Here is a 56145-nt window from a genome sequence, read left to right as displayed (position 1 = left end):
CCAACCCCCTGCTGATGGACGGCTACGCCTCCGTCGGCTGCGCCCCCTGCACCCGCCGGGTGCTGGAGGGCGAGGACGCGCGGGCCGGCCGCTGGGCGGGCCGCGCGAAGACCGAGTGCGGACTGCACGGATGACGACGAACACCGCGCCCCCCGCGGACCCCACGATCTCCCAGGAGCGGCAAGTGACGAGCGGAGCCACCGTCTGGCTCACCGGTCTGCCGAGTGCCGGCAAGACGACCATCGCCTACGAGCTGGCCGGCCGGCTCCGCGCGGAGGGCCACCGCGTCGAGGTGCTCGACGGCGACGAGATCCGCGAGTTCATCTCGGCCGGCCTCGGCTTCAGCCGCGAGGACCGGCACACCAACGTGCAGCGCATCGGCTTTCTCGCCGAACTGCTCGCCCGCAACGGCGTCAAGACGCTCGTCCCGGTCATCGCGCCCTACGCCGACAGCCGTGAGGCGGTGCGCGGTCGCCACAAGGAGAACGGCACCACGTACCTGGAGGTCCACGTGGCGACCCCGGTCGAGGTGTGCTCCGTACGCGATGTGAAGGGTCTGTACGCCAAGCAGGCCGCGGGCGAGCTGACAGGGCTCACCGGGGTCGACGACCCGTACGAGTCGCCCGAGTCGCCCGACCTGCGCATCGAGTCGCACACCCAGACCGTGCAGGAGTCCGCCGCCGCGCTGCACGCGCTGCTCACCGAGAAGGGTCTCGCATGACGACCGTCGCCAGTGTCTCCGAGGAGACCGAGAGCAGCCCGTACGCGCTGTCGCACCTGGACGCCCTGGAGTCCGAGGCCGTCCACATCTTCCGTGAGGTGGCGGGTGAGTTCGAGCGGCCGGTGATCCTCTTCTCCGGCGGCAAGGACTCCATCGTCATGCTGCACCTCGCGCTGAAGGCGTTCGCCCCGGCCGCGATCCCCTTCACGCTGCTGCACGTGGACACGGGGCACAACTTCCCCGAGGTCCTCGACTACCGCGACCGGACCGTGGAGCGCCACGGTCTGCGGCTGCACGTGGCCTCGGTGCAGGACTACATCGACCGCGGTGTGCTGCGCGAGCGTCCCGACGGCATCCGCAATCCGCTCCAGACCCTGCCGCTGACCGAGAAGATCCAGTCCGAGCGTTTCGACGCCGTGTTCGGCGGCGGACGGCGTGACGAGGAGAAGGCGCGCGCCAAGGAGCGGGTGTTCTCGCTGCGTGACGAGTTCTCGCAGTGGGACCCGCGCCGTCAGCGGCCCGAGCTGTGGAACCTGTACAACGGCCGTCACGCGCCCGGCGAGCACGTCCGCGTGTTCCCGCTGTCCAACTGGACCGAGCTCGACGTGTGGCAGTACATCGCCCGCGAGGGCATCGAGCTGCCCGAGATCTACTTCGCGCACGAGCGTGAGGTCTTCCAGCGGTCGAACATGTGGCTGACCGCCGGGGAATGGGGCGGCCCGAAGGACGGCGAGACCGCCGAGAAGCGGCTCGTCCGCTACCGCACGGTGGGTGACATGTCCTGCACCGGCGCCGTCGACTCCGACGCGACGACCCTGGACGCCGTCATCACCGAGATCGCCGCCTCCCGCCTCACCGAGCGCGGCGCGACCCGCGCCGACGACAAGATGTCCGAGGCCGCGATGGAAGACCGCAAGCGCGAGGGGTACTTCTAGACATGACCAGCACCACCGAACCCACCGAGCCCCTGTCGGTCGAACAGCTGTCGGCGACCACCCTGCTGCGTTTCGCGACTGCGGGCTCCGTCGACGACGGCAAGTCCACGCTCGTCGGACGACTGCTGCACGACTCGAAGTCGATTTTGACCGACCAGTTGGAGGCCGTCGAGCACGCCTCCCGCAGCCGCGGCCAGGAGACCCCCGACCTCGCGCTGCTGACCGACGGCCTGCGGGCCGAGCGCGAGCAGGGCATCACCATCGACGTCGCCTACCGCTACTTCGCCACCGCGCGCCGCCGTTTCATCCTCGCCGACACCCCCGGCCATGTGCAGTACACCCGCAACATGGTCACCGGCGCCTCGACCGCCGACCTCGCCGTCGTGCTGGTCGACGCCCGCAACGGCGTCATCGAGCAGACCCGCCGGCACGCCGCCGTCGCCGCCCTGCTGCGGGTCCCGCACGTGGTGCTCGCCGTCAACAAGATGGACCTCGTCGAGTACAAGGAGTCCGTCTTCGCGGCCATCGCCGAGGAGTTCACGGCGTACGCCTCCGAGCTGGGCGTCCCCGAGATCACCGCGATCCCGATCTCGGCGCTCGCCGGCGACAACGTGGTGGAGCCGTCCGCGAACATGGACTGGTACGGCGGCCCCACCGTGCTGGAGCACCTGGAGACCGTGCCGGTCAGCCACGACCTGGCCCACTGCCACGCCCGGCTGCCCGTGCAGTACGTGATCCGACCGCAGACCGCCGAGCACCCCGACTACCGCGGCTACGCCGGCCAGATCGCCGCCGGTTCGCTCCGCGTCGGCCAGCAGATCACCGTGCTGCCGTCCGGGCGCACCTCGACGATCTCCGGCATCGACCTGCTCGGCGAGCCGGTCGACATCGCCTGGACCCCGCAGTCGGTGACCGTCCTGCTGAAGGACGACATCGACATCTCCCGCGGTGACCTGCTCGTGCCGAGCAAGGACGCGCCCCCGACCACGCAGGACGTCGAGGCGACCGTCTGCCACGTCGCCGACGAACCGCTCACCGTCGGCCACCGGGTGCTGCTCAAGCACGGCACCCGCACGGTCAAGGCGATCGTCAAGGACATCCCGTCCCGGCTGACGCTGGACGACCTCTCGCTGCACCCGCACCCGGGCCGGCTGGTCGCCAACGACATCGGCCGCGTCAAGATCCGTACCGCGGAGCCGCTCCCGCTCGACTCGTACGCCGACTCGCGGCGCACCGGCGCGTTCATCCTGATCGACCCGGCCGACGGCACGACGCTGACCGCGGGCATGGTCGGCGAGTCCTTCGCCGCGCCGCAGCCGGTCGTGGACGAGTCCGACGAAGACGGCTGGGACTTCTGACATGAATCCTGTCGACATCTACTCCACGTTCGCGAAGGAGGGCGGCCGCGTCGGCAGCGGCGCCCTCGGCAGCGGGCAGGGCGGAGTGGCGCGATGTGCGCGATGACGTACGCGCACTGCCTGCGCGCCCCGTCCCCCCACCGCCTGCACAAACGAAGACATGCCGACCTCCCGGCCACGACCTGAGAAAGGCGTGACCGCCGGGCCACCGAGAGGAAACCCTCCCGTGCCTGCCATCCGCTCCACGCGCACCAAGCTGCTGGGCCGCGGCATAGCCCTCGTCACCGCTCTCCCCCTGCTCGCGCTCGCCGCGTGCAGCTACGGCTCCGACGCCAAGGACGACAACGCCGCGGCCAAGGTCGCCGCCGGGTCGAAGAAGATCGACGGACTCGACTCCGTCAAGATCGGCTACTTCGGCAACCTGACGCACGCCACCGCGCTGGTCGGCAACCAGAAGGGCTTCTTCCAGAAGGAGCTCGGCGCCACCAAGGCGCAGTACCAGATCTTCAACGCGGGCCCGTCCGAGATCGAGGCGCTCAACTCGGGCTCGATCGACATCGGCTGGATCGGCCCCTCGCCCTCGATCAACGGCTTCACGAAGTCCGGGGGCAAGAACCTGCGGATCATCGGCGGTTCGGCCTCGGGCGGCGTCAAGCTCGTGGTGAACCCCAAGAAGATCAAGTCCCTGAAGGACGTCAAGGGCAAGAAGATCGCGACGCCGCAGCTCGGCAACACGCAGGACGTCGCGTTCCTCAACTGGGCCGCGGAGCAGGGCTGGAAGGTCGACGCCCAGAGCGGCAAGGGTGACGTCTCGGTCGTCCGCACCGACAACAAGATCACCCCGGACGCCTACAAGTCCGGTTCCGTCGACGGCGCCTGGGTGCCGGAGCCGACCGCGTCCAAGCTGGTCGCCGAGGGCGGCAAGGTGCTGCTCGACGAGTCGGACCTGTGGCCCGACAAGAAGTTCGTGATCACGAACATCATCGTGTCGCAGAAGTTCCTCAAGGAGCACCCGAAGGTCGTCGAGGCGGTCCTGAAGGGCTCCGTGACGACCAACAAGTGGATCAACGCCAACCCGGACGACGCCGAGGCAGCCGCGAACAAGCAGCTGGAGGCCGACTCGGGCAAGGCGCTTCCGACGAACGTGCTCGACCCGGCCTGGAAGTCCATCCAGATCACCAACGACCCGCTGGCCTCGACGCTGAACACCGAGGCGGACCACGCGGTCAAGGCCGGTCTCCTGGACAAGCCGAACCTGACCGGCATCTATGACCTCGCGCTCCTGAACAAGATCCTCGCCGCCGCGGGCGAGAGCAAGGTCGACGACGCCGGTCTCGGCGTCAAGTAAGCCCGGATCCCGATGAGTTCCCAGGAGGTGACGACCATGGCAACGACGCTCGCCAAGGCCGCCGACGGCGCCGACACGACGGAGTACGCCGCCCGCATCGAGCACGTCTCGAAGTCCTTCGCCGGACCGGCGGGACCCCAGCTCGTCCTCGACGACATCACCCTCGATGTCGCGCCGGGCGAGTTCGTCACCCTCCTGGGGGCCTCGGGGTGCGGCAAGTCCACACTGCTGAACCTGGCCGCGGGCCTGGACAAGCCCTCGGCCGGCACCATCACGACCAACGGGCGCCCGGCTCTGATGTTCCAGGAGCACGCCCTGTTCCCGTGGCTGACCGCGGGCAAGAACATCGAACTCGCCCTGAGGCTCAGGGGAGTTCCGAAGGCCGAGCGACGCGAGCGGGCCGAGGGACTGCTCGAACTGGTCCGGCTGAAGGGCGCGTACGGCAAGCGGGTGCACGAGCTGTCAGGCGGTATGCGCCAGCGCGTGGCGATGGCCCGGGCGCTCGCGCAGGACAGCCAGATCCTGCTGATGGACGAGCCGTTCGCGGCGCTGGACGCCATCACCCGGGACGTGCTGCACGACGAACTGACCCGCATCTGGCGCGAGACGGGCCTGTCCGTCCTGTTCGTGACGCACAACGTCCGGGAGGCGGTACGGCTCGCGCAGCGCGTGGTCCTGCTGTCCTCCCGCCCCGGGCGCATCGCCCGCGAGTGGACGGTGGACATTCCGCAGCCGCGCCGCATCGAGGACGCCCCCGTGGCGGAACTGTCCATCGAGATCACCGAAGAACTGCGTGGGGAGATCCGCCGTCATGGCCAGCACTGAGACGAAGTCCGACGCGGCCGTCAGGGGCAACGACGGTCTGGGCGGGCTGGAGGCGGGCCTCGACGCGCTGGAGTCCTCCGTCGCGGGCCGCAGTTCCTTCGGCACGACGTTCCGGCAGAAGATACTGCCGCCGCTGGTCGCGTTCGTGATCGTCCTGGCGGCCTGGCAGGCGCTGATCACTTTCAAGATCGTCGACGATCCGACCAAGCTGCCCTCGCCGTCCGACGTGTGGGCCGAGGTCAAGAACGCCTGGCTCCAGGGCACCCTGCTCGACTACGTCTGGACCAGTGTCTCGCGCGGTCTGCTCGGCTTCCTGTTCGCCTTGGTGATCGGGACCCCGCTGGGCCTGCTGGTGGCCCGGGTCAAGTTCGTGCGCGCCGCGATCGGCCCGATGCTTTCGGGTCTTCAGTCCCTGCCGTCGGTGGCGTGGGTGCCGCCGGCCGTGATCTGGCTCGGCCTGAACAACTCGATGATGTACGCGGTGATCCTGCTCGGCGCGGTCCCCTCGATCGCCAACGGCCTGGTGTCGGGCGTGGACCAGGTGCCGCCGCTGTTCCTGCGGGCGGGCCGCACGATGGGCGCGACGGGTCTGCGCGGGACCTGGCACATCGTGATGCCGGCCGCGCTGCCCGGCTATCTGGCCGGTCTGAAGCAGGGCTGGGCGTTCTCCTGGCGCTCGCTGATGGCCGCGGAGATCATCGCCTCCTCCCCCGACCTCGGCGTGGGCCTCGGCCAGCTGCTGGAGAACGGCCGCAACGCCAGCTCCATGCCGATGGTCTTCCTCGCCATCTTCCTCATCCTGTTCGTCGGCATCGCCATCGACCTGATCGTCTTCAGCCCGGTGGAGCGGTGGGTGCTGCGCAGCCGCGGACTCCTGGTGAAGGGCTGACCCCGTCATGAGCAGGCCCGAGCGCCCCGTCCTCGTCGTCATCGCCCACGGCAGCCGCGATCCGCGGCACGCCGCGACGGTGCACGCCCTGGTGCGAAGGGTGCGCGCCCAGCGCCCGGGCCTGCGCGTGGAGACCGGCTTCCTCGACTTCAACATCCCTTCCGTACCAGGGGTGCTGGCGTCGCTGGACGCGGAGGGCGTCCGCGACGTGGTGGCCCTGCCGCTGCTGCTGACCCGAGCCTTCCACGCCAAGTCGGACATCCCGGCGGTGCTGCGGGATGCGCCGTCACGGCTGCGCGTGCGGCAGGCGGAGGTGCTCGGCCCGTCCCCGCTGCTGACGGCCGCGCTCGAACGCCGGCTGTACGAGGCCGGGCTCGCGCCCGCCGACAGGTCCCGGACCGGGGTCGTACTGGCCTCGGCGGGATCCAGCGACCCGGAGGCGATCGCGGTGATCGCAGAAATCGCGCGGGAGTGGCGGCACACCGGTTGGTGCGCCGTGCGGCCCGCGTTCGCCTCCGCATCCCTTCCCCGCACCGAGGACGCCGTCCGCGAACTGCGCGCCCTCGGCTGCGAGCGCGTCGCGGTCGCCCCGTACGTCCTGGCCCCCGGTTTCCTGCCGGACCGCATCGCCCGGGGAGCCGCCGGGGCGGACGTGCTCGCCGACGTCCTCGGTCCCGCGCCGGAGGTGGCACGGGTCCTGCTGGAGCGCTACGACGAGGCCCGGATGCCGTCCCTGGCGGCGCTCGGCGCCTGACTCCCCTGTTCCCGGAGCGGGATCAGTCGAAGGAGAGCCCACCGGTGCGCGTCCTCTTGAGCTCGAAGAAATCGGGGTGCGCGGCGAGGACCCGGAAGCTGTCGAAGAGTTCGGCGGCCTTCTCCCCGCGCGGGATGGCCCGCAGCACCGGGCCGAACCACACCGTTCCATCGACATGAATGGTCGGAGTCCCCACATAGGCACCGGAGTCCGGTTCGGTACCGGCGTCATGGCTGCGGCGGACCGCCTCGTCGTACGAGGAGTCGTGAGCGGCTTCGGCGAGATCGGCGGGGAGCCCGAGCTCGGCCAGCGACTCGGCGACCACCGTGCCGAAGTCCTGCTCCCGGCGCTGGTGGATGCGGGTGCCGAAGGCGGTGTAGAGCTCGCGCAGCACCTTCTCGCCGTGCTGCTCGGCCGCGGCCACCGCGACCCGTACCGGACCGATGGACTTGTCCACCAGTTCGCGGTACCAGTCGGGCAGCTCGTTTCCCGTGTTGTGCAGGTAGAGGCTCATCGCGTGGAACCGGAGGTCGAGCGGCCGTCTCCGTTCGACCTCCAGGATCCAGCGGGAGGTGATCCAGGCGAAGGGGCAGGCGGGGTCGAACCAGAAGTCGACCCGGGTGGGCGAGTTGGTTGTCATACCGTCGAGGCTAACCACTGGGTGGCGCAGAATCCTGGCCCAATTGCTCTCCGCGATCGTGGGCCAATTCTCCGTCCGCCGGTCCGCTCCCGTCGGTGGCGACCCCGCCCGCTCGCGGGCTGCTACACCGTCGCGCGGCGCGGATCACGACCGCTGTGGGCGAGGGCGCGTTCGAAGGCGGGCGCGTCCTCGGGAACGTCCACCGGGTCGGCGAAGCCCTCGTAGCGGCGGTAGAGCTCGGCGTGGGTGTCGACCACGTCGAGGACGAACCGGGCGGCGCCGTCCGAGACGCGGAACGTCCCTCCCGTGGCCGCGGCGACGTCCCAGCCGTGCACCGCCATCTCCTTGACGATCATCGCGGCGATGTCCGCCGCCGGCATCTTCGCCTCCCCGAGCTCGACCTCGCCGTCCCACACGGCGGGGTCCTCCCAGGCCGCGACCGCGCGGTCGAGCTGCCCGGCGTAGGCCTCGGCCCAGCCGGGTTCGGCCGTGAAGTCGCGCGCGGTCAGCTCCTCGGGGAGCGGCTCGCGCAGGGCCCGGTGCTCCAGGCCGTGCGAGGTGTAGAGGACCCAGTGGTTGACCAGGGTGCGGACGTCCCAGTCCGTGCAGTGCGAGGGCCGGGGCAGCTGGTCCCGCGTGACACCGCGGGCCACCCGGGCGGCCTCGGCGGCGCATTCGACCATGTGCGGATACACGTTCTCGTACGCATCGTTCATGGCTTCCACGCTACGGGCCCGGCGCACCCGGCTCTTGAACAAACGCGACAGCTTCGGCGGGGTCGTACGGCGTGCCCTGGTGGAAGTAGAGGAGCCAGTCTTCCCCGATGAGCCGCCACAGCGAACTCCGGTGCGCCCGGCGGCCGTTGTTGTCGGTGTCGAAGGTCAGATGGACCAGGTCGGGGGCGAGCTGCACCCCCTTGACCCGTGACGTCGTGGTGCGGCTGCCGTCCTCGGTCCCGCCGGCCAGCAGGGCGACCATCGAGGCACGGTCCCAGATGCGGCCGGACGCACCGAACTCGTAGAAGTCGGGGTGCATGAGCGCGGCGACGACGTCGGCCGAGCGGCGTACCGCCGGGTCGAGCAGGCGCAGTTCGCCCTCGATGGCGGCCTCGACGGCGGCATTGCGCTCAAGCACCGGTCAGCTCCTCCAGTTTGACGACGGTGTTCCAGTTCCGTGTGGTGGCGAGGACACCCTTGAGCAGTCTGGGTCTGCCCAGGGCCTCCGCCAGCTTGGACCGGCCGAGGCCGTCGGGCGCGTAGAGGTACAGGACGCGGTCCCCGAGGCGGAACTCCTCGGGCAGGAAGGCCCCGGGCTCGACGGAGGCGAAGCGCCCGGCGTCGACGGGGTGCGAGAAGTACGTGATGTGCAGCTGCTTGGCCTCCAGCTCGGCGGCCGGGAACGGGCAGGCCTCCCGGGCGGCCCGCAGATAGGCGTGATCGCGGACGAGGACGCCGACACCGAAGCCGAAGTGCTTCTCGATGGCCGCCGAGAGCTCCTCGGCGAGCGACTCCTCGTCCCCGGCGCCGCTGCTGAACACCGCGTTCCCGCTCTGGAGATAAGTGCGGACGCCGCCGTATCCGAGCCCTTCCATCAGGGTGCGCAGCTCGGCCATCGGCACCTTCTTCGCGCCGCCCACGTTGATGCCGCGCAGGAGCGCCGCGTACGTCGTCGTCATCCGCACACCATAGGCCGGGTGCCGTGCCCCAGGGGGTGGGCGCGACCGTTGCGGCGCGCGGAGCCGCCGGCCGGTCCCGCGAGCCGGGCCGACCCCTGAGCGCCGTCCCCGAGAAGTGCCGTTACGTGTAAGGGCCTTCTGTCCTCCCCAGTGCGGAGAGCCTGGGGTCCGAGGGGAGGAGCCCGAGGTCCTCCGGTTCACCGGACAGTACGAGGAGACGCGCTTACCCGGCCCATACCTTCGATAGGGAAGGTGGCGGCAGGGGGCTGTCACCGTGCTCAAGGGGGCAGGCCCGTCATGGGGAACGCAGACACACGGGTGCGCGGCATCGCCGCGCGAGCAGGCGGCTGGAGCGCCCGCCACCGATGGGCGGCCGTCGGAATCTGGGTGCTGTTCGTCGTCCTGGCGATGGGCCTCGGCTCCGCGGCGGGCCGCGTCGACGTCAAGGAGAGCGACCAGCTCAAGGGCGAGACGCACACCGCCGCCAAGATCATCGAGGATGCCGGGATCAAGGAGCCGGCCAGCGAGACGGTGCTGATCCAGGCGAAGGACGCGGGCACCAAGGCCACGGACGCCGAGTTCAGGAGCGCGGTCTCGGCGGTCGTCGAGGCGGTCGGCGCGACCGGCAGGGTCACCGGCGTGACCTCCCCGTACGACACGAAGACGATCTCGAAGGACGGGCGCAGCGCGCTGGTCCAGTTCGACATGCGCGGCGACGCGGACACGGCGGGCGACCGCGTCGAACCCGTGCTGAACGCCGTCAAGGGCGTGCAGAAGGACCACGCCGGGCTGCGGATCGAGGAGATCGGCGGCGCGAGCATGAAGAAGCAGTACGACGACGCGTTCGGCGACGACTTCCAGAAGGCCGAGCTCTCCGCCGTGCCCGTGGCGCTGGGCATCCTGCTGATCGCGTTCGGCGCGCTGGTGGCGGCACTGCTTCCGGTGGCGCTCGCGGTCACCGCGATCATGGCGACGATGGGCCTGATGGGCATCGTCAGCCATCTGATGCCGATGAGCGACACGGCCAACTCCGTGATGCTGCTGGTGGGTCTGGCCGTCGGCGTCGACTACTGCCTGTTCTACCTGCGGCGTGAGCGCGAGGAGCGCGAGGCGGGCCGTGACGCCGGTACGGCGCTGCGGATCGCCGCCGCGACCAGTGGCCGCGCCATCATCGTCTCCGGGGTCACGGTGTGCGTGGCGATGGCGGGCATGCTGTTCACCGGGCTCGCCGAGTTCGAGGCGATGGGCCTGGCCTCCCTGATGGTCGTCGCCGTCGCCATGGTCGGCTCGGTCACCGTGCTGCCCGCGCTGCTCTCGCTGCTCGGCGAGCGTGTCGAGAAGGGCCGCGTCCCGTTCCTGCACCGGGCCGGGCGGGCTTCCGCGAGCGCCGGCCGGAGCAAGCGCCGGCCGGCCGCGGAGGGCAGCCGGTTCTGGGGCGCCGTGCTGCGCGTGGTGCTCGCCAGGCCCGCGTTCTCCCTGGTCGTCGCGACGGGAGTGCTGCTCGCCATCGCGGCTCCGGCCCTCGGCATGAAGACCCAGCAGCTCACCCTGGACAAGGAGTTCGGGCACTCGCTGTCGATCGTCGGCACGTACAACCGGGTCAACGAGGCCTTCCCCGGCGGCTCCGAGCCGGCCGAGGTGGTCGTGAAGGCGCGGGACATCAACGCCCCCGATGTGAAGGCCGCGCTCGCCGACTTCCGTGCTGAGGCGGTCAGTTCGGGTGCCTCGCGCGGTCCGGTCGACATCAAGGTGCACGCCGAGGACAACGTCGCCTTCGTCTTCGTCCCGCTGGTCGGCGGCTCCGACCAGGGCAAGGCGGAGAAGAGCCTGGGACTGCTGCGTGACACGGTGCGGCCCCGGACGCTCGGCAAGGTCGACGGTCTCCAGGCGCCGATCACCGGGCAGGTCGCGGGTTCGCACGACTTCAACGATCAGCTGATCGGCTCGGTGGCCCCGGTGTTCGCCTTCGTGGTCGTGTTCGCCTTCGTCCTGATGCTGCTCTCCTTCCGCTCCCTGACGATCGCGGTCACCTCGATCGCGCTCAACCTCCTCTCGGTGGCGGCCGCCTACGGCATCCTGGTCGCGGTCTTCCAGCACGGCTGGGGCGCGTCCCTGGTGGGCGCGGCGGGCGTCGGCGCCATCGTCGCCTGGCTGCCGCTGTTCCTGTTCGTGATCCTCTTCGGGCTCTCGATGGACTACCACGTGTTCGTGGTGTCCCGGATCCGTGAGGCACGGCTGCGGGGCCGCAGCACCAAGGACGCGATCCGGCACGGGGTGGTCACCACGGCCGGTGTCGTCACCAGCGCCGCCGTCATCATGGTCGCCGTCTTCGCGATCTTCGGAACGCTGTCCATGCAGTCCATGAAGCAGATGGGTGTGGGCCTGGCGGCCGCGGTGCTCATCGACGCGACGATCATCCGGGGCGTCCTGCTCCCCGCGGTGATGGCACTGCTCGGCGAGCGCAACTGGTACCTGCCGAAGTGGCTGAACCGCATGCCCGACCTCACCCACGACGAGGCCCCCGAGGCCGCGGCCCCGCCGGTACCGCGGGGCGAGCGCGCCGGGGTGTAGCCGGCCTCGTCCGTCCAGGGCCTGCCTGCCTCCTCCTCCCGGAGGGGCCGGCAGGCCCTTCGCCCGTGCGACCTGTGGGAATGGGACACTGGCCGACGGACGGTCGGCACCCGGAGCCGTCGCCGGCGAGGCCGCGCGGGCGGCACACGAGGACACGGAGTCGAGCGATGGACGAGGCACGGGCGCGGGACGTACTGGCCGCGGCGAAGGTGCTGCCGGGGCCGGCGCGGGACGCGTCGCTCCTCGCCCTCGGCGAGAACGCGGTGTTCGGTGCCGGTGACCTGGTCGTCAAGGTGGGGCGCGACGCCGAACTCCACGACCGGGCGCGCCGGGAGCTGGCCGTCGCCGCCTGGCTCGCCGAGTCGGACGTCCCCGCCGTGCGGGCCGCCGAACCGGAGGCGCTGCTGGTCGACGGACACCCCGTGACGGTGTGGCACCGGCTGCCCGATGCCGTCCGTCCCGCCGAGCCCCGCGATCTGGCCGGACTGCTGCGGGTCGTGCACGCACTGGCCACCCCGTCCTTCGCGCTGCCGCCCCGCGAACTCCTCGGCGGTGTGGAACGCTGGCTGCGTCTGGCCGGCGACGCGATCGCCCCCGGGGACGCGGCTTATCTGCGTGAGCGGCGCGACGGCTTCGCCGCGGCTGCCGCGGCGCTCACCCCGCGGCTGGCGCCGGGCCCGATCCACGGCGACGCGCTTCCCCGCAACGTCCATGTCGGCCCGGACGGCCCGGTCCTGGTCGACCTGGAGACCTTCTCGGCGGACCTGCGTGAGCACGATCTGGTGGTCATGGCCCTGTCCCGCGACCGCTACGGGCTTCCAGCCGAGGCCTACGACTCGTTCACCGGGACGTACGGCTGGGACGTCCGGGAGTGGGAGGGCTGTTCGGTGCTCCGGGGGGCCCGCGAGACCGCGAGCTGCGCCTGGGTCGCCCAGCACGCGCCGACGAACCCCAAGGCCCTGGCCGAGTTCGAACGCCGGGTCGCCTCACTGCGGGACGGCGACGAGACGGTGCGCTGGTACCCGTTCTGACCTGGCCGGTCCGACGCCGGGGGTCCGTCCGGGGTCACGCGAGAAGCGCGCCCGCCCGGGGTCGCCCGACCGGCGCGCCCCCGGTCCCGCGGCCGGGTCAGACTCGTTCGTCCGCCAGGTCCCGCAGCGGCCAGGTCCCGTCCACCACCGCGTCCGTCTCGCCCTTGCGGCGCAGGAAGGACTGGAAATCCGCCGCCCACTGCGCGTACCACTCGATCTGTCGGTGGTGCAGCTCGACGGGTCCGAGGGCGGCGACCTTGGGGTGGCGGCCGGCTATCGCGCAGGCGAGCCGGGCAGCGGCGAGGGCGTCGGCCGAGGCGTCGTGGGCGGAGTCGAGGACCACTCCGTACTCGGTGCAGACCGCCTCCAGGTTGCGCTTCCCCCGGCGGTACCGGTCGACGGAACGGTCGATCGTGTACGGGTCGATGACGGGAGCGGGGTCGATGCCGCCCAGCCGCTCGCCCAGCGACGGCAGTCCGTGGCGCCGCAGCTCCGCGGAGAGCAGTGTGAGGTCGAAGGCCGCGTTGTACGCCACGACCGGGACGCCGGTGCGCCAGTAGGTGATGAGGACTCCCGCGATGGCGTCGGCGACCTCGTCCGCGGGGCGGCCCTCGGCGGCCGCGCGCTCATTGGTGATCCCGTGGACCTCGACCGCGTCGGCCGGGATCTCCACGCCCGGATCGGCCAGCCACTCGCGGCGGCCCAGCGGCTCTCCGTCCTTGACCTCTATCACGGCGCCCGTGACGATGCGCGACTCGCGCGGATCGGTCCCGGTCGTCTCCAGGTCGAAGCCGATCAGCAGCTCCCGGTGCCAGCCCATGGGTGGCCCCCCTTCTTCGTGGTGCTTTCCCCCAGTGGTCTCCACGATCGCATGAGCCACTGACAATCCGGGGGGCGTGTTCCACCGGACCGCGAGGAACGGCTGCTCAGGACACGGGCCGCGAATCGGCCCAAGCCATCTCGAACTCCTCGCGATACGTAGGGAAGAGTCCCTCTTCGCCGATTTCGTCCGGTTTGAGCACTCGGCTGCCGCCGCGCAGCACCAGGACGGGGGCCTCCATGCCGCGCGTGCGGCGCAGGTAGGACTGCACGACCGCGACGCCGTCCGAGCCGTCCCCGTCGACGAGGTACGCGGTGAAGCGGGGCGTCTCGTCGTAGACCTGGATCTCGAAGGCGTCCGGGTCACGCAGCCTGGACCGCACCCGCCGCATGTGCAGGATGTTCATCTCGACCGACCGGCTCAACTCGCCTCGCTTGAGGCCCAGTTCACGCTCGCGCCGCTTGACCGCGCTGGAGGCGGGGTTCAGGAACAGCAGCCGGGTCCGGCAGCCGGACTCGGCGAGGCGGACCAGCCGGCGCCCGGAGAAGTTCTGCACCAGCAGGTTGAGGCCGATGCCGATCGCGTCCAGCCGGCGGGCTCCGCCGAAGAGGTCCTCCGCGGGGAACTGGCGCAGCAGCCGCACCCGGTCGGAGTGCACCGCGACGACGTCCGCGTAGCGGTCGCCCACGAGGTCCTCGACGGCGTCCACGGGCAGCCGGCGCGCGGAGGGCACGTCGCTCCCGGCGCCGAGAATCTCCAGGAGCTTCGCCGCGGCCCGCTCGGCCTGGTTCAGGACGGCCTCGGACAGCGCCCGGTTGCGTGACACGACGTTGCGGGTCACTTCCAGCTCGTCCAGGGCGAGTTCGACGTCCCTGCGTTCGTCGAAGTAGGGCTCGAAGCACGGCCAGTGCTGCACGATCAGCTCGCGCAGCTGGGGCAGCGTGAGGAAACTCAGCACGTTGTCGTCGGCCGGGTCGAGCAAGTACCCCTTGCGGCGGCTGACTTCGCGTACGGCGACGGCGCGCTGCACCCATTCCTGGCCGGCCGGACCCGCGGCGGCGACCACCCAGTCGTCGCCGTGGACGGGTTCGTAGATGGGCCGGAGAACAGCGGCCACGACCGCGCGCAGCCGCTGTTCGACCAGGTTCAGCCAGATGTAGGCGCGCCCGGCCCGCTGGGCGCGCGTCCTTACCTCGCGCCAGGCATCGGCGCCCCAGTCCAGTTCCGGTCCGATGGATCCCATTTCCATCGGCCGCGCCAGGGACACCGCGCCGGGTGGGACATCTGTGGAGTTCCCCTCGTGACCCTCGTCACCCGGAGGCAGCTCCAGCCCTCCCGAGCCCACCCACGCACCGCCTTCCGCTCCCCCGAGCACTCCCCAGGGGCCTGGCCCCAATCAACGATCAAGGAAGGGTACTCCGGGAGCGGCGAGCGGTGCAGCCCGATGCTCAGGTCGTTTCCCAACTACCTAGGTTGGACATGCCCGTTCTGGTCCGCGAGCTCCGGCGGAGTGAGCGGATTCATAGCGGTGACGTCACGCGGGGCGATGGAGAATCCCTGCCAGTGGACCGGCATCGGCTGCTGGTCCTCGTCCCGGGCGATGTGGTGGAAGCCCACGTTGACCCAGACCACGGGGTGGGTGAGCGTCTGCCCGTCGACGTACTTGTCGACGGTTTTACCGTGCCCGGCACCGCAGTTGCGCAGGTTGTCGCTCGCGAACTGCTCGCACTTGTTGTACTCGGTGAAGTAGACGTCGTGCTTGGTGAAAGCGCGACCGAGGTACTTGGTGGTCGCGCCAGGGACGATCTCGTACGAACGTGCGTGGTTGTCCTTGTTCTTGCCGGTGTTGCTGACGATCCGCCACCAGCGCATGTTCTTGGCGTCACCGGCGAGTTCCTTGGTGACCTTGGTGACGGTGGTCTTGTTGCTCGGGGCCTCGGCGCCTTGCGCGGGCGGGCTGACGACGGAGTCGTACTGCTCGATCTTCCCCTTGGAGGAGCCGTCCAGGCCGAAGTTGAGCCGCCAGAAGACGTTGTGGCTGTGGCTCGTGGCGTAGTCCTTGGCGCCCTTGCCGAGCGGCCAGCCGCGCCCGTCGCCCGCGTCGTAGTCACCGGGCGAGAGGCTGCCGGTGGCGCCGATGTTCATGTTGATCGTGCCGTCGTCCTGGAACCGCCACTCGGTGATGTACTCGTACCAGCCGACCTTGTTGACGGTGTAGACGAGCAGGTCCTTGCCCTGCTTCTGGAAGACCTTGTTCCCCGTGTCGGCCTCCATCCGGTAGGCGTGGCCGCGTGAACGGGTCGTGGTGCACAGGCCCTTGACGTTCGCGTGCGCCGGGTCCCAGGCCTCCGGGACCTTGACCGTCTTGATGGAGCCGCCGGGACACTCGGCGGGGACCATGTCCACCAGGCCCTGGCCGAAGCCGGCGCCGGTCAGGTCGCTGTACTCGACCGAGCCGTCGTCGTAGGGGACGTCGATCTGGGCGAGCTTGGCGGTGCTCAGGACCTTGATCGGGGCGGCCTCGCCGGGGGGCTGGTACGAGATGTTCTCCAGGACGAGCCCGGCCTCGCTCTCGTAGTGCCAGCACATCCGCCAGGTGGTGCCGGTGGAGAGCTTCTGTTCGATCTGGTAGGCCGCGCTGCATTCGGCGGCCGGGGCGGGCGCGGACCGGGGCTGGGCGACGGCCGGTCCCGCGGCCGTCGTCGCTCCGGCGGCCAGGGCGAGCGCCGAGAGGCCCACGGCCGTCCGGCTGCGGGCACGGCTGTTTCTGTTGACGCGCATGAAGAGAGGACTCCTTGCGGAAAGCTGTGAAGGTGGGAAGGACAGAGGAAGGGCGGCGCTCAGCCGAGCTTGCCGACCTTGCGGGCGCTCAGGTCGATCACCAGGTCACGGCTGTCGATCCAGGGCCCGTTCTTGACCTTCGGGAAGAGCCGGACGCACCGGTGCTCGCCGCAGGCGCCGAGGGCGGCGGGCTGGGCACCGGGGGTCGCGCGGTAGACCATGCTGTTGAGCATCAGCTGGTCGGGCGAGGTGAGGTCCTTGCCGGTGGCGTCCTTGAAGTCGGCCTTGAGGCCCGCGCCGAGCGGATCGGCGATCAGCAGCTTGGCCGCCTCGGTCATCTCGTCCCGGCTGATCGGCGGCTGTACGCCGTGCTGGACGCCCGTCTGCTCGACCTTCCCGGTGTCGAGGTCGACGGTCTTGGTGACGAGCGTGTCGTCCTTGTAGTCGTAGAACGTGATGTCGGCCCGGCGCGGCGCGTTCGGGTTGTCCAGATCGGCCGTGTCGGGTTCGGAGAGGTCGACGCCGATGCGCTGCGGTCCGCGGGCGCCCTCGACGTTCTCGCTGGAATTGAAGAGCTGCCGGTTCACCGCGATCTGTTCGGCACGCCGCATCTCGTCGTCGGTCAGCGGGTCACGGCCCTTGCCCTTCTGCCCCTCCGCCGGCGCCCGCTCGACGACTCCGGGCCGCACCGCGCCGCCCGGACCGTCCTGCGCCGGCTGCTGCGCGGTCCCGCCTCCGCCGCCCCCGCTCGCTCCGCCCGACTCGTCGGCCCCCGCCGACCCCGGAAGGGTGACACCGATCATCACGGCCGTCCCTGCCACCGCGATGGCCGCACCCGCCACCACCTTGCCCAGATGGCGGTGCACTATCTTGCGCACATTTCCCCCTACTCCCCCTGCATCCCCAGGAGTCGTTCGAGTCCCACTGGTTCGGCATACGAGATATGCCTGGTCGCGGGGTAAGAGGGATGTAAGTCATAGGAGGTTCCATCAATTTCGAGGAGACTCGGCTCGGACTCGCCCCCAGGGGCACGGCACTACTGGAAGAGTCATATCCATGCAGGTCTGGCCTGGCGAGGCGTATCCACTCGGTGCCACGTACGACGGTGCCGGTACCAATTTCGCGGTCTTCTCGGAGGCCGCCGACCGTATTGAGCTGTGCCTTCTGCACGACGACGGCTCGGAGACGGCCGTGGAACTGCGGGAGACCGACGCGTTCGTGCGGCACGCGTACCTGCCCGGGATCATGCCCGGACAGCGGTACGGCTTCCGGGTGCACGGGCGGTACGCGCCCGAGCGGGGGCAGCGCGCCAACTCCGCGAAGCTGCTGCTCGACCCGTACGCGCGTGCGATCGCCGGCTCCGTCGACTGGGGCGAGGAGGTGTACGGCTATCCGTTCGGGTCGCCCGACCGGCGCAACGACCTCGACTCGGCACCGCACACCATGTCGTCGGTCGTGGTCAACCCGTACTTCGACTGGGGCGACGACCGGCGCCCCCGGACGGAGTACCACCACACGGTGATCTACGAGGCCCACGTGAAGGGCCTCACGATGCTGCATCCCGCACTCCCGGACGAGTTGCGCGGCACCTACGCGGCGCTCGCGCATCCGGCGATCATCGAACACCTGACCGAACTGGGCGTCACCGCGCTGGAACTGATGCCCGTGCACCAGTTCGTGAACGACCACCGGCTGGCCGACATGGGCCTCAGCAACTACTGGGGCTACAACACGATCGGCTTCTTCGCCCCGCACAACGCGTACGCCTCCTGGGGCGACCGGGGCCAGCAGGTCCTGGAGTTCAAGTCGGCCGTCAGGGCGCTGCACGAGGCCGGCATCGAGGTCATCCTCGACGTGGTCTACAACCACACGGCCGAGGGCAACCACCTGGGCCCGACGCTCTCCTTCAGGGGCCTCGACAACGCCTCGTACTACCGTCTGGCGGACGACCCCCGCTACTACATGGACACGACGGGCACCGGCAACTCGCTCCTGATGCGCTCGCCGCACGTGCTCCAGCTGATCATGGACTCGCTGCGCTACTGGGTCACCGACATGCACGTGGACGGCTTCCGCTTCGACCTCGCGGCCACGCTGGCGCGCCAGTTCCACGAGGTGGACCGGCTGTCGTCGTTCTTCGACCTGGTCCAGCAGGACCCGGTGGTCTCCCAGGTGAAGCTGATCGCCGAGCCCTGGGACGTCGGCGAGGGCGGCTATCAGGTGGGCAACTTCCCGCCCCTGTGGACCGAGTGGAACGGCAAGTACCGCGACACCGTGCGGGACCTGTGGCGCGGTGAGCCGCGCACGCTGGCCGAGTTCGCGTCCCGGCTGACCGGCTCGTCCGACCTCTACCAGGACGACGGACGCCGTCCGCTCGCCTCCATCAACTTCGTCACCTGCCACGACGGCTTCACCCTGAACGACCTCGTGTCGTACAACAACAAGCGCAACCAGGCCAACGGCGAGGACAACCGGGACGGCGAGAGTCACAACCGCTCCTGGAACTGCGGCGCCGAGGGCGAGACGGAGGACCCGGACGTGCTGGCGCTGCGGGGCAGGCAGCGGCGCAACTTCATCGCCACCCTGATGCTCTCCCAGGGCGTGCCGATGCTCAGCCACGGCGACGAGTTCGCGCGCTCCCAGGGCGGCAACAACAACGCCTACTGCCAGGACAGCGAGCTCGCCTGGGTGCCGTGGCCCGAGGAGGACTGCGAGCTCCTCGCCTTCACGCGCGCGATGGTGTGGCTGCGCCGGGACCACCCCGTCTTCCGGCGGCGGCGCTTCTTCCACGGCCGCCCCGTCCAGGGCACCCACGACGAGCTCTCCGACATCGCCTGGTTCACCCCTGAGGGCCAGGAGATGACCCAGCGCGACTGGGGGTCCGCGCAGGCCCGGGCGCTGTCCGTCTTCCTCAACGGCAACGCGATCTCCGAGCCGGACACGCGCGGGGAGCGCATCTCCGACGACTCCTTCCTGCTGATGTTCAACGCCTCCCCCAAGCCGCTGGAATTCGCCGTACCGGCGGACCACGGCCGTCAGTGGCAGGTCGTCGTCGACACGTCGCTGCCGGAGGGAATCGCGCCGGGTACGGGCGCGAAGGTCACGGCCGGTGACCGGCTGACCCTGGTCGACCGGAGCCTGACCGTGCTTCAGCGGCCCGTATAGGAGGCCTCGCCCCCCGCACGCGCGCGTGGGCTCCCGTCACGGGTCCGCGCGCGCGGAGCGGGGCCGTGAGCGGAGCCGGGCCGCGCGTGCGGGATGGGGCGGGGCCGTGCGTGCCCTTGTGCCGGCCGCGATGACAGAAAGGCGGCCGGGCGGGTACGTAGATTCGCATGACACCTGAGCGCCCCGAACCGGCGATCGCGGACTCGGTCGTCCCCGGCCCGGTCGCCCCCGTCGTGCCGACCGCCACCTACCGGCTCCAGCTACAGCCCGAGTTCCCCTTCCGCCGCGCCGAGGCCGCCGTCCCCTATCTGGCCTCGCTCGGCGTCTCCCACCTGCATCTGTCCCCCGTCCTCGAGGCCGTCCCCGGCTCGACCCACGGCTACGACGTGGTCGACCACACGCGCGTACGGGCCGAACTGGGCGGTGAGGAGGGGCTGCGGTCCCTGGCACGCACCGCGCGGGAGCACGGTCTCGGGCTCGTCGTGGACATCGTGCCGAACCACATGGCGATGTCCCCGCGCCACAACCACGCCCTGTGGGAGGTGCTGCGCGAGGGCCCCCGGTCGCCGTACGCCCGCTGGTTCGACATCGACTGGGACGCCCAGGACGGCCGGCTGCTGCTGCCGGTGCTCGGGGACCGCCTCGGCGCCGAGACCGGCCAGCTCAAGGTCGACGGCGACATACTGCGCTACTACGACCACGTGTTCCCGCTCCGCGAGGGCACCGCGAGACTGCCGATGCCCCAGCTCCTGGACGCCCAGTGGTACCGCCCCGCGTGGTGGCGGCTGGCCCGCACCGAGCTCAACTACCGGCGCTTCTTCAGCATCTCGGAGCTCATCGGGGTGCGCGTCGAGGACCCCGAGGTGTTCGCCGCGACCCACGCGAAGATCCTGGAACTCGTCGCCGACGGGGTGATCGACGGACTGCGCGTCGACCATCCGGACGGGCTGGCGGACCCCGACGCCTATCTGCGCCGGCTGCACGAGGCGACCGGCGGCCGCTGGATCGTGGTCGAGAAGATCCTCGCCGACGGCGAGCCGCTCCCGCCCGCGTGGCCCGTGGCGGGCACCACCGGCTACGACGCTCTGCGGCACGTCGACGGCCTCTTCACGGACGAGGCGGGCGCGAGCCGGCTGCTCGGCCGCTACCGGCGCTTCGCGGGCCCGCAGGCCGACCGGGGCGGCCACTGGGCCAGCACGGTGCGCCGGGCCGCGTACAAGGTGATCACCCACGAACTGGCCGCGGAGGTCGAGCGCCTCACCCGTGAGGTGAGCGCGCTGTGCGCCGCCTCCCCCGACCCCGCCGCCCGCGACCACGCTCCCTGGGCCCTGGGCGCCGCGCTGCGCGAGCTCCTGGTCAGGATGGAGGTGTACCGGCCCTATCCGTCCACGGACGCGGCCCAGGTCATCACCGAGCGGGCCGCCGCCGAGGCCAGGTCTGCGTTCCGGGTGCCCGAGGAGGCACACGCCGTGGATGTCGTACGGGATCTGCTGCTCGCCCGGGACGGCGACGAGCCCGGGGAGGCCGCGTTCCGGGCCCGGTTCGCGCAGACCTCGTCGGCGCTGCGGGCCAAGTCGGTGGAGGACACGGCGTTCTACCGCTATGTGCCGCTGCTTTCGGCGAACGAGGTGGGCGGCGCCCCGGGCAGCCCCGCGGTGTCCCCTGACGACTTCCACGCGTACTGCGCGCGCGTGCAGCGCGACTGGCCCTGCGGCGGAACCGTCCTGTCGACCCACGACACGAAACGCAGCGCGGACGTGCGCGCCGCCGTCTCCGTCCTCACCCAGTGCCCGGAGGCCTGGTCCGAGGTCCTGGCGGCGGTGACCGACGAGGAGCCGGGCACCCCCGACCCGCAGGTGGCGTGGGCCGCGTGGCAGACGGTGTTCGGCCTCGGCCCGGCCACCGGCGAGGACGGCGTCGCCGTCCGCACCGAGCGCGTACGCGAGGCCCTGCTGAAGCACATCAGGGAGGCCGGAACGCGCACCGCCTGGACCGAGCGGGACCCCGCGTACGAGGACGCGGTGTCCGCGTTCGTCGCCGACGGGCCGTGCGGGCCCCCTGGGCGGCACGTGACCGCCCTGCGGGCCTCGCTCGGCCCGCACGTGCGGGCCAACGTCCTGGGGGCCGCCCTGGTCCATCTGACGATGCCCGGGGTGCCGGACGTGTACCAGGGCACCGAGGACGAGTACCGGGCGCTGGTGGACCCGGACAACCGGGAGGCGTTCGCACCGCGCGATCCGTCCGCGGAGAAGCCCGCGATGACGGCCGCCGCGCTGCGGCTGCGGGCCCGGCGGCCCGACGTCTTCGGCGGCTCGGCGACGTACGCGCCGCTGCGGGCCGAGGGGCCGGCCGCCGAGCACTGTGTGGCGTTCGTGCGGTCGGGAGAGGTGATCACGGCCGTCACCCGGTTGTCGCTCGGTCTCGCCGAGGCCGACGGCTGGCGCGACACCGTCCTCGCGCTCCCCGAGGGGCGGTGGGCCGACGTGCTCCCCTCGGGCTCCGCCGGACGGGAGTTCACGGGCCACGCGCGCGTGGCGGACCTCTTCGGGACGTCACCCGTCGTGCTCCTGGAGCGCGTCAGCTCGGACACACCGGAAGAGTCCGGGGAGAGCGGCTGACCAGTCCCTCCGGGCGCGGCCGGGACCCGGGGGCCCGGCGCAGGTCCGGCAGCGCGGTCAGCAGGGCGCGCAGCCCGGCCTCCGCCGTCAGCCGGGCCAGCGGCGCGCCCGGGCAGTAGTACTGGCCCGAGCCGTACGCGAGGTCGCCCCGGTCCGCGCGGAAGATGTCGTAGCGGTCCGGGTCCGCGAACCGTGCCGGGTCGCGGCCCGCCGCGCCGAGCAGACACGCCACGGTGGCGCCCTCGGGTATCGGGCCGATCGGTTCGAGCGCCCGGCGGGCCACGATCTGCAACGGCGGGTCGCGGCGCAGCGACTCCTCCCAGGCGGCGCCGGCCAGCTCGGGGCGGTCACGGATCAGGCCGAGCGCGCGCGGGTGGTCGAGAAGGCCGGACAGGAACGACGCGAGGGCGCGTGCCGTCGTCTCACCGGCCGCGCCCAGAACGGTCCCGGCGAACCCGGTCACGGCCTCGTCCGGCAGCGGATGCCCGTCGGGGCGGGCCGCGCACAGCACGGACAGCAGGTCGTCACCGGGGTGGGCCCGGCGGCGGACGACGTGGGGCAGCAGGTAGGCGTCGAGGCCGGGGCGCCTGCCGCCGAGGTGGTCGAGTCCCGTCCGGCACCAGGCGTGCACGCGTGCGGTGTCCTCGTACGGCAGCCCGAGCGCGGCGACGGCCGCGGCGGCGGGCAGCCACTGGCAGAAGTCGGCCACGAGATCGGCCTCCGGGCGGGACGCCAGACGGCTCGCGAGCACATGGGCGGTGCGCTCGACGCCCGCGCGCAGGGCGGCCGTCACCTGGTCCCGCAGCGCCGAGGACGCGAGGGCCCGGTACGCGCCCCCGTGGGCCGGTACGGGTCCGGGCGAGGGCGCCACGAGCCGCGGGTCCGCGAGTGCGGCGCGCACATCGGCGTACCGGCTGATCAGCCACGCGCCGAACGGCTCGTCGTAGACCAGGGGGAAGCGTCCGCGCAGGGTGCGGTAGAGCGGGTGGGGATCGCGCTCGGTTCCCGGGTCGAGAAGGCTGGCTGGGGCACCCGCCTCCGGGGAGGGCCAGGGCGGCGGCGTGTACGGCGAGGGGGCCGACGGGGTGAACGGGGGCGCCTGCGAGGGACGCCCGGGCACGGGAGCCGGCACCGGGCTCGCGCCGAGCGGAGACGCCGGGCTCGCGGAGAGCGGGGGCGGTGGGCCCACGGAGGGTGTGGGCGCTGGGTCCACGGCGGGCGGGCTTGACGAGCCCATGGCGGGCGGGGGCGACTGGCCCACGGCGGGCGGGGTTGACGGGAGCCGGGGGCTCATGGGGGTTGCCGTCGGGGCGCCTTCGCCGGGAAGGCCGTGTGGACACAGCACCGCGGGCCACCACCTCGGGTCTGCGCGCCGGACCCGCGCGCGGTTGTTCCGAGTCGAACACCGCCCGCGCCGCACCGCAGTTCCCGTACACCCGGACGAGTGAATCGTGTACGTCGCCCCGGCACGCCCGCCCGTGCCGCGCGGGTACGCCGTTCACCCCCTGCCGATCACCTCCCGCCGAGTGCCCGCCAGGGTTCTCCGCAGGCCTGCGGGACGCGGTCCGCCCCGGCCGGTAAGGCGCGCGCACCCGCCGCTGCCCCTTGCCGCCGGAAAATGCCACCCGGGGTTCCCCGGGGCCGCGCCGACGCGTCCTTGACAGTTCTCCGAGACCGTGGAGTACTGCCAAAAGCGACGCAGGGCGGACAAGTCGGGGGTGAGTCATCTGCCGGAGTTGCGCTACCCCAGTGTGACCGAAATCGTGTCGTCCGCCTCTGCGCTGGCGGCCCACCGGCCCGACCTGTGCGTCCTCAGACAAGTGGGCGCCTCCCGCGCGGGCAGACCCCTCCACCTGCTGTCCGTCGGCCACGCCCGGCGCGCGGTCCTCGTCGTGGCGGGGGCCCACGCCAACGAACCGACGGGCGGTTCGACGCTGTTGTCACTGGCTGAACGCGTGCTGTACCGAAGGGAGTTGCGCCGGGACACCTCTTGGCACTTTCTGCTCTGCGCGGACCCCGACGGGGCGAGCCTCCATGTGACCCCCGCACCGCGGACCCTCCTCGACTACCACCTGGGCTTCTTCCGTCCGGCCGGCCCCGAGCAGCCGGAGTGGTCGCCCTCCGTCCTGCCGCCCGACCGGCTCCCGCCGGAGACTCGCGCGCTGACCCGGGTCATCGACGAGGTGCGGCCCTACCTCCAGGTGACGCTGCACGGAACCGATCTGGGCGGCAGCTGGGTGCAGTTGACCAAGGACATCCCGGGTCTCGCGGAGCCGTTCGCCAAGTCTGCGGCGGAGCTGCGCATCCCGGTCGAGACGGCCGCCTCCGACGCCGCGGGCTGGCCCGCCTCGGGGCCCGGGGTCCATGTGATGCCTGCGCCGGGCTCGGACACGGCGTACCCGAGCATGCCTGACGACGCCCGGCACAGCACCTGGTACCACGCCCACCGGTACGGCGGTCTGACGGCCGTCGTGGAGGTACCGATGTGGGCCAGCGACCTGGTGGACGATCCGGCGCCGCACCCCGCTCCCGAGGCGGCGATGCGACGCCTGGCCCACCGGCTGGTGATGGACGCCGATCAGGTGGAGGCGGTGCTCGGGCGGGCCCTGCCCCGGCTGCGGGGACCGGACGGACCGCTTCTGCGGGCCGCGAAGTGGGCACTGGACCTGGTGCCGGGGCTCGCCGCCGACTGGTCGCAGCCGCCCCCCGCGGACACGACGATGGCGTACGTGGGCAGTGTGGACGCGTTCGGCAGGCGGATCCCGCTGCGGGCCGCGTCGATGCTGCTGCGCGTCCTGCGGGAGGCCGGCGACCAGGAGGCACCCCGCCTGGAACAGTTGGTCGGCGGCTGGAGCGACGCCTTCGCGGAACGCTTCGGCGCACGCTGGGTGCCGCTGGAGAACCAGGTCGAGCACCAGGCCCGTACGGTGATGGCGGCCGCCCGCCACGCGCGCGACGGCGCCGTCTGACTCAGCTCGACAGGTCGAACACCGCGCCCGTCTCGGCCTTCATCGCACAGGAGTTGGAGAACGCGCGCGTGTAGTCGACCCGGCGGCCGTTCCACGCGCCGTGCGCCGACGCCGTCACGGGCGCGTAGATCATGGGGCACATGGTGCCGGACCGACGGGGGATGCGGCCGATGTCGCCTCCGGCGGCGGCGAGTTGCCGGCAGGCCCTGGCCGCGTGGGCGTGGCCCCGGGGCGGGTCGCAGAGCAGCAGGACACCGCGGGTGTCGCTGGAGCGGGCGTCGCCGCGGGTGACGGCGAGGCGGAGCCAGTTGCCGGGCAGGCCGTGCCGGGGGGACGCGGGGGCCGCGCCTGCCAGGAGAAGGGCGAGCGGGACGAGCAGGGCGGCGCGGATCACTCGAAGGGGTGTCGTCATTCCCGGTGCATCGGCACCTTGGCCTGTGCGGTCCAGCCGGAGTCACCCGAACGAGGACGTGTGCCGTTGTGGCGCCCGGCGAGTTCGAACGCGGCGAGCACGACACGCGCCTGGTACTCGACCTGGCGTGCGACCGGTATCCAGCGCGCTCCGCAGCCGTCGCGGTAGTCGGCGCACCACGCGTCGATCAGCCGGTCGAGCTCGGGCAGCGCGTCGCAGGGGTCCTCGCCGGAGGCGACGACGAGCTGGTGCAGCAGCCCGGCGGTGCGCAGCGCGACCCGGCGCCCGGCGAGGCGCAGGGCGGTGAGCCGGGCGGTGTCGAGCGGGGGCAGGGCTCGTGTCCCGGCGTCGCGCGCGTCGGGGTCCCAGGAGTCGGCGAGTCCGGGGCCGACCAGTAAATAGTCGTCGACGGGCGCGAGCAGACAGGTCACGTCCGGCGAGCTGCCGAGGCCGGGGCGCACCCGGGCCAGGACGTCCTCAAGAACTCTCGTGTCGTGCCGCAGGGTTCGGCTGACGGAGCGCAGCACCGCGTCGGGATCGGCGGGGCGCGCCGGGTCCTCGACGGCGCCGACTCCCCACATGGGTGCCTCGACGATCGCGGTGACCGTGCCGTGCGTCTGGGGGTGGAACCAGGTGGAGTCGACCGCGGCCTCCGTGATGGCGGCGGCCAGGTCGCCCGTGCGCGGTGGCGGGACGCGGTAGACGGCGGGACCGAGCGCGGGCCAGTACAGGGTGTCGTAGGGGCCGAGTTCGCGCGGGATGCCGAGGCGGGCCGCGCTGTGCGCGACGCGCTGGGAGAGGCCGGGCAGGTCGCGGGTCAGCTCGACGAAGGCGCCGCCGACGTCGACGCCGTGCAGGGAGCACTGGAGGAACGGCCGCAGTTCGTCCTGGAGTCCGAGCAGGACGCGGGTCTCCGGCAGCGCGGCACCGTCCGGGCCGTCGGGCAGCCATTCCGGCTGTTCGTGGAAGCCGGGCCGGAAGAAGTGCCGGAAGTAGTGGCCGAGCGTGTAAGGGCCTTGGAGCCAGGCCTCGTTGCGGCGGGAGCCGTCGGGGTCGAGGCAGAGCAGCAGGTTCCAGGTGGCGTCCGCGCCCTCGGTGAGGCGGGGGTCGGTGAGTGCCCGCTCGGCCAGCCTGAGGGCGGTCGCGCCGCCGACGGGTTCGTTGGCGTGCGGTCCGGCGACGACGAGGGCCTGGCGGCTGCCGTGTCCGACGGACAGGAGCAGCATCGGTGTGCCGGCCCGGGAGGTGCCCACGCGGCGCAGCCGGGCGGCTTCGGGGTGGCGGGCGACGAGCGCGGCGGCGCGGACGCCGAGTTCGTCCACGGTGGGGTAACGGCGGAGTGGCGGCAGAGCACACCTCCACTCGTACGTGCCGTCGTTTCACCAGATGTACATCAAGTACCCACAGTCAGTCACGAACTCCGGGTGTACGTCAACACCGCGGCAGCGCACGGATGTTGCGAGCGCCGACCGGTGAGTGCCGCTCCGCGTCCGGTCGCCGGGCGGGCGGGCGCTCCTCGCGTACAGCGGTTCATGTCCATCGCCTGGCGCTCGGGCGCTGCTCGCGTACACCGGTCCGTGTCCGGTCTGCGGGCGCTGCTCGCGTACACCGGTCCTTGTCCGGTCGCCCGGCGCCCGGGCACTCCTCGCCTACGCCGTGCGGAGGCCGTGGTTCAGGCCGAGGCGAGGCGGAACATCATGCGGCCGAAGCCGACCTGGTCGCCGTCCTTCACGACGGAAGCGCCGATGACGCGCCGTCCGTTGACGGTCGTGCCGTTGGTCGAGCCGAGGTCGCGCAGCACCCACGCACCGCCCTGGCGCCGCAGTTCGGCGTGCACCCGGGAGACCGTCTCGTGGTTGAGGCGCAGCCCGCTCGCCGGGTCGCGGCCGATGCGCAGCGGGTAGGCGTCACTCGGTTCGGGCAGCTGCAGTTTGGGCAGCCGCTCGGCCTGCCAGGCCCGGCGCAGCCGGACCGTGAAGCCGGACACGGCCTCCACGCTGCCGAACACCCACTTCGACCAGCGCCGCCCGGCGGGTTCGTCGCCGCCGGGCAGGTCGGCGGTGAGCACGGCGAGTTCGTCGGAGCGACGGGCGGACAGCGCCAGCTCCATGCGGTGGACGAAGGTGTCGTGGGAGAGACGGCCGAGGGCGACGCCGTCGCGGAGGGACTTGAGCGCCCGGTCGCGCTCCGCGTCGGACAGCCGCGCGGGGTACGGGTGGAACTCGAAGGACGACGTCACATTCGTGATTGTCGGCCAGTAACGACAAGGTGTCCAGAAGACCCGGAAACGGCTGGTGGGACCGTATGCCGCCGTTCGCGCGACCAAAGGGCGACGAACACGCGGCAAAAGGGTGGATCCGAAAGCGAATTGATCTCCTGTGGAGCACCATGGACGGGCTGGGTCACTGCGAGCCGACAAGGGGGAAGCGTCCATGCGATTCGAGGTGTGGGCACCACGGGCCGACCGGATGACGCTCCATTGCGCGGGTGTCACGAGCGCGTTGGAGCGTGATCCCGGACGTGCCGGATGGTGGGCGGGCGAGGCGGAGGCGGCGGACGGGACCCGGTACGGGTTCGCGGTGGACGACGGTCCGGTCCTGCCCGATCCCCGCTCGCGCCGCCAGCCGGACGGCCCCGACGGAGAGAGCGCGGTGGTCGACCAGGGGCGGTACGCGTGGCGTGCGGACTGGCCCGGACGCCCGCTGCCGGGCGCGGTCCTGTACGAGCTGCACGTGGGTACGTACACACCCGAGGGAACTCTGGACGCGGCGGCGGAGCGCCTCGGACATCTGGCCGAACTGGGCGTCACACACGTCGAGTTGATGCCGCTCTGCCCGTTCCCCGGCCGGCACGGCTGGGGGTACGAGGGTGTCTCCCTGTGGGCGGTGCACGAGCCGTACGGCGGTCCCGGGGCGCTGAAGCGCTTCGTGGACCGGGCGCACGAGCTGGGCCTCGGTGTCGTCCTCGACGTGGTGCACAACCATCTCGGTCCTTCGGGCAACCATCTGCCGTCCTTCGGGCCCTACTTCACGGACACCCACCAGACGCCCTGGGGCTCGGCGGTGAACCTCGACGCGCCCGGCTCGGACGAGGTGCGCGCGTATCTCGTGGGCAGTGCGCTGGCCTGGCTGCGCGACTACCGGCTGGACGGGCTGCGGCTCGACGCGGTGCACGCGCTGCGGGACACCCGGGCGCTGCACTTCCTGGAGGAACTGTCGGCGGCCGTGGACGCGCTCGCCGGGGACCTGGGCCGGCCGTTGTTCCTGATCGCCGAGTCGGATCTCAACGACCCGCGGCTCATCACCTCACGCGAGGAGGGCGGTCTCGGGCTGCACGCGCAGTGGAACGACGACTTCCATCACGCGCTGCACACCACGCTGACCGGAGAGGCGCAGGGCTACTACGCGGACTTCGCGCACGCCCCGCTCACCGCGCTGTGCAAGACGCTGACGTCGGGCTTCTTCCACAACGGCACCTACTCCAGCTTCCGCGAACGGCATCACGGCCGTCCGCTCGACCGCGCGCGGATCTCGGCGCAGCGGCTGCTCGGCTACACCCAGACCCACGACCAGATCGGCAACCGCGCGCAGGGGGACCGGCTGTCGGCCGCCCTCTCCCCCGGGCTGCTGGCCTGTGCCGCCGCGCTGGCGCTCACCGCGCCCTTCACGCCGATGCTGTTCATGGGCGAGGAGTGGGGTGCCTCGACTCCCTGGCAGTTCTTCACCGACCACACCGACCCCGAGCTCGCGGAGGCCGTACGGCGGGGCAGGCGGCGGGAGTTCGCGGCGCACGGCTGGGCCGAGGAGGACGTGCCCGACCCACAGGACCCGGCGACCCGGGACCGCTCCTGTCTCGACTGGTCGGAGCCGGGGAGCGCCCCGCACGCCCGGCTGCTGGCCTGGTACCGCGAACTGATCGCCCTGCGCCGGAGCCAGGCCGACCTGTCGGACCCCGATCTCGCGGCGGTCAGGGTCGCCCACGATCCGACGGCCCGCTGGGTCGCCGTCCGGCGCGGCGACGTACGGATCGCCGTGAACCTCGGCAAGGATCCGGCGGCGATTCCGCTCGGCATCCGCCGCGTACACGTCCTCGCGGCCTGGGAGCCGGTCGAGGCACCGGCGGCGGACGGCGTGCTGAACGTGCCGGGAGAGTCGTGCGTGGTGCTGACCCAGGCCTGAGCGATCCCTCCCCCGGCGTCCTGCCGGGCTCGGCCGGGCCCTGACGTACCGCGGTACAGCGTCCTGTCCTGTCCCCGCTCCGTCCCGCCCTGTCCTGGCTTGCCTCGGTCCTAGGGTGCGTCGCCCGGCGCGTCCCGCAGGTCCGTGACCCGCTCCAGCAGGATCGACTCCCAGGCACGCGCCAACCGGGCTTCGAGGAGCGGGAGTCGACCGGGTTCCCGGCCGCCCCGGTGGTGGTCGGCGAGCCGGATGACGGTGTCGCAGCGGGCGAGCCACAGACCGCGCAGGCAGGGGCGGGCACCGTAGCCGGCGAGGGTCGCGGCGCGCACGGCGGCCGGGGCACCGACGGCGAGGGCCAGCCCGGCGATGTCCTCGGCCGGATCTCCGATCACCGTGCCGGTCCAGTCGAGGACGCCCCGCACCCGTCCGTCGGGGCTGACCACGAGGTGCTCGCCGAGGAGTCCGTGGTGCACGAGGACGGCGGGGCCGGTCTGCGCGCCCAGCTGGACGGCGGCGGGCGCGGCGAGCTGGTCGAACCGGGCGGGGTCGAACTCCTCCGCGGGGATCCGACCGGCGGCCCGTACGGCGCCGGCCCGCAGGTCCTCCAGGGAGCGCGGCGCGGTCCGTGGCACCCCCAGGGTCTCCGCCTGCCGTACGGGGACCTCGCGCAGCCCGGTCAGCAGGTCCGCCAGGTCGGCCTCGCCGAGCGCCGAGACGGCCTGTTCCTCACCGGAGACGCCGGGCACCTTGGTGTCGAGGGTGTAGCTCAGTCCGCTCGCCCACTCGCCCCGCGCCACGCTCACGGGAACGGCGCCCCCGACGAAGGGGCGGATCAGACCACGCAGCCGCAGCTCACGGCGTTGGCGCAGGGAGGCCTTGCGGTCCGGGGCGAGCCTCAGCACATGGCGCCTGCCCACCCACCAGGTGTGGTGCCCGCCCCCCTCGCGCACGGGCCGTACGTCCGGTCCCGGACCGGGCGCGGCGTCGTCCGAGAGCAGGGCGCGGACGAGCCGACGGACGGTCTCGGAAGTCGGCGGGGGTGTCGGTGCCGGTGTCGGGTTCATGGTCGCGCCCTTGTCGTCCGGGGGCGGGGGCGAGGGATCGCCGCGCGGTCTGCGGGCGCGTGTCAGTCGACGATCACCATCTCGCGGGATGTGTTGTTGAGCCGGCGTCCGCCGTCCTCGGTGACCGTGACGATGTCCTCGATGCGGACCCCGAAGCGGCCGGGCAGATAGATCCCCGGCTCGACGGAGAAACACATGCCGGGGACGAGGGGCTGTTCCTCGCCCTCGACCATGTAGGGCGGTTCGTGGGTGGTGACGCCGATGCCGTGCCCGGTGCGGTGGATGAAGTACTCGCCGTACCCGGCGGCCTCGATGACGGCGCGCGCGGCACGGTCGATGTCCTGGCAGGCGGCCCCGGGACGCACGGCACGGAAGCCGGCCTCCTGGGCCTCGCGCACGATGTCGTGCACCTTGCGCTCCTCGTCGTCCGGTTCGCCGACGTGGACCGTGCGGGAGGTGTCGGAGCCGTAGCCGTCCTTGAGGCCGCCGAAGTCGAGGACGACCATGTCGCCGGGCTCGATCACCCGCTCGTCGGCCTCGTGGTGGGGGTTGGCTCCGTTGGGGCCCGAGGCGACGATGGTGAAGTCCACCTGGGAGTGCCCGAACCGGCGCAGCAGCTCGGCGAGGTCGTGGGAGACCTCCGACTCCCTGCGGTCGGCGAAGCGGACCTTGCGGATCTCCTCGAACGCCTCGTCCGCGGCCGCTCCGGCGGCCGCGAGCCGCTCCAGTTCGGCCGCGTCCTTGACGGCCCTGAGCATCGGCAGGGCCTCGGTCAGGGCCGCGTAGCGGGTGTCGGGGAGCCGCTTCTGTATGCCCAGCAGGTGCAGGGCCCAGCCGTTGTCGCTGATGCCGAAGCGGCCGGAACGGCCCATGAGGGGTTCGGCGGCCGCGTAGGGGTCGGAGCCGTCGGTCCAGGTGTGCAGGGTCAGCGCGGGCGCGCCGGCCGACTTGGCCGCGTCGGGCGCCTCCAGGGTGGGCACGACGAGGGCCGGGTCGTGACCGGCCCGCAGCACAAGCAGGGTGAGCCGCTCGGTCTCCACCGGACGGTACCCCGTCAGCCACACCAGGTCGGGCCCCGGCGCGACCAGGACGCCGTCGAGCCCGGCGTCGGCCGCGGCCCGGGCGGCGCGCCGCATACGGGCCTCGTAGTCGTCGGCGGTGAAGGGCTCGGGTGTGGCGGCGGTCATCCATGCCTCCGTGTGTGCGGAGTTCCCCCAGGGGGCTACGGCAGCATCCTGCCCCTCCCTCGGGGTGTGCGCGAGCCGGTCACGCCCGCCCCGGGTCAGCCCTCCAGGGCCAGGCGGGCGCCCAGGAGCAGCAGGACGCCTCCGGAGACCTGCTCCAGGCGCTGGCGCACACCCGTGCGGGACAGCACGGCCTTCATCCGGCCGACGAACCACACGTAGACGCCGTAGTACCCCACCTCGTAGACCGCCCAGAGCGCGGCGAGACCGAGCATGGCGGGCAGGTGCGGGGCACCCTCGGGCACGAACTGGGGCAGGAAGGACATCGCGAAGACGGCCGCCTTGGGGTTGGCGAGGTTGAGCAGCAGCCCGCCCCGGTAGGACGCCCAGGCGCTTCTCTCCGCGCCCTCCCAGCCGCTGTCGGCGGCACCCTTGGAACGGCGTGCCTGCCACAGCGTCTGGACGCCGAAGCCGACGAGCACGACGGCACCGACGACGCGCATGACGCCGTACGCCAGCTCGGAGGCGGCGAGCAGGGCGGAGAGGCCGAACGCGGCCACGGCTCCCCACAGGAAGACGCCGGTCTCGTTGCCGAGCACGGTCATGAAGCCCGACCGCCTGCTGCCCAGCGACCGTTTGATGATCAGTACGGTGCTCGGTCCGGGCGAGGCCGCGATCAGGGTGCAGGCGCCGAGGAAGGCGGCGAGGGTGCTCAGCATGCGGCCATGGTGACGGGCCGCGGCTTCGTTGACCAGCCCTTTTCCCCTGCGCCTGGCGGAATGGGTCCCTTACTCGCGGGGGCTCGGGCCGGGGCCCCTCAGGTCGCGATCCCGGGGACCGCGGACAGGCGCCCTCGGACGCCGTTCGCGTGCCGTACGCGCAGGGTGACCTCCCGGCCCGGGGTCGCGTCCGCCACCGCGCGCGCGAGGCCGGCGGCCGAGGTGACCCCGGTCCCCCCGAAGGCGAGCAGGACGTCTCCGCTAACCAGGCCCGCGGTGCAGCCGGGACCGGGGACGTGCACGGCGACGATCAGCGCGCCCCCGCGGTCGGGGGCGTCGACGGCCTCGACCCCGAGGGTCCCTCGCGCGAACTGCCCGTCGGACTCACCCGACCGGATCGGGCTGCCGGTGCCGGACTCCGTCCTGGGGCTGTCGGACCCCGGCACGCCGGAACCGCCGGGCCGCGGCGCTCCGGAGCCGGCGGAGGGCTGCTGTGCGTGCCCGGCCGCACCGGCCTGCTTCTGAACGTCCGCCAGTCTGTTCAGGCCGATCACGGTCGCGCCCACCGCGCCGAGCCCCACACCGGACAGGACGAGGACCGACCCGACGAACAGGCCGGTCAGCAGGGTGACCAGCCGCCGGCCGCGGCGCCGCGCGGCGTGCGGGCGCCGGCTTTCGCCGGACGGACGGGTGCCGTCCGACGTACGGTCGCCGCCGTACGTACGCGTGCCGCCGCCCGGACGGTCGCCACCGCCGGGGTTCTGACCGGGCATCGGCTTGGCACGCAACGCGGCCTGTTCCATGAGTCGCCTCCGGCAGGTGTTCTACGGACCGCCTTCAGCTCATGCCCTACCCCTCGCTCCGGCTCGCGACGATCCCCTAACGAGTGAGACTGTCATCCCCGTTCGAGGAGCCGGCCCTTCACGGCCCCTGCCGCTCCGCCGGGCGATCCGCCGTGCGGCACCCTGTTCAGACGGGTTCCGCCCGCCAGGCGAGCGGCAGCGCCGACGCCTGGTCCGGTACGAAGCCGTGGGCGCGCCTGGCCAGGTCCGCAGCGCCGTAGCGGCCGCATTCCTGGTGCCACTTGAGGATTCCGGCCAGCCAGTTCTCCAGTTCCGTCACATAGCCCCGCATGATCGCGCGCGCTTCCTCCGAGAGCTTGAAGTCCTCGTACAGGAGGGGCAGTTCGTGGGCGGCGACATGCTGGAACTGCTCCATGCGCCGGGTCATCAGGTCATGGACGATGCCGAGCGCCGTCGGATAGTCGCAGCCGAAGAAGTTCTGCACGACGAGGATGCCGTTGTGGATCTCCCCCTCGTACTCGATCTCCTTCTGGTACGAGAAGACGTCGTTCAGGAGCATCGCGTAGTCCATGGCCGCGTTCTCCAGTGACCGGACGGCACCGCTGCGGTAGACCTCAGGGGGGACCGTACGGCCGTGTCCGAGGCGGCACAGGCTCATGGTGAGCTCGGAACCGAAGGTGGCCCGGCGCATCTCCAGATAGTCGACCGGGTCCGGGATCCGGTGCTGGATCCGGTTGGACAGCTCCCACAGCCAGCTCTCCGTCATGACGTCCACCGACGCGCGCAGCGCGGTCCGGGCGTCCGGGGTCATCTCCGCGGTGGTGCGCCGCCACAGGTCGATCAGCCCCCGCTCCATGCCGTTGGCCGGGACGGGCGTCTCCTCGCCCTCCTCGGGCATGCAGGCGCTCAGGCGCGCCGTGGCCAGCCGGGCGGCGGTCAGGTCGGGGCGGCCGCCGAAGCACAACGGGTAGTAGTCGTCGCCGTAGGTGCCCCAGGCCAGCCACTGCGAGCCGAGGTCGAGGGCCTCGGGCGTGGCGTCGGGGTGGATGCCGGCGGCGCACAGCGGCAGGTCGTAGGCGACGAGCTTGTCCTCGTCCCAGACGCCCTCCCGGAGCATGCCCATGGCGTGCATCCAGGTGCCGAGGCCCTCGCGGGCACCCGCGAGGTGCGGGCTGAGGGTGACCTCGAACGGCATGTGGAACTCGGGCAGCCTGGAGGGGCCGACCTTCTGGAACGGGACGTGGGTGTACACGCGCAGCCGCTCCGCCCCGGCCGAGAGCAGTGCCCCGACGTCCGCGGCGGACGTCCCGAACTCGCCCATGCCGAGGGGCCGCGCCTCCTCGGCGACGCCCTTGTTCATGTAACGGCTGGAGCGCATGTGCCATTCGTGTCCGCCGGACTGCCAGTCCTGGAGTCCCCGTGTGTACGCGGCGACGGCGCCGACCTCCGGGGCGGTGAGCCCCTTCTCGAGAGCCAGCGCGGGCACCTCGGTGAGGGCCGTGTGCTCGAACTGGCGGAGCCGTGAGGTGAGTACGTCGTTGACGGTCTCGGCGGCCTGCTGTGTCGTGCAGCCGAAGAACGTCTCCAGGACGAGGACGCCGTTGCTGAGTTCGCCCTCCTCCTCGACCTCCCGCTGGTAGGAGAAGAGGTCGTTGCGCAGGTGGACCCCGTCGGAGAACGTCTCCATGAGGACGCGCAGCGGCCTCGACTCCTCGACGGACGCGGGCACTTCGCAGGTCGCGTACTCGACGAGCCCCGCCGACCAGGGGGCTCCGCCCACCTTGCGGCGCATCTCGATGTACTCGACGGGGTTGGCGATCCGTCCCTCGTCGATGTTGGACAGCTCCCACATCGACTCGTTGAGCAGATGCTCGGTGGAGACGGCGAACCGCCTGCGCCACGCCGTGGACATCGAGGGCACCGTGCGCGCCCACAGGTCGGCGAGTCCCGCCTCGACGGGATTCTCCGGTTCGGGGACGGGGGCCGACAGGTCCAGCGGCATGAAGAGGGGGAGCCGGTCCAGGTAGGCCTTGCCGCCCGCGCGGTCCTGGGTGCGCTTGAAGGTCTCCAGGAAGTGGTCGTCGAAGAAGAAAACCCACACGTACCAGTCGGTGATGAGGGAGAGCGCCGGCCCGTCGCAGTCGGGGTGGGTGTAGGCGCACAACAGGCCGTAGTCGTGGGCGTCGAGGTCGGACTGCTCCCAGATGCCCGAACCTTCGAGCATGCCCATGTCGCGGGCCCACTCGGCCGAATGGGCCCGCGCCTCGTCCAGGTGCGGGTTCAGGCGGGCGGTGTAGGGCATGTAGAAGTGCGGGAGTCGGAACGGCTGCGTCATGGCCGGGCCCTACCCAGGGCCCCGCGCGCACATCCGCAGGCCAGGACATGATCACACCATCGCGTGAACCCGCCCGAAAGCCGCACACGAGGACACCGGACCTGTCCCTGGGCCCTGGATTCAGGTGACTTGACCGGACCCGGAAGCCGGGCGAACGGTCATCCGCGTCTCGCCTGGATCAGCGCGTGGGTCCCGCCCGTGCGCCAGCGGTCGCCCTCGGCGGCGTTGAGGTCCGCCTCGACGGCGGCGCCGAGCCCGACGACCACATCGGACTTGAGGGTCCGCAGCGCGGCCACCGCACCGGGGAAGTGGGCGGTCACGGCGGCGAACGGGGTGGTGGCGGGGTAGAGCCGGTCGCCGATCAGCCGGCGGTAGTTCAGGTCGCCCTTCAGCAGGGTCACGTCGGCGGCGGCGAACTCCCGCCGGAGGTCCTCGGGCAGATCGGCGTACGGCAGCGGGCCGCAGGCGAAGGGGTGGGTCCTGACGGTGAGCCGGCCCCCGGACAGGGCCGCCCAGAGGCGCTTCCCGGCCTCGCCGGCCGCTCCCTTCGCGGCGGTCAGCCGGCGCAGGGCGTCCAGCACGTCGGCCGCGGTGGCGTCGGACACGTAGTACGGGTACGGCTTCACGTGCAGGGCGGCCCGCTCGACCCGGCCGTGCCGGAGCAGATGGTCGACGAGGAGGAGGTCGGGGACGAGTTCGCGGCCCGCGTTGTCCGCGACGAGACAGAGGGTGCCTCCGGCGAACAGGGACCGCAGCAGTTCCGTGTCGTCCGCCACGAGCCGGGACTCGGCCGCCGCCGCGCCTGCGCCGCCGGCCAGCCTGAACCCGAGGTCGGCGCGGTTGCCCCACAGGGAGCCGTGCAGCAGCGCCTCCTCCTGTTCCTCGGCCGGCCGGCGCGCGAGGTCGTCGAGCGCGGCGAGTTCCTCCTCGGCCTCCGGGGTGTCGAGTTCGGCGAGCTTGAAGGGGCGGAAGGGGTCGATGCCCTGCCAGGGACCGGGCGCGAAGTAGCCGACGGCTTCGAGGAGTTTGCGGTAGAAGTAGCTCTCGGACCACAGGAAGGGCAGGTCGAACCAGGACCGGCCGTAGTACTCCTGGCCACCCCAGGCGTCCCACCGGGCGCGGTCCGCGGCGGGCTCCGCGAGCGGCTCGGCGACGCCCTCGGCGCAGTTCCGCAGCAGCGCGTCGAGCGCGTGACGCTGCTCGGGACCGTACGGGAAGGCGTCGCGCACCTTCCGGATGAGGGCCGGATGCCGTTCGGCGAGCACGCTCCAGGGGAACGAGCCCGGTACCGAGCTCACGACCACCGGGGCGTCGTCGGGATCGGCGGCACTGCGGGCGGGGGCGGCGGGATCGTGCATGCGGCTCACCGTACCCGGCGGAACAGAAGGGGCCGTCCGGCGCGATGCGCGCCGAGCGGCCCCTCCCCCCGTAGAGCCCAGCGGTCGGCCCGAGCCCTGTCGTCAGATCCCCTTCGTCCGCGCCGGAGTTCTTCGCTGCCCGGTCCTGGACGGGGGGTGCACGGCCGCCGTCGGCGGTCGCGCTGAACGATAGGCAGGCCGCGGAGAGGAGGGATAGCGGGAAAACCCTCGATCCGGCCGGTGTCCGGCCCTCGTCCTGGCGCGGTCCGGCGAGGTGGCCCCGATTCGCGCGGATTGCGGATCCGGCTGAACACCGCACGCTCCGGATCCGTATCCCACCGTGCCCCGTGCGAGGAGTGCGTCCCGGCCGCGCACGGCGGCCCGCCGCTTCGCCCACGCTTCGAGGAGACGTCCCGGATGACCGCCTACCGCACCGCCACCGCGGCCGCCGTCGCCCTGGCGGCTCCGCTGCTGCTCACGACATGGGCCGCGGGGACCGCGTCGGCGCACGGCGCGCCGACGTCTCCGGTCAGCCGGGTGTACGCGTGCTCGCCCGAGGGCGGCAGCCAGAACCGGACGGCGGCCTGCCTGGCGGCGATCGCGGCGAACGGCTCGCCCTTCACCGCGTGGGACAACCTGCGGGTGGGTGGCGTCGACGGCCGGGACCGTTCGGTGATCCCGGACGGGAAACTGTGCAGCGGGGGCCTGCCCGCCTACAAGGGCCTCGACCTGGCCCGCGCCGACTTCCCCGCGACGCGTCTGACGCCAGGTGCGCGCCTGAACATGAAGTACAGCTCGACGATCGCGCACACGGGGACCTTCAAGCTTTATCTGACCAACCAGGGCTACAGTCCGACGCGGCCGCTGAAGTGGTCCGACCTGCCGGAGAAGCCGTTCGCCACGGTCACGGACCCGGCGCTGGTCGCCGGCGCCTACCGGATCGGGGCGACGCTGCCGTCCGACCGTACCGGCCGCCAGATGCTGTTCACCATCTGGCAGAACTCCAGCACGACGGACACCTACTACTCGTGCTCGGACGTGGTGTTCTCCGGCGGCGGCGGGGCGTCGAAGCCGGCCGCGAGCACCGGGTCTTCCACGACGGCCGGGAGCGGCTCCGGCGCGAAGAGCGCCAAGAAGTCCCCCGCGGCCACCCGGCCGGCGAGCGCGACGCCCAGTGCCACGGCCGCGTCGCCGTCCGCCGGTTCCGCCTCCCCCGAGGCCGGTTCGGCGGCCGAGAAGGCGGGCACCGATCATCTGGCGCCCGCCGCCGAGAGCACGTCGGGCGGTGGCCCCGCCCTCCCCATGGTCGCCGGTGGAGCGGGGGCGGCTCTGCTGCTCACCGCCGGCGTCGCCGTGGTGCTGCGCCGCCGGCGGTGAACCGGATTCCCGTGGGGGTCAGTTGACGAACACCGCCGGGCTGCCCGCCTGGCTGGTGTCGGTCACGGGGGCGTACTTCGCGGTGAAGTAGCCGTTCGCGAAGCAGAGGGACGAGCCGGAGAACTTCGTGAACTGCTGATTGGTGAAGTTGATGCTGTTGTCGGTGTTGTCAGCCGTGCCGGACAGGCCGGCCGCCCGGTAGACGCACGTCAGCGTGCCCAGCAGCGAGCGCAGCTTGACCGTGGTCTGGATGCTGGAGCCGGCCGCCGGGGTGACCGCGACGCTTCCGTCGGAGCCCACCGCGGTGCTGTAGGGCAGGTTGTCGACCGTGATGCTGGTGACGCCGAGGACGCCGATGACGTTGCTGCTGCACGAACTGGCCGTGAAGGTCTGGCCGGTGACGGACTCGGTGGCCGTGCCGGGGGACGCGGGGTTGTCGGCGGCGGCCGCGGTGAAGGTCGACCCGGAACAGGAGACGCCGCTCGTGCCGGTGCTGCTGGAGTAGAGCGTGGCGTTGGTGCCGCTCGCCAGCGAGGCCACGAGGACGTCGCCGACGGCGACGGGGGTCCCTCCGGCGCTGCCGGTGGTGAGCACGGCGACGTCGTCCGCGGAGGCCGGGACGACGGCGGACGCCGAGAGGGCCGCGACGACGCCGACGGCGGCGAGCAGGGATCGAGTACGCATGGGGGTGCCTCTTCTCCGATGGGGGTGTGGGTGCCTGACCGCGCCGGGGCGCGGGGGTGCGGGTCGAGACGGTGGCGCGGGTGTGCGGGGTGGAACGGGCCGCGCGCGACGGCGGGCGAAGACAGCGGGGCCCGCCCTCGGGAGTGGTGCGAGGAGTGACCGCCGCCGGCCCGTGACGCCTTCTCCTTACGCCACGGGCCGGCGGCGACAGCCGGGCGACCGGTACGGCCCTCTGGGGGAAGGTGACCGCACCGGTGCCACGGGAACGGGAACGGCCGGGAGGCGCGCCTTTGGGCGTACGCGCCAGGGTCGCTCCGGAACACGCCATGACCGCCCCGCAGAGCGGGGTCCGGGAGGTGACGGGCGCGTCAGCCGACGGATCCGGCGCCACGGATCCGGGAAACAGGGAGAGTTGTAGACCTGATGGAGGGTCAACGTCAAGGCGTAGCAAGGAAGTTGAAGGTCAGCGGGACTCTCCGGCGGATGACTGTTCACACCTGGGGCACAACTGGCACGGTTTTCCCACACGCGCCTTGACCCGTTCGTGTAACCCCCGGTAACTTCCTCGAAGGCTACTGCCGCGTAACGAGAAAGCCCTTGCAACCGCCGGGAGGCGCGAGGAGGCGTTCGCGGCAGCCGCTGTCCGCGCCAGGACAACGCGCCACTGGAGCCCCACCCGCATCGATTTCAGCATCGAACGTGCCCAGGGAGCAGACATGGCTTCGTCCCCGGACGCCACGGCGTCCAACGGTTCCACGCCCGAGACCCCGGAAAGCGGTTCAGCCGCCGACGGTCAGGACAGACGCGGGCGGGTCCGGCTGCGCCGCGCCGCGGTGATGGCGGTACCGGCCACGATGGTCGCCGCGGGGCTGATGATCGCGACGGCACAGGGTGCCCTCGGCGTGCAGTTCGCCATCTCCGGAATGCCGTTCACGGTCACCGCGACCGAACTGAACGGCACCGGCTTCGAGCAGTTCGGCGGCCTCGACAACATGGCGGACGACAGCCCGAACGCCGGCGACACCGGCGGGCAGGTCCTCATCGTCACCTCGGCGATCAAGAACGCCACCCTCGACCACCTCTGCCAGAGCGTCGACCTGGGGGGCACCAACCTGCTCATCACGGCGGGCAGCGGGTCGGACAAGGTCCAGGCGACCAACCTGACCACCGACTCCACGGAGCTGACGGGCAACGCCTCCTTCAACAACATCGAGATCGGCAACGACGCGAGCACGCTCGACAAGGCCGGGGTCCAGGGCCCCAAGGGCGTGTTCAGCCAGCAGGCGGACACCGTACGCATCGCGAACCTGCGCCAGACCAACTACGCGACGACGGCGGCGGTGTTCAAGCTCCCCGGCCTCAAGCTCCGCTTCAGCGACCAAGGCTGCTGATGAGTGCCGAGGCGCAGAAGGACGACACCCGGGACCTGAGGGACTCCTTCCGGCGGTGGCGCGCGAACCGCCCCTTCTGGGGCGGGCTGCTGCTCACCCTGGGAGGGGCGGAGATCCTCCTCACCGAGAAGGCGTCGCTGAAGGTCGTCCTGCACATCGGGATGCAGGGCCTCGCGGGCTATCTGCTGCCCACCACGATGCTGCTGTGCGGCCTGCTGATCCTCTTCAATCCGGCCCAGCGTCTGTTCTACTCCCTGCTGGGCATCCTGCTGTCGCTCGGCACCTGGGTCACCTCCAACCTCGGCGGCTTCTTCGTCGGCCTGCTCCTCGGGGCCGTCGGCAGCTGTCTCACCTTCGGCTGGCTCCCCGACCAGAAGCCGCGCAGGCGGCTGCTGCGTCGCGAGCACGCCTGAGGCGGGCGGAACAGCGGGATCCGGACCCTCGACGGCTTGCCCACGCGCTTCGGGTGATCGGAATTGCCCGTACGCGCAGGGAAGTTGGCACCCCACGCAGCCGGTACCCGGTGCGATTCGAGGGGCGGCGTCGTCGCGTAGCGTGACGCGCCGTATCCGAATCCGGGTTCGACTGCCGGGAGGCTCCTGATGGGAAATCCACGTCCTTTGGTGATCGACGCGACCGGACGCGACATCCACGGAGAGGCCGTCCGGATCCGCGAGAGAGGACCACTGGCCCGGGTGGAGCTGCCCGGCGGTGTGCGGGCCTGGGCGGTGAGCGGTCCCGAGCTGCTGAAACGGCTGCTCACCGATCCCCGGGTGTCCAAGGACGCGCGGCAGCACTGGCCCCTGCTGGCGAGTGGCGTGATCACCCCCGAGTGGCCGCTGTTCGCCTGGGTGGCCGTGGAGAACATGTTCACCGCGTACGGGGGTGAGCACCGCCGCCTGCGCACCATGGTCTCCAAGGCGTTCACCGCCCGCAGGACGGCCGCGCTCCAGCCGCGCATCGAGGAGATCACCCGGCAACTGCTGGACCGCGTGGCCGAGGCCGGTCGCGGCGACCAGGTCGTCGACCTGCGCGAGGAGTTCTGCTATCCGCTGCCGATCCAGGTGATCAGCGAACTGTTCGGGCTGCCCGAGGAACGGGGACCCGAGCTGCGCAAGCTGGTGGACCGCATGTTCGACACCTCCGCCGACCCGGGCGAGATGACGTCCGCCTACGGCCGGCTGCTCGTCGTCCTGGCCGAACTCGTCGTCGACAAGCGGAAGTCACCGGGCGACGATCTGACCTCCGGGCTCATCGCGGCCCGTGACGACCAGAACGGCACCGCGCTCAGCGAACAGGAACTGCTGGACACCCTGATCCTCATGGTCAGCGCCGGTCACGAGACGACGGTCAACCTCATCGACAACGCCGTGCACGCCCTGCTCACCCGTCCCGGACAGCTCGCGCACGTCCGGGAGGGCCGCGCCGGCTGGGACGACGTGGTCGAGGAGACACTGCGCGCGGACGCCCCGGTCGCGAGCCTGCCGCTGCGGTACGCCGTCGAGGACATCGACGTCTCCGAACTCGGCGGCCCCGACGGCACCGTGATCGCCCGGGGCGAGGCGATCCTCGCGGCATACGCCGCCGCCGGGCGTGATCCCGAACGCCACGGCAAGGACGCCGACCTGTTCGACGTCACCCGCGCCGACAAGGAGCACCTCGCCTTCGGCCACGGCGTGCACCGCTGCCTGGGCGCCCCGCTGGGCCGCCTCGAGGCTCGGATCGCGCTTCCGGCCCTGTTCGGCCGGTTCCCGGACCTGCGGCTCGCCGTCCCGGAGGAGGAGCTGAGGCCGGTGGACTCCTTCATCTCCAACGGGCACCGCTCACTGCCGGTGCGTATTTCCTAAGGGCTGTCACGTAATCCCCGGTGGATCAGCGCGCGGCGTCGGATGCGGTGCATCGCAAGGCGGAGGGTCGTCCTCATGCTGGGCGTATTCGGGCGATCCGGCAACGCGGCGTGGGGGTACCCCCTGCTCGAAGAGCTTGGGGGAGCCGTAGCTGTCGTCGTGCGCCCGCCGGGGACTACGGGACAGCCCTTAGCGCCGCGGCAGGCACCCTCACTCCCCGCGCCACCAGGCCGCCGTCCGTGCCCAGGCGCTCCGCGGGCGGCCGGTCTCGGGGGGCCAGGGCTCGGACGCGGGCGCCGGGAAGGGATCGGGCGACGCCCGCCGCGCAGCGTCGGTACGTCCGTCACCGGACCGTGCGACGGCCGGGGCGGCCCGGAAGGCCACCGGCAGCACGGCGAGCGCGCGGTGGAACGGTCCGGGGCGCCAGCGGAGTTCCTCCACGGGAACCGTCAGTTCGATGTCGGGGATCCGGTCCAGGAGCTTCTCGACCGCGACGGACGCGATCAGCCGTGCCGGACCCTGCGCGGGACAGGTGTGCGGACCCGCGCTCCACGCCAAGTGAGCTCGATTGCCCGTCCGTTGACGGTTAGTCAGGACGGGATCGGTGTTCGCGGCGGCGAGGCTCACCACGAGCGGCTCACCCGCGCGCAGCAGCGTCCCCTCGTACACGGCGTCGTACCGCGGATAGTGCACGGCGTAGTTCGCGATCGGCGGGTCGGTCCAGAGCACCTCGTCCAGGGCGTCCTCCACCGGCAGGGTGCCACCGGACAGATCGCCGGCGAATCGGTCGTCGGACAGCAGCAGGCGCAGGGCGTTCGCGATCAGGTTCTGCTGCGGTTCGGTGCCCGCGCCCATCAGCACGGCGAGGGTGTGGATCAGCTCCTCGTCGGTCAGCGCGGCCGGGTGCTCCATCAGCCAGGACGTCATGTCCGCGGCCGGCCGCCGCCGCTTGAGCTCGACCAGGTCGAGCAGGGTGGTGACCAGCAGCTCGTACGCCTTCTCGGCGTCGACCCCGTCGAACATTCCGGACATGCCCTCGACCAGCCGGACGCCGTGCCCGGCGGGGCAGCCGAAGAGGTGGTTGAAGACGAGCAGCGGCAGGACCTGGGCGTACTCGCCGAGCAGATCTGCCGAGCCGAGCGGGGCGAACCTGTCGATGAGGGTGTCGGCGCTGCGTTCGGCGTAGCCGCGCAGGGTGCCCGCCTCGACGCGGGCGAGCGTGTCGGTGATGGCGCCCCGGAGCCGGCCGTGCTCCTCGCCGTCGGTGAACAGGGCGCTGGGCCGGTACATCATCATCGGGAGGACCGGGCTGTCGGCCGGGACGGTGCCGTCGGCGAGGGCCTGCCAGTGCCGCGGGTCCTTGGAGAAAGTCTCCGGGCTGCGCAGGACATGCAGCGCGGCGTCGTAACCGGTGACCAGGGTGGCCCGGACTCCGGGGGCGAGTTCGACGGGCGCGGTCGGTCCTGACTCCCGCAGCCGTCGGTAGACCGAGGCGGGATCGGCCGCGAACTCGGGCCCGTACAACGACTGATGGACGGGGCAGCCGGGCGGCGGTACGGCTTTCACGCGTTCTCCAGTTCGCCGGTGCGGGCCAGCAGATGAGCGACGAGGGCGATCAGCGTCTCGGTGGCGGAGACCCGGTCGCGGGCGTCGCAGCGCAGCAGCGGGGTGGAGGGCAGCAGGTCGAGGGCCTCGCGCACCTCTTCGAGGCTGTGCCCGGCCCCGCCGTCGAAGTCGTTCAGGGCTACGGCGTAGGGGAGTTCCGACTCCTCCAGCAGGCCCATGACGTCGAAGGACCGGTCCAGGCTCCGGGTGTCGGCGAGGACGAGCGCGCCGAGCGCGCCGCGGGTCAGGTCCCGCCAGAGTCCGGTGAAGCGCCGCTGTCCCGGGGCGCCGAACAGATAGAGGACCAGGCTGTCGTTGAGGGTGACGCGGCCGAAGTCGAGGGCGACCGTGGTGGTCGTCTTGCCCCTGGCGCCCGCCAGGTCGTCCACGTACGCGCCGGCTTGGGTCATGACCTCCTCGGTGCGCAGCGGTGGTATCTCGGACAGCGCGCCGACGAACGTGGTCTTGCCGACCGCGAAGTGGCCGACGACCAGCAGTTTCACGGCGGTCCGCACGCCCTCGGGCAGGTACACGGCCTCAGAGGCGGGAGCGCAGTCCATCGAGCACCTCCTTGAGGACACGGGTGTCGGACGTCGGCCCGGCTGCGGGGATCGGCGCGCGGGTGACGAGGTGACCGCTGTCCATCAGGTCGGCGACCAGCACCTTGGTGACGCTCACCGGAAGTTCCAGATGGCCGGCCACCTCGGCCAGCGACAGGGCTCCGGGCCGGCACAGCTCCATCAGCCGTCGCTTCTCGGGGCTCAGCCCGGTGAGCGGCGGGCCGGCGGCGGCGATCAGCAGCGTGACGAGGTCGAGGGTGTTGCGCGAGGGCCGCGAACGGCCGCCGGTGACGACGTACGACCGCACCAGCCGTTCCCCGGGACGGCCTCCGGGCGGTGTCATGCCGGTCTGCCGGTGTCCTGCCGGGCGGGGCTGGCCAGCTCTTTGCCGAGCCGGTCGACCGTCTTGTGCATGCGGTACGTGACCGCCTCCATGTCGACGTTCTCGGTCGTGGACACCGCGAGGTGGGTGCCCTCGCCCGCGGCGACGAGGAAGACGTAGCCGTGGGCGAACTCGATCAGGGTCTGTCGCCAGGGCGTGTCCGGGCTGCCGCAGAACTCGGCGGTGCTGCGGCTGATCGACTGCACGCCGGACAGTCCGGCGGCCAGCCGCTCGGCGTCGTCCCGGCCGATGTCCGCGGAATGGGCGCGGAGCATGCCGTCGGCGGACAGCAGGATCGCGTGCCGCGCTTCCGGCACCTTCAGGACCTCGTCGAGCATCCACCCGAGCTCATTGGTCATGGGCGCGGTCATCCCTGTGTGCTCCCTTCGATCGGACGGGGTGGGGCGTCCGCCGGCCGGGGGGCCGCCGGGCTTCCGGTGGTGTCCTGTTCGGAGCGGCCGGAGCGGGTGCCGCGGGCGAACGCGCCCATGCGCCGGGCGTTCTCCCCGGCCGACCGTGCGCTGACGTCCTCGGCCGGTACGGCGGCGGGCGCTTCCTCGGGGCCCGGCGGCTGCGGGGCCCGGCGGCGCCGCTTCGGCAGGCCTCCGGCCGTGGTCGTCCCGACGGGCTCGGCCGACCGCCGGGTGGGAAGCACCGGCGGCACGGACGCGGCCCGCGCGCCCACGGGTCTCCCGGCCGTCCGTGCGGGCTCGGACCGCGGGGGCGCCTTCACGGCCGGGGCCGGATGCGTGAGCAGCTTCGCGGGCAGGAACACCACCGCCCGGACACCGCCGTACGGTGACCGGGTGTCCACCGAGACGCTGAACCCGTACCGGGCGGCGAGTACACCGATGGCTGCGAAGCCGAACTGCGGAGGGTCCTCGAGCCGGGTCACGTCCACCAGGTCGCGGCCGGTCAGCAGCCCGGTTGCCCGCTCGATCGCCCCGCCGTCCATGCCGACACCGGCGTCGTCGACGACCACGCAGGCACCGTTGTGCGCGGGCTGGACGGTGACCTCGACGGCGGTGCCGGGCTGCGAGTGGCGGGCCGCGTTGTCCAGCAGTTCGGCGACGGCGAGGACCACCGGTTCGACGGCGCGGCTCTCGACGGCGATGTCGACCTGTCCGTTGACGCGGACGCGCCGGTAGTCACGGACGCGGGAGGTCGCTCCCCGCACCACCTCGATCAGCGCGGAGGTGCTGCGCTGCCGTCCGGGCCAGGAGCCGCACAGGACGGCGATCGCCTGCGCGCGGCGGCCGAACTGGGCGTTGGTGTGGTCGATTTCGAGCAGGTCGCGCAGGACGTCGGGGTGGTCGTGCCGGTCCTGCATCTCGGCGATGGACACCTGCTGCTCGTTGGCGAGGGCCTGGATCGAACGCATCGACGCCTTGAGCGCGGACTTCGCGGACTGGTCGGCGCGCGCCTGCGCGTGTCCCACCGCCTCCGAGAACCGTTCGAGGACGGTGTCGAGCTGCTTCGCGAAGTCCGTGCCGGCCAGCCGGGCGCCGAGCGGGCCGGTCTCCGGGGCGCCCGGGCCGGTGTGCTGGTGCGGGGTGTCCTCCAGGGCGGGCAGGCGGACCTCGGCCAGCCGGCGCAGCCCCTCGTCGCGGGCCCGCAGCTCCTCCGTGAGATCGTCGATCCGCCGGCGCTGCCGGGTGCTGATCCCCCGTCGGCGTATCAGCAGCACGGTGACGGCGAGCAGGCCGGCGGCTAGGCACCAGGACACGGCCTCCGGTATCCGTTCGGTCATGGTCCTCAAGTCCTCTTGTGCAATGGGGCATTGCTGGGGCAGGAGCAGGAAAAGTGAGGGATGGGGCGCGAGTTGGCGGGGCGGATGACGGTAGCCGCGTGCGGGCCCTCTCTCTTTCCCGGACGCGCAGAGAAGTTGCCGCCAGGCGCACCGGCTGTGTGCACTAGGCTGACACCGCGTAACTGCCCTCACCCGCACGGGAGTCGATGGTGGCCTTGCCCACGGGGAACTACCTGGTGGAAACCCGGTCCACGGGTGCGGTGGAACCGTCCGAGCGGGCCGACTTCTGGAGCGAGCACATCGGCTCGTACCAGTCCCGGATGGGCTACCGGTACGGCCGCGCCGACGACTTCCGCGGCAGGACGGTCCGTCAGCGTACCGAGGCGTACCAGCTCGTCAGGTTCCGGTCGGACGAGATCGAGTACAGCAGGACGGCGCGGCAGATCCGCGAGGATCCCGACGGGGACTACCGGTTACTGCTTCCGCTGACCGGACAGATCGTCCTGCGCCAGGAGGGTCACGAGACACGTCTGACGCCGGGGACGGGCACACTCGTCTCGTTCGGTTCCCCCTTCCAGTGCCTCCAGGACTCCGCCACCCAGGCCTTCGTCCTCACGATCCCGGCCCGCGAGCTGGACGGCCCGCTGAACCGCAAGTCGCCGCTGGCCACCGGCCTGGACCTGAGCAGGGGCCTCGGGCGCGTCGTCCGCTCGATGCTCGACGGTCTGTACACCGAGCGCGAGGACCTGACCGACTCCCAGTTCAACGCCGTGTCCGACCGTGTGGTGGAGCTGCTGTGCATGCTCACCACCGGTGACGACCGCCCCGACGGCGCGCGCCATCTGACCGACGTGGAGACGGTAGTGCGCCGCCACGTCCGCGAGAACGCCGCCGACCCCGGCCTCACCGGTACGTCCATGGCCCGCGCCCTCGGCTGGTCGCTGCGCCAGATCCAGCTGGCCCTTCAGCACGCGGGCACCACCCCCCGCGGCCTGATCCGCGAGGAGCGGCTGCGCCTGGTCCGCGAACGGCTCCGGTGCGGCGACTGCGAGCATCTGACGATCACCGATCTGGCCTACGCCTCGGGCTTCTCGTCGGCGAGCGCCCTGAGTACCGCCTTCCGGCAGCGGTTCGGGGTGAGCCCCCGGGAGATGCGCAACGGCGTCCGCGGGACGTGACCCGGGAAATGCCTCTCCCACCGGAACCGCGGGCCTCGTCAGCTGGATGCCGCGGGCCGGGGGGCCTGGTGGAAGGGCAGCTGGGGGGTCAGCCGGTCCAGGCCCTTGCGGTCGTAGTAGCGGGTCATCGCGAAGCCGAAGAGGAGGGCGAGCAGGGAGCCGACGCCGATCATGAGCCAGGCGCGGGCGAGCCCGGCGTCGGCCCGGGCGTCGAAGAAGAGGATGGCGCGCACCCCGTCGCTGAGCTGGCGCATGGGTTCGAAGACGGACAGGAAGCGGTAGAAGCCGGGGACCGCCTGGAGCGGCACGGTGGCGCCGGAGGACGGCAGGCCCAGCACGATGAACACGAACATGGACACGAGCTGCCCGATCCCGCCGAACGCCGCGTTGATCGCCTGGACTCCCAGTCCGACGGCGAGGCTCGCGCAGTAGGAGTAGATCCACAGCAACGGCAGGTGGGTGGCGTCCATGCCCAGGATCGCGACGGTGGCCAGCATGACCAGAGAGACCGTGAGCAGGGTGATCCCGGCGGTCATGGCCATCTTCAGGAGCAGCGTCTGGGTGCGGCTGATCGGCACGGTCGGGCGGCGTGTGTGCCAGGGGCCGATCTCGTTGTCGGCGTAGCCGAGGGCCGTGTCGACGCCGGTGCTGATGAGGTTGCCGCCGAGGAACCCGGCCAGCACCAGGAGCAGGGTGTAGTAGAACGCGCTCAGCCCGAGACCGCTGTGCGCGCCGATGGGGTGCCCGATGCGGGTGACGACCTGGACGGGGTCGGCGAGGAGCAGCCGGGTGGTGGAATCGGCCTTCGCGGTCACCGGGGACGCCGTCAGCTGCTTGCCGATGGTGGCGGAGGTCTGCTGGGCCGCCGCCGTGGTGATCCGGCTCGCGAGGGACGAACCGAGGCTGCCCATACCGGGGTTGGTCAGTACCGTCATGGTGGGCCGGACCGTGGCGTTCGCTGTGGTCAGGGCGGTCAGTGAGCCGGTGAAGTTCGCGGGGACGACGAGGGCGCCGTAGATCTTGCCTGAGGCGAGTTCGTCCTCGGCCTGCGCGCCGGTGAGTCTGCGCCAGTTCGCCTTGCCGGAGGTGTCGTTGGCGACGATGGCCGCGGTGACCTGGGTGCCCACGTTCTGCCGCTGTCCCGGAGGCGGTTTGCCGGTGTCCTCGTTGACCAGGCCGATCGGCAGGTGGCGCAGATGCCCGTTCGGGTTGACGATGCCTCCCATGTACAGGAGCGACAGCAGCAGGGCGAGCAGCCCCGTCAGCACGGTGGGCACCAGCCACAGCTTCGGACGGCGCAGGAGCGTGGCGGCGCGCGCCCGGGCGGAGGCGCCGGCCGGGTCACCCGCACGGTCCTCCGTGCCGGCGCGACCGCCGGGCCGTGGGGAGGCACCGTCGCCCGCGCCCCCCGCGTCCATGGGCTCCTGGGCGCCGTCGTCCGCGGGCTGGTTGCTGTCGGCGTCCATGGTTCTCCGTAGGTTCCGGGGCGGCACGGGAGCGGCGGTGGGCGTACGGCCCCCGGCCGGGGAGTCCAGGGCCGCACGTCAGGTCAGGATCGGGTGTACGCACGCGTCACGGACGGCGACGCGCCGAACCCCCGGGGACGGTCCCCGGCATCCCCCGAAGACACGCCCGGCATCGCTCCCACGCATCGCCGTCTCACTCGAACTCGCACCGCCGAAGCCCGGACAACCGGCCCCGGCGTCGGCGCCTCCGGCCGTATCGCTCAGGCGCTGGTCCCCCTTCCCCTCCCGGACACCGTGGCGTCACACCGGGCGGGAACGTTCTCCCCGTCCCCGTTGCATCGCCTCGGATCCGTCCGTCCCTACCCGGGCGTGACGCGGAAGGACGACGTGCGCCGTGTCCCTGCCCCCGCTCGACAACCTCCCCGCCACCGCGACCGCGGCGGCGCCCGCACCGACGCCCACGGACGCGGACGCGCCCGCCGAGGCGTCTCCCCCCACCTGCTCCCCTTCCGCCACCCGCCTCGCGTCCCTCACCCGGCTCACCCGCCTGGTGGTGACGCTGCTCCCCCTGCTGCTGATCGGGACCTGGGCGGCGCTTGACCGGCGCGCCGTGAGCGACGGCGTCGCCCGGCTGGGTGACGCCGATCCCCGGTGGCTGCTGGCCGGGCTGCTCTTCACCCTGCTGGGCTGGGTGGTCGCCGCCTGCGTACGGCAGGGCGCCCTGCCGGAACGGCTTCCCCCCGGCCTGCTGCTGGCGTCACAGCTGGCCGCCGGCGCCGCCAACCATGTGCTGCCGGCGAGCATCGGCGCCCACGCGGTCACCCTGCGCTTCCTGCGGGGCCAGGGCATCCCCCTGGCTCGCGCGACCGCTTCGCTCGCCCTGTACGCGCTGGTCAAGCCGGTGGCGAGGATTCCGGTGCTGATCGTCTTCCTGGTGGCGGTCGGGGACACCATCCGGTTCGGCGCGCTCGCTCCGGACCGCTGGACACTGCTCCTGGCGGTGGGAAGCACCGTGCTCGGTCTCGCGACCGTCTGCCTGCTTCTGGCGACGGTCCGTCCGCTGCGCCGCCCGGCCGTCGGCTTCCTGCGCACCGCGCTGACCGACGTACGGCTCCTGCACGCCCGGCCCAGCCGCGTTCTCGCCCTGTGGGGCGGTTCGGCCGCGGCCCCGGTGCTCCAGGGCAGCACGATCGCGGCGGTCGGCTTCTCCCTCGGGCTGCCGCTGTCATGGGCTCAGGTGGTGTTCGCGCTGCTGATCGCCAGTACCGCCGTCGGCGCCGTCCCCGCTCCGGGCGGGATCGGCCCGGTGGACGCGGCGATGGTCTTCACCATGGTGTCGCTGGGCGCCCCGACGGGCCTGTCGACGGCGACCGTCATCGGCTACCGCGTCCTGACGGTCTGGATCCCCCTGCTCCCGGGCACGCTGATCCTCTCGACCCTGGTACACCGCAAGGTGCTGTGAGGGGGACGGCCGTCATGGCCCGGCGTGCGGGTCCCTGATCCCGGCCCGTGCCCGGCCCACGCACTCGGTGCGCAGGCGGTTCGGTTCGAGCCGGGATACGGGATCAGCCCTCGTCCGGCGTCAGCCGGAGCGAGATGCTGTTGATGCAGTACCGCTGGTCCGTCGGCGTCTGATAGCCCTCGCCGTCGAAGACGTGGCCGAGGTGCGACCCGCAGCGGGCGCAGCGCACCTCCGTGCGCACCATTCCGTGCGACCGGTCCTGGATCAGCTCGACGGCGTCGGAGTCCTTCGGGTCGTAGAAGGACGGCCAGCCGCAGTGCGACTCGAACTTCTCCGTGGAGGTGAAGAGTTCGGCGCCGCAGGCGCGGCAGGAGTAGACGCCCTTCGCCTTGGTGTCGGTGTACTCGCCGGTGAAGGCGGGCTCGGTGCCCGCCTTGCGCAGCACCGTGTACTCGGACGGGGTCAGCTCCGCGCGCCACTGCTCGTCCGGCTTTTCGATGTCGTACGACATGAAGCTCAACCCCTTACGTTCAAGAAAGGCTCACAGCGAGCCACGACTACTCGGACAGCCGGGCGAGGATCTCCGGTCCGAGATCCGTCACGTCACCGGCGCCCATGGTGAGAACGAGATCACCGGGCTTCGTCATTCCCGCGACGGCCGACGGGACCTCGGCCTTGTCGTGGACCGGTGTCACCTCGGCGCCCGCGGTGCGTGCGGCCTGGATGATCAACTCGCTGGTGACACCGGGGATCGGGTCCTCGCGGGCCGGGTAGATGTCCAGGACGACCGAGGCGTCCGCCAGCGACAGGGCCTCGCCCATCTCCTTGCCGAGCTCCTGGGTGCGGGAGAACAGGTGCGGCTGGAAGACCACGAGGATGCGGCCCGAGGTCCCGGCCCGCATGGCCTCCAGGTCGGCGGTCATCTCGGTCGGGTGGTGCGCGTAGGAGTCGACGACCTGGACGCCGGCCGCCTCGCCCTTCAGCTGGAGGCGGCGCTTCACACCGGTGTACGAGGCGAGCGCGGGGGCCAGCTCGGCGGCCGGGATGCCCAGCGCGGCACCCGCGGCCAGCGCCGCCACCGCGTTGTGCGCGTAGTGGCGGCCGGGGACGGAGACCGTGAAGGTCAGCTCGGCGCCGTCCAGCAGGACCGTCACCTCGCTCTTCAGTCCGTGCGGGACCACGGACAGCACCCGGACGTCCGCGCCGGCGGCATCGCCGTACGTCACCACGCGCACGTCACTGCCCGCGAGGCGGCGGGTCAGCTCGCGGGCGCCCTCGTGGTCCGCCGAGATCACCAGCGTGCCGCCCTCGGTGACACGGCCGACGAACGTCTCGAAGGACTCGTAGATCTCTTCCATGGACGCGTAGTTGGCGTGGTGGTCGAGCTCGACGTTGAGGATGATCGCGACCTCGGGCGCGTACTTGTGAAAGCTGCGGTCCGACTCGTCGGCCTCGGCGACGAAGATCTCGCCCTCGCCGTGCAGGGCGTTCGAACCGGGCGCGTCCAAGTCGCCGCCGATGGCGTACGACGGGGAGAGGCCGAGCGACGACAGGGACACGGCCAGCATCGAGGTGGTGGTCGTCTTGCCGTGGGTGCCGGCGACCGCGATCGGGCGCAGGCCGTCCATCAGGCGGGCGAGGGCGTCCGAGCGGTGGACCACCGGGATGCCGAGCTCGGCGGCGCGGGCCAGCTCCGGGTTGTCCGCGCGGATCGCGGAGGAGACCACGACACAGGTGGCGTCGGGGGCGAGGTGACCGGCCGCGTGCCCGATGTGGACCGTGGCGCCCAGCGCGCGCAGGGCCTCCGCGGTGGCGGACTCCTTCGCGTCGCTGCCCGCGACCTGGGCTCCGCGCTGCGCGAGGATCTTCGCGATGCCCGACATCCCGGCGCCGCCGATGCCGATGAAGTGCGGTCGGTCCATCGCGGTAGGAAGGCCGGGTGCCATGCGTGTATCTCCCCAAGATCCGGTACGAAGGTGGGCGCGCTCTCCCGAAGAGAACGCAGGCCCAGCCTATTGGGTGCGGCGGACAGTGCCTCACAAGGGACACCGGCCGACGCGCCCGGGGCTCGGGCGGCGCCCCGGGACCGGCACGGGCGGCGCCCCGTGACCCGCGGCCGGGCCGCGCTCACGTCCCCGGAGCCCGGAGCCCGCTCACGCCTTGCTGTGGGAGAACAGCTTCAGGACCGGCACGCCCACCTTGTGGCGGGCCCGGGAGGCCCAGTCCCGGTGGAAGAACTCCTCCACGTAGTGCGGGTCGGTCAGCACGATGACCTCGTCGGCCTCCACCTGGTCGACCAGGGTCTTCAGCGCGTCGAGGGGGTGCTCCTCGACGAGGCGGCCCTCGGCGGTGCTGCCGGACGCGCGCAGCGCCACCAGCGACACCTCCAGCGCCTGCTCGCCCTGGCCGGCGGCCGCATCGCCCTCGGGTGTCTCGCCCTCGCGGGTCGCCTCGTCGATCTCGCCCATCGCGACGTCGTCGATGGCCCGCAGCAGCCGGTCCGCCTGGTCGCCCCGGGGCTGGAGCAGCACATGGAAGGCGACCGCCTCGTCACCGTGCAAGGTGGTGACGAACTCCACGTCGGCGGACGTCAGGGCCTTCTCGATCATCAATACGCTCGTGAACACGACAGGCGCCCTTCTCGTCCGGGGGCCTTCCCGGCCCCCTGCGGAAACCATCCTGCCCCGTGACAGCACGGGTACTGCGCGAATTAGTGCGCCCGGCCGAAGAGAAACGGAATCTAGGATTCCGACTGTCGGCCGGATCGACCGTAGCGGCTGTAGAGGAACCCGGCCTCCTCCAGCAAAGACACCAGTTCGAACCGCCGGGGAAGCGGCACCGAGGGTCCGCCCGCGATCCGCTGGGCGTCGCCCGCCACGAGCATGGGCGACAGCGTCACGCACATCTCGTCCAGGACACCGGCCGCGATCAGCTGGCCGAGCAGCCTGGGCCCGCCCTCGGTCAGCAGCCTGGTGTGCCCGAGGTCGCCCAGGGCCCGAACGGCACGGGCGGGGTCGATCCCCGCGCCGTCTCCGGCGATCACCACCCGCGCGCCCGCCCGCTCGGCCTCGGAGATCCGCTCCGGTGGCGCCGCGGCACCGGTCAGCACCAGCGTGGGCACCAGGGGCGAGGTGAAGAGCGGCAGCGAGAAGTCCAGGTCGAGGCTCGCGGTGACGACCGCGATCGCGGGCGCGGGTCCCTGCCCGGCCGCCTCCCGCGGCGCGGCGAAGGCCTCACGCGCGCGTGCCGGCCGGTAGCCCTCCTGCCGGACGGTCTCCGCCCCGACGACCACGACGTCCGCGAGTCCCCTGAGGACACCGAAGATCCTCATGTCGGCGGCGTTCGAGATGGGCTGCGAGCGCCCGTCGTGCTGGGCGGCACCGTCGAGCGTGGACACCATGTTGGCCCGCAGCCAGGGCCCCGTGACCTGGGGGTAGGCGTACGCCTCCGCCAGTTCGCCGAGCTCCCACTCCCGCTCCGTCACATCCGCCCCGGAGGCCTCGGCGGAGGCCTGGGCTGCTGTTTCATAGGTCACAGGGAACAGGCGTCGCATGACGTGCAGTGTGGCACGGCGCATAGAGTGGGGAACCGTGTCGCCCACCTCCACCGCCTCCGCGATCGACCCGATAGCCGAAGCGGCCCCGCTGTCCCTGTGCGCCCGCGAGCCGCACGTCCCCGCCGACCGGCTCGTCGCCGAGATGGTGCCGCCGCCGCGTTTCGACTCGGTCCGCTTCGCCACGTACATCCCGGACCCGAACCGGCCGAGCCAGACCGAGGCCGTCGGCATCCTCGAGAACTTCGCCGGCGGGCTCGGCGGAGCGCACGCCGTGGGCGCGCCCAGGCGGAGGCTGTTCGGATTCGGCAAGGCCCCGAAGACGCCGGCCGGTCCCCGGGGCGTCTACCTCGACGGCGGCTACGGCGTCGGCAAGACCCACCTCCTCGCGTCCCTGTGGCACGCGACCCCGGCGGAGCCCTCACTCAAGGCGTTCGGCACCTTCGTGGAGCTGACGAACCTGGTCGGCGCTCTCGGCTTCCAGAAGACCGTGCAGACCCTCTCCGGGCACCGTCTCCTGTGCATCGACGAGTTCGAACTCGACGACCCGGGGGACACCGTCCTCGTCTCCACCCTGCTCGGCAAGCTGGTCGACGCGGGTGTGGCGCTCGCCGCCACCTCGAACACGCTTCCGGGCAAGCTCGGTGAGGGGCGGTTCGCGTCCGCGGACTTCCTGCGGGAGATCCAGGGCCTCTCCTCGCGCTTCCGGTCGCTGCGCATCGACGGCGAGGACTACCGCCACCGCGGGCTGCCCGAGGCGCCCGCCCCGTTCTCCGACGAACAGGTCACCAAGGCCGCGTACGCCACCGACGGCGCCTCCCTGGACGACTTCCCGCACCTGCTCGGACATCTGGCCCGCGTCCACCCCAGCCGGTACGGCGCCCTGACCGACGGGCTCAAGGCGGTCTGCCTCACCGACGTCCAGCCCGTCCCGGACCAGTCGACGGCGCTGCGGCTCGTCGTGCTCGCCGACCGGCTGTACGACCGCGAGGTGCCGGTCCTCGCCTCCGGCATGCCCTTCGACTCGCTGTTCAGCGAGGAGATGCTGAACGGCGGCTACCGGAAGAAGTACTTCCGCGCCATCTCCCGGCTGACCGCGCTCGCCCGCGACGCGAAGGGCCTCGTGGAGAACCGGGGAGCCTAGTACCGCTACGGGTGACCCTGGCGGGCGGGCGCTGTCCGCCAGGGCACCGGAAGCCCCTCCTAACCGACCCGGCAACAACCGCACCCCCGCGACGTAAAGTGGAATTGCCAGACAAACCGGGCGGATCGGAAGGGGGTCGTCATGGTCCAGGAACTCATCGTGGCGATCACGGCGGCCTGCTCCGCCTCGGTGATCTACGTCGCGGCCGGCGCGAGGGTCATCAAGCAGTACGAACGCGGGGTCGTCTTCCGCCTCGGGCGGCTGGCGGGCGAGGTCCGCACGCCCGGCTTCACCATGGTGGTGCCGTTCGTGGACCGGCTGCGCAAGGTCAACATGCAGATCGTGACCCTGCCGATCCCGGCCCAGGAGGGCATCACCCGGGACAACGTCACGGTCCGCGTGGACGCGGTCGTCTACTTCAAGGTGGTGGACGCGCCGAACGCCATCATCCAGGTCGAGGACTACCGCTTCGCGGTCTCCCAGATGGCGCAGACCTCACTGCGGTCCATCATCGGCAAGAGCGACCTGGACGACCTGCTCTCCAACCGCGAAAAGCTCAACCAGGGGCTGGAGTTGATGATCGACAGTCCGGC

At 71.9% G+C, this 56145-nt stretch carries 51 protein-coding genes (1 of these 51 only partly in view); 22 read left to right on the top strand and 29 right to left on the bottom strand.

The genetic code is table 11. From position 1 onward, the window contains the following. From ABZV42_RS19590 to ABZV42_RS19555, 8 genes are all read left to right on the top strand, one after another. A protein-coding gene (locus ABZV42_RS19590) for a phosphoadenylyl-sulfate reductase (protein ID WP_356052895.1) crosses the window boundary here: on the top strand, positions 1-134 show its end. It extends 577 nt beyond the left edge of the window; the window shows 134 of its 711 coding nt (coding positions 578-711); its start codon lies off the left edge, out of view; its stop codon occupies positions 132-134. After that, entirely contained in the window at positions 131-721 is a 591-nt protein-coding gene (gene cysC / locus ABZV42_RS19585; protein ID WP_356052893.1) for an adenylyl-sulfate kinase, read from the top strand. The genes ABZV42_RS19590 and cysC overlap by 4 nt, the downstream gene beginning before the upstream one ends. After that, positions 718-1656: a sulfate adenylyltransferase subunit CysD gene (gene cysD, locus ABZV42_RS19580; protein ID WP_355979307.1), complete on the top strand. Its 939-nt coding sequence runs from the start codon at positions 718-720 to the stop codon at positions 1654-1656. Before cysC ends, cysD begins: the two co-directional genes overlap by 4 nt. A gap of 2 nt (positions 1657-1658) precedes the next feature. Next, a complete protein-coding gene (locus ABZV42_RS19575) occupies positions 1659-3014 on the top strand; it encodes a GTP-binding protein (protein ID WP_356052891.1) in 1356 nt (451 codons plus the stop codon). A gap of 226 nt (positions 3015-3240) precedes the next feature. Continuing rightward, positions 3241-4362: an aliphatic sulfonate ABC transporter substrate-binding protein gene (locus ABZV42_RS19570; protein ID WP_356052889.1), complete on the top strand. Its 1122-nt coding sequence runs from the start codon at positions 3241-3243 to the stop codon at positions 4360-4362. A gap of 36 nt (positions 4363-4398) precedes the next feature. Continuing rightward, a complete protein-coding gene (locus ABZV42_RS19565) occupies positions 4399-5187 on the top strand; it encodes an ABC transporter ATP-binding protein (RefSeq protein WP_355979313.1) in 789 nt (262 codons plus the stop codon). After that, positions 5174-6076, top strand: a complete 903-nt coding sequence (locus ABZV42_RS19560) for an ABC transporter permease (protein ID WP_356052887.1) — start codon at positions 5174-5176, stop codon at positions 6074-6076. The genes ABZV42_RS19565 and ABZV42_RS19560 overlap by 14 nt, the downstream gene beginning before the upstream one ends. A 7-nt stretch (positions 6077-6083) precedes the next feature. After that, positions 6084-6830: a sirohydrochlorin chelatase gene (locus tag ABZV42_RS19555; protein WP_355979318.1), complete on the top strand. Its 747-nt coding sequence runs from the start codon at positions 6084-6086 to the stop codon at positions 6828-6830. Between the two features lie 22 nt (positions 6831-6852). Here the strand turns inward: ABZV42_RS19555 and ABZV42_RS19550 are convergent, their stop codons facing one another. The 4 genes from ABZV42_RS19550 to ABZV42_RS19535 all read right to left on the bottom strand — a co-directional run bounded on the left by ABZV42_RS19550 (position 6853) and on the right by ABZV42_RS19535 (position 9145). Further along, complete coding sequence (locus tag ABZV42_RS19550) at positions 6853-7470, bottom strand: DsbA family protein (RefSeq protein WP_355979320.1); 618 nt, start codon at positions 7468-7470, stop codon at positions 6853-6855. Between the two features lie 122 nt (positions 7471-7592). Further along, complete coding sequence (locus ABZV42_RS19545; RefSeq protein ID WP_355979322.1) at positions 7593-8186, bottom strand: TIGR03086 family metal-binding protein; 594 nt, start codon at positions 8184-8186, stop codon at positions 7593-7595. 10 nt (positions 8187-8196) lie between these two features. Beyond that, the gene (locus ABZV42_RS19540) at positions 8197-8604 is read right to left on the bottom strand and encodes a nuclear transport factor 2 family protein (RefSeq protein WP_356052885.1); all 408 of its coding nucleotides are present in this window, start codon (positions 8602-8604) and stop codon (positions 8197-8199) included. Beyond that, the gene (locus ABZV42_RS19535; protein WP_355979326.1) at positions 8597-9145 is read right to left on the bottom strand and encodes a DUF1697 domain-containing protein; all 549 of its coding nucleotides are present in this window, start codon (positions 9143-9145) and stop codon (positions 8597-8599) included. Before ABZV42_RS19535 ends, ABZV42_RS19540 begins: the two co-directional genes overlap by 8 nt. A 297-nt stretch (positions 9146-9442) precedes the next feature. Between ABZV42_RS19535 and ABZV42_RS19530 the strand changes: the two genes are divergently transcribed. Next, the gene (locus ABZV42_RS19530; RefSeq protein WP_356052883.1) at positions 9443-11716 is read left to right on the top strand and encodes an MMPL family transporter; all 2274 of its coding nucleotides are present in this window, start codon (positions 9443-9445) and stop codon (positions 11714-11716) included. Positions 11717-11883: 167 nt separating this feature from the next. Then, the gene (locus ABZV42_RS19525; RefSeq protein WP_356052881.1) at positions 11884-12747 is read left to right on the top strand and encodes an aminoglycoside phosphotransferase family protein; all 864 of its coding nucleotides are present in this window, start codon (positions 11884-11886) and stop codon (positions 12745-12747) included. 97 nt (positions 12748-12844) lie between these two features. Here the strand turns inward: ABZV42_RS19525 and ABZV42_RS19520 are convergent, their stop codons facing one another. The 4 genes from ABZV42_RS19520 to ABZV42_RS19505 form a co-directional block, all read right to left on the bottom strand. Beyond that, a complete protein-coding gene (locus ABZV42_RS19520) occupies positions 12845-13567 on the bottom strand; it encodes a 3'-5' exonuclease (protein ID WP_356052879.1) in 723 nt (240 codons plus the stop codon). 106 nt (positions 13568-13673) lie between these two features. Then, a complete protein-coding gene (locus ABZV42_RS19515) occupies positions 13674-14912 on the bottom strand; it encodes an SAV2148 family HEPN domain-containing protein (protein WP_355979336.1) in 1239 nt (412 codons plus the stop codon). A 119-nt stretch (positions 14913-15031) separates the two neighbouring features. Next, the gene (locus tag ABZV42_RS19510; protein ID WP_355979338.1) at positions 15032-16348 is read right to left on the bottom strand and encodes a copper amine oxidase; all 1317 of its coding nucleotides are present in this window, start codon (positions 16346-16348) and stop codon (positions 15032-15034) included. A 59-nt stretch (positions 16349-16407) separates the two neighbouring features. Then, the gene (locus tag ABZV42_RS19505) at positions 16408-17226 is read right to left on the bottom strand and encodes a Tat pathway signal sequence domain protein (protein ID WP_356052877.1); all 819 of its coding nucleotides are present in this window, start codon (positions 17224-17226) and stop codon (positions 16408-16410) included. 178 nt (positions 17227-17404) lie between these two features. Here ABZV42_RS19505 and glgX point away from each other — a divergent pair, with 178 nt between their 5' ends. Together glgX and treY are read left to right on the top strand one after the other, a co-directional pair. Next, positions 17405-19513 (top strand): glycogen debranching protein GlgX, encoded by a 2109-nt coding sequence (gene glgX, locus ABZV42_RS19500; RefSeq protein ID WP_355979344.1) that lies wholly within the window; start codon positions 17405-17407, stop codon positions 19511-19513. Positions 19514-19680: 167 nt separating this feature from the next. Next, positions 19681-22131, top strand: coding sequence for a malto-oligosyltrehalose synthase (treY, locus tag ABZV42_RS19495; protein ID WP_356052875.1), 2451 nt, complete (start codon positions 19681-19683; stop codon positions 22129-22131). Here the strand turns inward: treY and ABZV42_RS19490 are convergent. Continuing rightward, complete coding sequence (locus ABZV42_RS19490) at positions 22091-23251, bottom strand: cytochrome P450 (RefSeq protein ID WP_356052873.1); 1161 nt, start codon at positions 23249-23251, stop codon at positions 22091-22093. The genes treY and ABZV42_RS19490 overlap by 41 nt on opposite strands. Before the next feature lie 598 nt (positions 23252-23849). Here ABZV42_RS19490 and ABZV42_RS19485 point away from each other — a divergent pair. Then, complete coding sequence (locus ABZV42_RS19485; protein WP_355979353.1) at positions 23850-25100, top strand: M14 family zinc carboxypeptidase; 1251 nt, start codon at positions 23850-23852, stop codon at positions 25098-25100. Position 25101: 1 nt separating this feature from the next. Here the strand turns inward: ABZV42_RS19485 and ABZV42_RS19480 are convergent, their stop codons facing one another. The 3 genes from ABZV42_RS19480 to ABZV42_RS19470 all read right to left on the bottom strand — a co-directional run bounded on the left by ABZV42_RS19480 (position 25102) and on the right by ABZV42_RS19470 (position 27751). Continuing rightward, positions 25102-25512, bottom strand: a complete 411-nt coding sequence (locus ABZV42_RS19480; protein WP_356052871.1) for a subtilase-type protease inhibitor — start codon at positions 25510-25512, stop codon at positions 25102-25104. After that, positions 25509-26834: a M14 family zinc carboxypeptidase gene (locus ABZV42_RS19475; RefSeq protein ID WP_355979357.1), complete on the bottom strand. Its 1326-nt coding sequence runs from the start codon at positions 26832-26834 to the stop codon at positions 25509-25511. The genes ABZV42_RS19480 and ABZV42_RS19475 overlap by 4 nt, the downstream gene beginning before the upstream one ends. A 350-nt stretch (positions 26835-27184) precedes the next feature. Then, a complete protein-coding gene (locus tag ABZV42_RS19470; protein ID WP_355979359.1) occupies positions 27185-27751 on the bottom strand; it encodes a DUF1707 and FHA domain-containing protein in 567 nt (188 codons plus the stop codon). A 193-nt stretch (positions 27752-27944) separates the two neighbouring features. Between ABZV42_RS19470 and treZ the strand changes: the two genes are divergently transcribed. Further along, positions 27945-29690 carry a malto-oligosyltrehalose trehalohydrolase gene (gene treZ, locus ABZV42_RS19465; protein WP_356052869.1) on the top strand — a complete coding sequence of 582 codons (1746 nt, stop codon included), beginning with the start codon at positions 27945-27947 and terminating at the stop codon, positions 29688-29690. A 110-nt stretch (positions 29691-29800) separates the two neighbouring features. On the opposite strand, the gene ABZV42_RS19460 is transcribed toward treZ, so the two are convergent. From ABZV42_RS19460 to ABZV42_RS19435, 6 genes are all read right to left on the bottom strand, one after another. After that, positions 29801-30754: an aminoglycoside phosphotransferase family protein gene (locus tag ABZV42_RS19460; protein WP_356052867.1), complete on the bottom strand. Its 954-nt coding sequence runs from the start codon at positions 30752-30754 to the stop codon at positions 29801-29803. A 62-nt stretch (positions 30755-30816) separates the two neighbouring features. Further along, the gene (locus ABZV42_RS19455) at positions 30817-31941 is read right to left on the bottom strand and encodes an aminopeptidase P family protein (protein ID WP_355979365.1); all 1125 of its coding nucleotides are present in this window, start codon (positions 31939-31941) and stop codon (positions 30817-30819) included. Positions 31942-32036: 95 nt separating this feature from the next. Continuing rightward, positions 32037-32657, bottom strand: coding sequence for a LysE family translocator (locus tag ABZV42_RS19450; RefSeq protein WP_356052865.1), 621 nt, complete (start codon positions 32655-32657; stop codon positions 32037-32039). A 98-nt stretch (positions 32658-32755) separates the two neighbouring features. Next, entirely contained in the window at positions 32756-33460 is a 705-nt protein-coding gene (locus ABZV42_RS19445) for a PDZ domain-containing protein (protein WP_355979367.1), read from the bottom strand. Positions 33461-33626: 166 nt separating this feature from the next. Further along, entirely contained in the window at positions 33627-35795 is a 2169-nt protein-coding gene (gene cyc2 / locus ABZV42_RS19440; protein ID WP_356052863.1) for a germacradienol/geosmin synthase Cyc2, read from the bottom strand. Between the two features lie 158 nt (positions 35796-35953). Continuing rightward, positions 35954-37153, bottom strand: a complete 1200-nt coding sequence (locus ABZV42_RS19435) for a damage-control phosphatase ARMT1 family protein (RefSeq protein WP_356052861.1) — start codon at positions 37151-37153, stop codon at positions 35954-35956. A 417-nt stretch (positions 37154-37570) separates the two neighbouring features. Between ABZV42_RS19435 and ABZV42_RS19430 the strand changes: the two genes are divergently transcribed. After that, positions 37571-38530: a lytic polysaccharide monooxygenase gene (locus ABZV42_RS19430; RefSeq protein WP_355979374.1), complete on the top strand. Its 960-nt coding sequence runs from the start codon at positions 37571-37573 to the stop codon at positions 38528-38530. 18 nt (positions 38531-38548) lie between these two features. On the opposite strand, the gene ABZV42_RS19425 is transcribed toward ABZV42_RS19430, so the two are convergent. Beyond that, entirely contained in the window at positions 38549-39214 is a 666-nt protein-coding gene (locus ABZV42_RS19425; RefSeq protein WP_355979376.1) for a Tat pathway signal sequence domain protein, read from the bottom strand. 716 nt (positions 39215-39930) lie between these two features. On the opposite strand from ABZV42_RS19425, the gene ABZV42_RS19420 reads away from it, so the two are divergent. The 3 genes from ABZV42_RS19420 (at position 39931) to ABZV42_RS19410 (ending at position 42452) form a co-directional block, all read left to right on the top strand. After that, entirely contained in the window at positions 39931-40605 is a 675-nt protein-coding gene (locus tag ABZV42_RS19420; RefSeq protein ID WP_355979378.1) for a DUF6230 family protein, read from the top strand. Beyond that, positions 40605-41018, top strand: a complete 414-nt coding sequence (locus ABZV42_RS19415; RefSeq protein WP_355979380.1) for a DUF6114 domain-containing protein — start codon at positions 40605-40607, stop codon at positions 41016-41018. Before ABZV42_RS19420 ends, ABZV42_RS19415 begins: the two co-directional genes overlap by 1 nt. Positions 41019-41207: 189 nt before the next feature. Beyond that, on the top strand, positions 41208-42452 hold the full coding sequence (locus ABZV42_RS19410; RefSeq protein WP_355979382.1) for a cytochrome P450: 1245 nt from the start codon (positions 41208-41210) through the stop codon (positions 42450-42452). Between the two features lie 210 nt (positions 42453-42662). Here the strand turns inward: ABZV42_RS19410 and ABZV42_RS19405 are convergent, their stop codons facing one another. Genes ABZV42_RS19405 through ABZV42_RS19385 form a run of 5 tightly spaced genes read right to left on the bottom strand, consistent with a single transcriptional unit; the run spans position 42663 to position 46749 of the window. Beyond that, positions 42663-44018 (bottom strand): cytochrome P450, encoded by a 1356-nt coding sequence (locus ABZV42_RS19405; RefSeq protein WP_355991073.1) that lies wholly within the window; start codon positions 44016-44018, stop codon positions 42663-42665. Beyond that, positions 44015-44617 carry an ATP/GTP-binding protein gene (locus ABZV42_RS19400; RefSeq protein ID WP_355991075.1) on the bottom strand — a complete coding sequence of 201 codons (603 nt, stop codon included), beginning with the start codon at positions 44615-44617 and terminating at the stop codon, positions 44015-44017. The genes ABZV42_RS19405 and ABZV42_RS19400 overlap by 4 nt, the downstream gene beginning before the upstream one ends. Beyond that, the gene (locus ABZV42_RS19395; RefSeq protein ID WP_355991077.1) at positions 44595-44960 is read right to left on the bottom strand and encodes a DUF742 domain-containing protein; all 366 of its coding nucleotides are present in this window, start codon (positions 44958-44960) and stop codon (positions 44595-44597) included. Before ABZV42_RS19395 ends, ABZV42_RS19400 begins: the two co-directional genes overlap by 23 nt. Beyond that, complete coding sequence (locus tag ABZV42_RS19390; RefSeq protein WP_355991079.1) at positions 44957-45370, bottom strand: roadblock/LC7 domain-containing protein; 414 nt, start codon at positions 45368-45370, stop codon at positions 44957-44959. Before ABZV42_RS19390 ends, ABZV42_RS19395 begins: the two co-directional genes overlap by 4 nt. Then, positions 45367-46749 (bottom strand): ATP-binding protein, encoded by a 1383-nt coding sequence (locus tag ABZV42_RS19385; protein ID WP_355991081.1) that lies wholly within the window; start codon positions 46747-46749, stop codon positions 45367-45369. Before ABZV42_RS19385 ends, ABZV42_RS19390 begins: the two co-directional genes overlap by 4 nt. A gap of 209 nt (positions 46750-46958) precedes the next feature. Here ABZV42_RS19385 and ABZV42_RS19380 point away from each other — a divergent pair, with 209 nt between their 5' ends. Then, positions 46959-47927, top strand: a complete 969-nt coding sequence (locus tag ABZV42_RS19380; RefSeq protein WP_356052859.1) for an AraC family transcriptional regulator — start codon at positions 46959-46961, stop codon at positions 47925-47927. A gap of 38 nt (positions 47928-47965) precedes the next feature. Here ABZV42_RS19380 and ABZV42_RS19375 read toward each other — a convergent pair whose 3' ends face one another. Further along, positions 47966-49393, bottom strand: coding sequence for a DUF3533 domain-containing protein (locus tag ABZV42_RS19375; protein ID WP_356052858.1), 1428 nt, complete (start codon positions 49391-49393; stop codon positions 47966-47968). Between the two features lie 394 nt (positions 49394-49787). Here ABZV42_RS19375 and ABZV42_RS19370 point away from each other — a divergent pair, with 394 nt between their 5' ends. Then, a complete protein-coding gene (locus tag ABZV42_RS19370) occupies positions 49788-50855 on the top strand; it encodes a lysylphosphatidylglycerol synthase transmembrane domain-containing protein (protein WP_355991088.1) in 1068 nt (355 codons plus the stop codon). 103 nt (positions 50856-50958) lie between these two features. Here the strand turns inward: ABZV42_RS19370 and msrB are convergent, their stop codons facing one another. The 4 genes from msrB to ABZV42_RS19350 all read right to left on the bottom strand — a co-directional run bounded on the left by msrB (position 50959) and on the right by ABZV42_RS19350 (position 54408). Next, a complete protein-coding gene (gene msrB, locus ABZV42_RS19365) occupies positions 50959-51366 on the bottom strand; it encodes a peptide-methionine (R)-S-oxide reductase MsrB (protein ID WP_356052856.1) in 408 nt (135 codons plus the stop codon). 46 nt (positions 51367-51412) lie between these two features. Beyond that, a complete protein-coding gene (gene murC / locus ABZV42_RS19360; RefSeq protein ID WP_355991093.1) occupies positions 51413-52801 on the bottom strand; it encodes a UDP-N-acetylmuramate--L-alanine ligase in 1389 nt (462 codons plus the stop codon). 207 nt (positions 52802-53008) lie between these two features. After that, positions 53009-53482: an indole-3-glycerol phosphate synthase gene (locus ABZV42_RS19355; RefSeq protein ID WP_356052853.1), complete on the bottom strand. Its 474-nt coding sequence runs from the start codon at positions 53480-53482 to the stop codon at positions 53009-53011. Between the two features lie 113 nt (positions 53483-53595). Next, the gene (locus tag ABZV42_RS19350) at positions 53596-54408 is read right to left on the bottom strand and encodes a pyrimidine reductase family protein (protein WP_356052851.1); all 813 of its coding nucleotides are present in this window, start codon (positions 54406-54408) and stop codon (positions 53596-53598) included. Positions 54409-54445: 37 nt separating this feature from the next. On the opposite strand from ABZV42_RS19350, the gene zapE reads away from it, so the two are divergent. Beyond that, the gene (gene zapE / locus ABZV42_RS19345; RefSeq protein WP_356052849.1) at positions 54446-55552 is read left to right on the top strand and encodes a cell division protein ZapE; all 1107 of its coding nucleotides are present in this window, start codon (positions 54446-54448) and stop codon (positions 55550-55552) included. A gap of 141 nt (positions 55553-55693) precedes the next feature. After that, positions 55694-56145 (top strand): SPFH domain-containing protein (locus tag ABZV42_RS19340; protein ID WP_356052847.1); only part of this gene is annotated, 452 nt, incomplete at its 3' end.

It is taken from the genome of Streptomyces sp. NPDC005281 (genome assembly GCF_040607495.1).
Classification (GTDB): Bacteria; Actinomycetota; Actinomycetes; order Streptomycetales; family Streptomycetaceae; genus Streptomyces.
The sequence above is the reverse complement of the archived record's forward strand: the minus strand, read 5'-3'. Positions and strand labels throughout refer to the sequence as shown.

What these genes read in the sequence shown, in the direction of transcription:
- cysC (WP_356052893.1), top strand. Translation starts at nt 131, where the DNA reads ATGACGACGAACACCGCGCCCCCCGCGGACCCCACGATCTCCCAGGAG.
- cysD (WP_355979307.1), top strand. Translation starts at nt 718, where the DNA reads ATGACGACCGTCGCCAGTGTCTCCGAGGAGACCGAGAGCAGCCCGTAC.
- ABZV42_RS19575 (WP_356052891.1), top strand. Translation starts at nt 1,659, where the DNA reads ATGACCAGCACCACCGAACCCACCGAGCCCCTGTCGGTCGAACAGCTG.
- ABZV42_RS19565 (WP_355979313.1), top strand. Translation starts at nt 4,399, where the DNA reads ATGGCAACGACGCTCGCCAAGGCCGCCGACGGCGCCGACACGACGGAG.
- ABZV42_RS19560 (WP_356052887.1), top strand. Translation starts at nt 5,174, where the DNA reads ATGGCCAGCACTGAGACGAAGTCCGACGCGGCCGTCAGGGGCAACGAC.
- ABZV42_RS19555 (WP_355979318.1), top strand. Translation starts at nt 6,084, where the DNA reads ATGAGCAGGCCCGAGCGCCCCGTCCTCGTCGTCATCGCCCACGGCAGC.
- ABZV42_RS19550 (WP_355979320.1), bottom strand. Translation starts at nt 7,470, where the DNA reads ATGACAACCAACTCGCCCACCCGGGTCGACTTCTGGTTCGACCCCGCC.
- ABZV42_RS19545 (WP_355979322.1), bottom strand. Translation starts at nt 8,186, where the DNA reads ATGAACGATGCGTACGAGAACGTGTATCCGCACATGGTCGAATGCGCC.
- ABZV42_RS19535 (WP_355979326.1), bottom strand. Translation starts at nt 9,145, where the DNA reads ATGACGACGACGTACGCGGCGCTCCTGCGCGGCATCAACGTGGGCGGC.
- ABZV42_RS19530 (WP_356052883.1), top strand. Translation starts at nt 9,443, where the DNA reads ATGGGGAACGCAGACACACGGGTGCGCGGCATCGCCGCGCGAGCAGGC.
- ABZV42_RS19525 (WP_356052881.1), top strand. Translation starts at nt 11,884, where the DNA reads ATGGACGAGGCACGGGCGCGGGACGTACTGGCCGCGGCGAAGGTGCTG.
- ABZV42_RS19520 (WP_356052879.1), bottom strand. Translation starts at nt 13,567, where the DNA reads ATGGGCTGGCACCGGGAGCTGCTGATCGGCTTCGACCTGGAGACGACC.
- ABZV42_RS19510 (WP_355979338.1), bottom strand. Translation starts at nt 16,348, where the DNA reads ATGCGCGTCAACAGAAACAGCCGTGCCCGCAGCCGGACGGCCGTGGGC.
- glgX (WP_355979344.1), top strand. Translation starts at nt 17,405, where the DNA reads ATGCAGGTCTGGCCTGGCGAGGCGTATCCACTCGGTGCCACGTACGAC.
- treY (WP_356052875.1), top strand. Translation starts at nt 19,681, where the DNA reads ATGACACCTGAGCGCCCCGAACCGGCGATCGCGGACTCGGTCGTCCCC.
- ABZV42_RS19480 (WP_356052871.1), bottom strand. Translation starts at nt 25,512, where the DNA reads ATGACGACACCCCTTCGAGTGATCCGCGCCGCCCTGCTCGTCCCGCTC.
- treZ (WP_356052869.1), top strand. Translation starts at nt 27,945, where the DNA reads ATGCGATTCGAGGTGTGGGCACCACGGGCCGACCGGATGACGCTCCAT.
- ABZV42_RS19460 (WP_356052867.1), bottom strand. Translation starts at nt 30,754, where the DNA reads ATGAACCCGACACCGGCACCGACACCCCCGCCGACTTCCGAGACCGTC.
- ABZV42_RS19455 (WP_355979365.1), bottom strand. Translation starts at nt 31,941, where the DNA reads ATGACCGCCGCCACACCCGAGCCCTTCACCGCCGACGACTACGAGGCC.
- ABZV42_RS19450 (WP_356052865.1), bottom strand. Translation starts at nt 32,657, where the DNA reads ATGCTGAGCACCCTCGCCGCCTTCCTCGGCGCCTGCACCCTGATCGCG.
- ABZV42_RS19445 (WP_355979367.1), bottom strand. Translation starts at nt 33,460, where the DNA reads ATGGAACAGGCCGCGTTGCGTGCCAAGCCGATGCCCGGTCAGAACCCC.
- cyc2 (WP_356052863.1), bottom strand. Translation starts at nt 35,795, where the DNA reads ATGACGCAGCCGTTCCGACTCCCGCACTTCTACATGCCCTACACCGCC.
- ABZV42_RS19435 (WP_356052861.1), bottom strand. Translation starts at nt 37,153, where the DNA reads ATGCACGATCCCGCCGCCCCCGCCCGCAGTGCCGCCGATCCCGACGAC.
- ABZV42_RS19430 (WP_355979374.1), top strand. Translation starts at nt 37,571, where the DNA reads ATGACCGCCTACCGCACCGCCACCGCGGCCGCCGTCGCCCTGGCGGCT.
- ABZV42_RS19425 (WP_355979376.1), bottom strand. Translation starts at nt 39,214, where the DNA reads ATGCGTACTCGATCCCTGCTCGCCGCCGTCGGCGTCGTCGCGGCCCTC.
- ABZV42_RS19420 (WP_355979378.1), top strand. Translation starts at nt 39,931, where the DNA reads ATGGCTTCGTCCCCGGACGCCACGGCGTCCAACGGTTCCACGCCCGAG.
- ABZV42_RS19415 (WP_355979380.1), top strand. Translation starts at nt 40,605, where the DNA reads ATGAGTGCCGAGGCGCAGAAGGACGACACCCGGGACCTGAGGGACTCC.
- ABZV42_RS19410 (WP_355979382.1), top strand. Translation starts at nt 41,208, where the DNA reads ATGGGAAATCCACGTCCTTTGGTGATCGACGCGACCGGACGCGACATC.
- ABZV42_RS19400 (WP_355991075.1), bottom strand. Translation starts at nt 44,617, where the DNA reads ATGGACTGCGCTCCCGCCTCTGAGGCCGTGTACCTGCCCGAGGGCGTG.
- ABZV42_RS19395 (WP_355991077.1), bottom strand. Translation starts at nt 44,960, where the DNA reads ATGACACCGCCCGGAGGCCGTCCCGGGGAACGGCTGGTGCGGTCGTAC.
- ABZV42_RS19390 (WP_355991079.1), bottom strand. Translation starts at nt 45,370, where the DNA reads ATGACCGCGCCCATGACCAATGAGCTCGGGTGGATGCTCGACGAGGTC.
- ABZV42_RS19385 (WP_355991081.1), bottom strand. Translation starts at nt 46,749, where the DNA reads ATGACCGAACGGATACCGGAGGCCGTGTCCTGGTGCCTAGCCGCCGGC.
- ABZV42_RS19375 (WP_356052858.1), bottom strand. Translation starts at nt 49,393, where the DNA reads ATGGACGCCGACAGCAACCAGCCCGCGGACGACGGCGCCCAGGAGCCC.
- msrB (WP_356052856.1), bottom strand. Translation starts at nt 51,366, where the DNA reads ATGTCGTACGACATCGAAAAGCCGGACGAGCAGTGGCGCGCGGAGCTG.
- murC (WP_355991093.1), bottom strand. Translation starts at nt 52,801, where the DNA reads ATGGCACCCGGCCTTCCTACCGCGATGGACCGACCGCACTTCATCGGC.
- ABZV42_RS19350 (WP_356052851.1), bottom strand. Translation starts at nt 54,408, where the DNA reads ATGCGACGCCTGTTCCCTGTGACCTATGAAACAGCAGCCCAGGCCTCC.